The organism is Gilliamella sp. Occ4-3 (assembly GCF_001690675.1).
Taxonomy (GTDB): Bacteria; Pseudomonadota; Gammaproteobacteria; order Enterobacterales; family Orbaceae; genus Gilliamella; species Gilliamella bombi.
The window spans coordinates 1-50,667 of sequence record NZ_LZHR01000060.1; the positions used below are offsets into that span (position 1 = coordinate 1).

44 protein-coding genes, 6 tRNA genes, 1 other RNA gene, 1 pseudogene and 1 riboswitch are annotated in these 50,667 nt (G+C 34.7%); of the genes and pseudogenes, 18 read left to right on the top strand and 34 right to left on the bottom strand.

Annotation, left to right across the window (positions count from 1 at the left end):
* Together A9G44_RS06680 and A9G44_RS06685 are read left to right on the top strand one after the other, a co-directional pair.
* Positions 1 to 631, top strand: a 631-nt coding sequence (locus tag A9G44_RS06680) for an IS3 family transposase (RefSeq protein WP_143426333.1), incomplete at its 5' end; no start/stop codon positions are given.
* A 142-nt stretch (positions 632 to 773) separates the two neighbouring features.
* On the top strand, positions 774 to 1,028 hold the full coding sequence (locus tag A9G44_RS06685) for a hypothetical protein (RefSeq protein WP_065609955.1): 255 nt from the start codon (positions 774 to 776) through the stop codon (positions 1,026 to 1,028).
* Between the two features lie 356 nt (positions 1,029 to 1,384).
* Here the strand turns inward: A9G44_RS06685 and A9G44_RS06690 are convergent.
* The 7 genes from A9G44_RS06690 to A9G44_RS06715 all read right to left on the bottom strand — a co-directional run bounded on the left by A9G44_RS06690 (position 1,385) and on the right by A9G44_RS06715 (position 3,772).
* Positions 1,385 to 1,459: transfer RNA gene (locus tag A9G44_RS06690), tRNA-Gln, on the bottom strand.
* Positions 1,460 to 1,485: 26 nt separating this feature from the next.
* Positions 1,486 to 1,567 (bottom strand) — tRNA-Leu (locus A9G44_RS13505).
* Positions 1,568 to 1,644: 77 nt separating this feature from the next.
* Positions 1,645 to 1,719: transfer RNA gene (locus A9G44_RS06695), tRNA-Gln, on the bottom strand.
* A 25-nt stretch (positions 1,720 to 1,744) separates the two neighbouring features.
* Positions 1,745 to 1,829 (bottom strand) — tRNA-Leu (locus tag A9G44_RS06700).
* Between the two features lie 37 nt (positions 1,830 to 1,866).
* Positions 1,867 to 1,943 (bottom strand) — tRNA-Met (locus A9G44_RS06705).
* A gap of 116 nt (positions 1,944 to 2,059) precedes the next feature.
* A complete protein-coding gene (locus tag A9G44_RS06710; protein WP_065609957.1) occupies positions 2,060 to 3,157 on the bottom strand; it encodes a CCA tRNA nucleotidyltransferase in 1,098 nt (365 codons plus the stop codon).
* Complete coding sequence (locus A9G44_RS06715; protein ID WP_065609959.1) at positions 3,158 to 3,772, bottom strand: TIGR04211 family SH3 domain-containing protein; 615 nt, start codon at positions 3,770 to 3,772, stop codon at positions 3,158 to 3,160.
* Between the two features lie 231 nt (positions 3,773 to 4,003).
* Between A9G44_RS06715 and A9G44_RS06720 the strand changes: the two genes are divergently transcribed.
* Positions 4,004 to 6,121, top strand: coding sequence for an alpha-galactosidase (locus tag A9G44_RS06720; protein WP_065609961.1), 2,118 nt, complete (start codon positions 4,004 to 4,006; stop codon positions 6,119 to 6,121).
* A gap of 338 nt (positions 6,122 to 6,459) precedes the next feature.
* The gene (locus A9G44_RS06725) at positions 6,460 to 7,467 is read left to right on the top strand and encodes a substrate-binding domain-containing protein (RefSeq protein WP_065609962.1); all 1,008 of its coding nucleotides are present in this window, start codon (positions 6,460 to 6,462) and stop codon (positions 7,465 to 7,467) included.
* 101 nt (positions 7,468 to 7,568) lie between these two features.
* On the opposite strand, the gene A9G44_RS06730 is transcribed toward A9G44_RS06725, so the two are convergent.
* Complete coding sequence (locus A9G44_RS06730) at positions 7,569 to 9,287, bottom strand: carbohydrate porin (RefSeq protein WP_218837550.1); 1,719 nt, start codon at positions 9,285 to 9,287, stop codon at positions 7,569 to 7,571.
* A 261-nt stretch (positions 9,288 to 9,548) separates the two neighbouring features.
* Between A9G44_RS06730 and A9G44_RS06740 the strand changes: the two are divergent.
* Positions 9,549 to 9,948: pseudogene (locus tag A9G44_RS06740) on the top strand (hypothetical protein).
* An 86-nt stretch (positions 9,949 to 10,034) separates the two neighbouring features.
* On the opposite strand, the gene recB reads toward A9G44_RS06740, so the two are convergent.
* The 15 genes from recB to proQ form a co-directional block, all read right to left on the bottom strand.
* Positions 10,035 to 13,511: an exodeoxyribonuclease V subunit beta gene (gene recB, locus A9G44_RS06745; protein WP_065609968.1), complete on the bottom strand. Its 3,477-nt coding sequence runs from the start codon at positions 13,509 to 13,511 to the stop codon at positions 10,035 to 10,037.
* On the bottom strand, positions 13,490 to 13,948 hold the full coding sequence (gene sixA / locus A9G44_RS06750; protein ID WP_065609970.1) for a phosphohistidine phosphatase SixA: 459 nt from the start codon (positions 13,946 to 13,948) through the stop codon (positions 13,490 to 13,492). The genes recB and sixA overlap by 22 nt, the downstream gene beginning before the upstream one ends.
* Before the next feature lie 10 nt (positions 13,949 to 13,958).
* Positions 13,959 to 14,255 (bottom strand): YfcZ/YiiS family protein, encoded by a 297-nt coding sequence (locus tag A9G44_RS06755; RefSeq protein ID WP_034909671.1) that lies wholly within the window; start codon positions 14,253 to 14,255, stop codon positions 13,959 to 13,961.
* A gap of 182 nt (positions 14,256 to 14,437) precedes the next feature.
* The gene (locus A9G44_RS06760) at positions 14,438 to 16,204 is read right to left on the bottom strand and encodes a DEAD/DEAH family ATP-dependent RNA helicase (RefSeq protein WP_081298286.1); all 1,767 of its coding nucleotides are present in this window, start codon (positions 16,202 to 16,204) and stop codon (positions 14,438 to 14,440) included.
* Positions 16,205 to 16,544: 340 nt separating this feature from the next.
* Positions 16,545 to 17,405, bottom strand: coding sequence for a lipoprotein NlpI (gene nlpI / locus A9G44_RS06765; RefSeq protein ID WP_034909673.1), 861 nt, complete (start codon positions 17,403 to 17,405; stop codon positions 16,545 to 16,547).
* Between the two features lie 25 nt (positions 17,406 to 17,430).
* A complete protein-coding gene (gene pnp, locus A9G44_RS06770) occupies positions 17,431 to 19,545 on the bottom strand; it encodes a polyribonucleotide nucleotidyltransferase (protein ID WP_065609971.1) in 2,115 nt (704 codons plus the stop codon).
* A 307-nt stretch (positions 19,546 to 19,852) separates the two neighbouring features.
* The gene (rpsO, locus tag A9G44_RS06775; RefSeq protein WP_034909676.1) at positions 19,853 to 20,122 is read right to left on the bottom strand and encodes a 30S ribosomal protein S15; all 270 of its coding nucleotides are present in this window, start codon (positions 20,120 to 20,122) and stop codon (positions 19,853 to 19,855) included.
* Between the two features lie 149 nt (positions 20,123 to 20,271).
* On the bottom strand, positions 20,272 to 21,195 hold the full coding sequence (locus A9G44_RS06780; RefSeq protein WP_065609972.1) for a LysR family transcriptional regulator: 924 nt from the start codon (positions 21,193 to 21,195) through the stop codon (positions 20,272 to 20,274).
* Between the two features lie 243 nt (positions 21,196 to 21,438).
* Positions 21,439 to 22,191 (bottom strand): TSUP family transporter, encoded by a 753-nt coding sequence (locus A9G44_RS06785; RefSeq protein WP_065609975.1) that lies wholly within the window; start codon positions 22,189 to 22,191, stop codon positions 21,439 to 21,441.
* On the bottom strand, positions 22,188 to 23,261 hold the full coding sequence (gene aroC / locus A9G44_RS06790) for a chorismate synthase (protein ID WP_065609977.1): 1,074 nt from the start codon (positions 23,259 to 23,261) through the stop codon (positions 22,188 to 22,190). The genes A9G44_RS06785 and aroC overlap by 4 nt, the downstream gene beginning before the upstream one ends.
* 30 nt (positions 23,262 to 23,291) lie before the next feature.
* Positions 23,292 to 24,185 carry a 50S ribosomal protein L3 N(5)-glutamine methyltransferase gene (gene prmB / locus A9G44_RS06795; protein WP_065609979.1) on the bottom strand — a complete coding sequence of 298 codons (894 nt, stop codon included), beginning with the start codon at positions 24,183 to 24,185 and terminating at the stop codon, positions 23,292 to 23,294.
* Between the two features lie 141 nt (positions 24,186 to 24,326).
* Positions 24,327 to 24,414 (bottom strand) — tRNA-Ser (locus tag A9G44_RS06800).
* Positions 24,415 to 24,482: 68 nt separating this feature from the next.
* Complete coding sequence (gene cydH, locus A9G44_RS13280; protein ID WP_141671006.1) at positions 24,483 to 24,572, bottom strand: cytochrome bd-I oxidase subunit CydH; 90 nt, start codon at positions 24,570 to 24,572, stop codon at positions 24,483 to 24,485.
* 14 nt (positions 24,573 to 24,586) lie between these two features.
* Positions 24,587 to 26,671, bottom strand: a complete 2,085-nt coding sequence (prc, locus tag A9G44_RS06805) for a carboxy terminal-processing peptidase (protein ID WP_065609981.1) — start codon at positions 26,669 to 26,671, stop codon at positions 24,587 to 24,589.
* Between the two features lie 9 nt (positions 26,672 to 26,680).
* A complete protein-coding gene (gene proQ, locus A9G44_RS06810; protein WP_065609982.1) occupies positions 26,681 to 27,229 on the bottom strand; it encodes an RNA chaperone ProQ in 549 nt (182 codons plus the stop codon).
* Positions 27,230 to 27,707: 478 nt separating this feature from the next.
* Here proQ and bamE point away from each other — a divergent pair, with 478 nt between their 5' ends.
* On the top strand, positions 27,708 to 28,070 hold the full coding sequence (bamE, locus tag A9G44_RS06815; protein WP_065574431.1) for an outer membrane protein assembly factor BamE domain-containing protein: 363 nt from the start codon (positions 27,708 to 27,710) through the stop codon (positions 28,068 to 28,070).
* 162 nt (positions 28,071 to 28,232) lie between these two features.
* Positions 28,233 to 28,615, top strand: an RNA gene (gene rnpB, locus A9G44_RS06820) — RNase P RNA component class A.
* Position 28,616: 1 nt separating this feature from the next.
* Here the strand turns inward: rnpB and A9G44_RS06825 are convergent.
* The 6 genes from A9G44_RS06825 to A9G44_RS06850 all read right to left on the bottom strand — a co-directional run bounded on the left by A9G44_RS06825 (position 28,617) and on the right by A9G44_RS06850 (position 34,929).
* Positions 28,617 to 29,312, bottom strand: a complete 696-nt coding sequence (locus tag A9G44_RS06825; protein WP_034909688.1) for a DedA family protein — start codon at positions 29,310 to 29,312, stop codon at positions 28,617 to 28,619.
* A 30-nt stretch (positions 29,313 to 29,342) separates the two neighbouring features.
* Positions 29,343 to 30,800: a metalloprotease TldD gene (tldD, locus tag A9G44_RS06830; protein WP_034909691.1), complete on the bottom strand. Its 1,458-nt coding sequence runs from the start codon at positions 30,798 to 30,800 to the stop codon at positions 29,343 to 29,345.
* Between the two features lie 138 nt (positions 30,801 to 30,938).
* Positions 30,939 to 32,414 (bottom strand): ribonuclease G, encoded by a 1,476-nt coding sequence (rng, locus tag A9G44_RS06835; RefSeq protein ID WP_034909694.1) that lies wholly within the window; start codon positions 32,412 to 32,414, stop codon positions 30,939 to 30,941.
* A 10-nt stretch (positions 32,415 to 32,424) separates the two neighbouring features.
* On the bottom strand, positions 32,425 to 32,910 hold the full coding sequence (gene mreD / locus A9G44_RS06840; RefSeq protein ID WP_034909696.1) for a rod shape-determining protein MreD: 486 nt from the start codon (positions 32,908 to 32,910) through the stop codon (positions 32,425 to 32,427).
* Positions 32,897 to 33,739 (bottom strand): rod shape-determining protein MreC, encoded by an 843-nt coding sequence (mreC, locus tag A9G44_RS06845; protein WP_051634110.1) that lies wholly within the window; start codon positions 33,737 to 33,739, stop codon positions 32,897 to 32,899. The genes mreD and mreC overlap by 14 nt, the downstream gene beginning before the upstream one ends.
* A 143-nt stretch (positions 33,740 to 33,882) precedes the next feature.
* Complete coding sequence (locus A9G44_RS06850; RefSeq protein ID WP_034909698.1) at positions 33,883 to 34,929, bottom strand: rod shape-determining protein; 1,047 nt, start codon at positions 34,927 to 34,929, stop codon at positions 33,883 to 33,885.
* 368 nt (positions 34,930 to 35,297) lie between these two features.
* Here A9G44_RS06850 and accB point away from each other — a divergent pair, with 368 nt between their 5' ends.
* The 3 genes from accB to A9G44_RS06865 all read left to right on the top strand — a co-directional run bounded on the left by accB (position 35,298) and on the right by A9G44_RS06865 (position 37,846).
* Entirely contained in the window at positions 35,298 to 35,753 is a 456-nt protein-coding gene (gene accB, locus A9G44_RS06855) for an acetyl-CoA carboxylase biotin carboxyl carrier protein (protein ID WP_034909700.1), read from the top strand.
* Between the two features lie 39 nt (positions 35,754 to 35,792).
* Positions 35,793 to 37,139: an acetyl-CoA carboxylase biotin carboxylase subunit gene (accC, locus tag A9G44_RS06860; RefSeq protein WP_034909703.1), complete on the top strand. Its 1,347-nt coding sequence runs from the start codon at positions 35,793 to 35,795 to the stop codon at positions 37,137 to 37,139.
* A 68-nt stretch (positions 37,140 to 37,207) separates the two neighbouring features.
* On the top strand, positions 37,208 to 37,846 hold the full coding sequence (locus A9G44_RS06865; protein ID WP_034909704.1) for a bifunctional 4-hydroxy-2-oxoglutarate aldolase/2-dehydro-3-deoxy-phosphogluconate aldolase: 639 nt from the start codon (positions 37,208 to 37,210) through the stop codon (positions 37,844 to 37,846).
* A gap of 57 nt (positions 37,847 to 37,903) precedes the next feature.
* On the opposite strand, the gene A9G44_RS06870 is transcribed toward A9G44_RS06865, so the two are convergent.
* The gene (locus A9G44_RS06870; protein WP_065609984.1) at positions 37,904 to 38,674 is read right to left on the bottom strand and encodes an ABC transporter permease; all 771 of its coding nucleotides are present in this window, start codon (positions 38,672 to 38,674) and stop codon (positions 37,904 to 37,906) included.
* Positions 38,667 to 39,611, bottom strand: coding sequence for an ABC transporter ATP-binding protein (locus A9G44_RS06875; RefSeq protein ID WP_034909707.1), 945 nt, complete (start codon positions 39,609 to 39,611; stop codon positions 38,667 to 38,669). Before A9G44_RS06875 ends, A9G44_RS06870 begins: the two co-directional genes overlap by 8 nt.
* Before the next feature lie 226 nt (positions 39,612 to 39,837).
* Here A9G44_RS06875 and mog point away from each other — a divergent pair, with 226 nt between their 5' ends.
* The 5 genes from mog to cysS all read left to right on the top strand — a co-directional run bounded on the left by mog (position 39,838) and on the right by cysS (position 44,954).
* Complete coding sequence (mog, locus tag A9G44_RS06880) at positions 39,838 to 40,416, top strand: molybdopterin adenylyltransferase (protein WP_034909709.1); 579 nt, start codon at positions 39,838 to 39,840, stop codon at positions 40,414 to 40,416.
* Between the two features lie 162 nt (positions 40,417 to 40,578).
* Positions 40,579 to 41,037, top strand: coding sequence for a transcriptional regulator ArgR (argR, locus tag A9G44_RS06885; RefSeq protein WP_065560627.1), 459 nt, complete (start codon positions 40,579 to 40,581; stop codon positions 41,035 to 41,037).
* A 108-nt stretch (positions 41,038 to 41,145) separates the two neighbouring features.
* Positions 41,146 to 41,319: riboswitch (Lysine riboswitch) on the top strand.
* Between the two features lie 74 nt (positions 41,320 to 41,393).
* Positions 41,394 to 42,758 (top strand): lysine-sensitive aspartokinase 3, encoded by a 1,365-nt coding sequence (gene lysC, locus A9G44_RS06895; RefSeq protein ID WP_065609987.1) that lies wholly within the window; start codon positions 41,394 to 41,396, stop codon positions 42,756 to 42,758.
* Positions 42,759 to 43,061: 303 nt separating this feature from the next.
* Positions 43,062 to 43,307, top strand: coding sequence for a GlsB/YeaQ/YmgE family stress response membrane protein (locus A9G44_RS06900; RefSeq protein ID WP_065560625.1), 246 nt, complete (start codon positions 43,062 to 43,064; stop codon positions 43,305 to 43,307).
* 249 nt (positions 43,308 to 43,556) lie between these two features.
* A complete protein-coding gene (gene cysS, locus A9G44_RS06905) occupies positions 43,557 to 44,954 on the top strand; it encodes a cysteine--tRNA ligase (protein WP_065609989.1) in 1,398 nt (465 codons plus the stop codon).
* 101 nt (positions 44,955 to 45,055) lie between these two features.
* Here the strand turns inward: cysS and trmJ are convergent, their stop codons facing one another.
* Positions 45,056 to 45,745 (bottom strand): tRNA (cytosine(32)/uridine(32)-2'-O)-methyltransferase TrmJ, encoded by a 690-nt coding sequence (trmJ, locus tag A9G44_RS06910; protein ID WP_051634114.1) that lies wholly within the window; start codon positions 45,743 to 45,745, stop codon positions 45,056 to 45,058.
* A 314-nt stretch (positions 45,746 to 46,059) separates the two neighbouring features.
* Here trmJ and raiA point away from each other — a divergent pair, with 314 nt between their 5' ends.
* The 3 genes from raiA (at position 46,060) to mutY (ending at position 48,691) form a co-directional block, all read left to right on the top strand.
* Positions 46,060 to 46,392, top strand: coding sequence for a ribosome-associated translation inhibitor RaiA (raiA, locus tag A9G44_RS06915; protein WP_065609991.1), 333 nt, complete (start codon positions 46,060 to 46,062; stop codon positions 46,390 to 46,392).
* A gap of 101 nt (positions 46,393 to 46,493) precedes the next feature.
* Positions 46,494 to 47,645 carry a bifunctional chorismate mutase/prephenate dehydratase gene (pheA, locus tag A9G44_RS06920; RefSeq protein ID WP_065609993.1) on the top strand — a complete coding sequence of 384 codons (1,152 nt, stop codon included), beginning with the start codon at positions 46,494 to 46,496 and terminating at the stop codon, positions 47,643 to 47,645.
* Between the two features lie 5 nt (positions 47,646 to 47,650).
* Positions 47,651 to 48,691: an A/G-specific adenine glycosylase gene (gene mutY, locus A9G44_RS06925; protein WP_065589580.1), complete on the top strand. Its 1,041-nt coding sequence runs from the start codon at positions 47,651 to 47,653 to the stop codon at positions 48,689 to 48,691.
* A gap of 241 nt (positions 48,692 to 48,932) precedes the next feature.
* On the opposite strand, the gene A9G44_RS06930 is transcribed toward mutY, so the two are convergent.
* On the bottom strand, positions 48,933 to 50,117 hold the full coding sequence (locus A9G44_RS06930) for an FAD-dependent monooxygenase (protein WP_065609995.1): 1,185 nt from the start codon (positions 50,115 to 50,117) through the stop codon (positions 48,933 to 48,935).
* Between the two features lie 15 nt (positions 50,118 to 50,132).
* On the bottom strand, positions 50,133 to 50,312 hold the full coding sequence (locus A9G44_RS06935; protein WP_034909727.1) for a Sec-independent protein translocase subunit TatA: 180 nt from the start codon (positions 50,310 to 50,312) through the stop codon (positions 50,133 to 50,135).
* Between the last annotated feature and the right edge of the window lie 355 nt (positions 50,313 to 50,667).

Here is a 50,667-nt window from a genome sequence, read left to right on the forward strand (position 1 = left end):
ATGCTTTAATCGTATCAGAAAGCTCGGCTATCAATGGAACCATAAGCGTGTTTATCGGGTGTATTGTGAATTAAAGCTTAATCTCAGAGTAAAACGAAAAAAACGCATTCCTCCACGATGCCCGGAAAAGCTATTGGTGCCTAATAAACAAGGTGAATGTTGGTCAATGGATTTTATGAGTGATAGTAGCCGTAATCAACGTCGCTTTAGGACATTCAATGTTATCGATGACTTTAATCGTGAGGCGCTAGGGATTGATATTGCAGTAAGTTTACCAGCAGGAAGGATTACCCGTTACTTAGATAAACTGGCTGAATATCATGGATATCCATTAAAAATACGGGTCGATAATGGGCCAGAATTTACAGGAAAAACCTTTATAAACTGGGCTAAATCACATAATATAACCATTGATTATATCCAGCCTGGTAGCCCTTATCAAAATGGCTATATTGAACGATTTAATCGTACCTATCGTACTGAAGTACTCGATTTATATCTTTTTAACAACTTAGCACAAGCAAGGAAAATAACCGAAGAATGGCTAACGATTTATAACACCGAAAGACCGCATGAGGCATTAAATAACATGACACCGATTGAGTATAAAACACTAAAACAAGCAGCTTAATTTTCTACGTGAGTTGTGTACTAAGTTTGGGGCATTTACAATTGGATCATACGACGCAGAAAGTCGACCATTCCTTAAACAGTCTGGTGCATAACTAGCATTTTTTGCTGTACTATTTTAGGGAATAGTTACAATTGAACCAGTGATATTAGACAGCTGCTCATTATTTGATAGGAAAATAGAAAAAGGTAGTGACTGGAGAATAATCGGGCATCAAAAAAACTATGTGCCTACCGATATGGATGGTGTATATTTCACCTATATAGAAGAACCATGGTGTAAAAAGGTAGATATTTGGGAAAATGAAATCCCTATATCGGGAAAAGAAGCCGAATTTCTACCTCGTGTATTTCCATTTGGTGACTATAATATTAAAGAATTATTAAAAGATATCTGAAGCCATGCTGGGAAGGGGATGATACTTTTTCCAGCTTTTATTTATTTCAGGAGTAGTACTTATACTATACCCTGAAACCAGCACAATAATGCTGAGGTAATTAAAAATTCCCCTGAGCTTTACATAATACGGTATCTGTTTAATTCATTTCTGACTCTCCTTTTGTGTGATAAAACAACTCGAATATCAGATTAAGTGAAGTCTATTACAGTTTAAATTTACTTTAGTACTCATTACATGTAGGAAAACACAGAACTGAACTATTTATAAGATGAACTATTATTCTACCACCGTCAAGCTAATAATAAGAGATATCTTCAAATAGTTTTAGATCATAATTAATTATTTTATTTTATTGGCTGGGGTACCAGGATTCGAACCTGGGCGTGGCGGGATCAAAACCCGCTGCCTTACCGCTTGGCTATACCCCACTATAGAAAGTGAAAATCACTTTTGATACGAGCAGTGAGATTTGAACTCGCACATATTTCCAAGATAGACCTTGAATCTAGCACATCTACCAATTCCATTATGCTCACATGAAAATAGTTAATAATTAACACATCAAACATTGATATAAATCAAGAATGAAATACCAAAATTATGCATATTGGAATGGCTGGGGTACCAGGATTCGAACCTGGGCGTGGCGGGATCAAAACCCGCTGCCTTACCGCTTGGCTATACCCCAATAAAGGATAGATATTAAGATTAAATGGTGCGGGTGGAGAGACTTGAACTCACACGCCTTGCGGCGCCAGAACCTAAATCTGGTGCGTCTACCAATTTCGCCACACCCGCACTGAACACTTTCGGTAAAAGTACTACCTAATCTTAATGGTGGCTACGACGGGATTCGAACCTGTGACCCCATCATTATGAGTGATGTGCTCTAACCAGCTGAGCTACGTAGCCATTCATTCGCAACGTCGTAACCAACACTGCGAGGCGCATTATGCTAGGGTTACGCCAAATCGTCAACTATTTTTTTAAGATATTTTGAAAAAAAATGACGATTGATTAAGATGCAATCAAATCCAGTTTAATAACGCTTCGATTCGCCTTTTTTGTAACTCAAAATGAATTTGTTTTCCTGTATAACCGTCAGAAATAATTAGCTGCACACTGACGCCATTGGCGATTTTATAAGCTTCTTTTATATAATTTGCTTGTGCGAACGATATTGTTTTACTAAAAGCTTGGCTTGCAATAATTAATTGGTCAAGGTGCGAAGGGTTGCGCCATACATCAATGCTATTTAGCAAAGAAATAATTTGTTCAGCTGTCAGGATTTGCACTTGTTCAAGATTATTTCGATTCTGCTGAACCATGACGGCAACTTTAGTATAGTTGTTAGGTACTTTAATTTTTGCACATAATGCTTCGACCGCTAATTTATTAGGTAACTGTGCACACAGTACAGCAAAACGGATTGTTAAATCATCAGTTAATATAGCAGATTTTTTTAGTGCATCACTAATATTGTTTGTTAAGTCTAATGATGAAAATAATAATGGAAACGCTCCACATTGTTCTAGTACTTGAAAATAGATCTGTGGATTTGATGTCGACAATGCTTTTTCAGTTTCTTTCCACACACGTTCTGGTGTTAAGTAACTAACCTCACCGGCTAATACCATTTGTTTCATTAGATCTAGAGTTTGAGGAGCTACAGTAAAACCAAATTGATGAAAACGAGCTGCAAAACGAGCTACGCGCAAAATACGTAGAGGATCTTCTCGGAAGGCTGGCGATACATGGCGTAAGATTTTATGTTTGATGTCATCAACGCCATGATATGGATCAATTATATTGCCATCTTCGTCCATTGCAATGGCGTTAATGGTTAAATCACGGCGAATCAGATCTTGTTCTAATGTAATCTCTTTACCAAAATCACAGATAAATCCAGTATAACCTCTACCGGATTTACGCTCAGTGCGAGCCAACGTATATTCTTCTTTCGTATGAGGGTGTAAAAAAACTGGAAAGTCTTTACCGACTTGTTGATAACCTAATGCTAAAAGCTCGTCTGGCGTAGCGCCAACAACAACCCAGTCATGATCAGCAACAGGTTGGTGCAACAATTTATCGCGCACACTCCCTCCTACAAGATAGATTTTACTCATTTATCTCATCCAACGATCTTTTTTGCGTCGGCTTGGTATAATTCTTGGTAATATAAGCCCTAAAATAAGACCGCCTCCAGCAACAAGACCACCATAGGTAAACCAAGTTACAATAAGGTCACGGCGTTTATCATCAACTTGATTTAGCATTGATTCAATTCGTGAATTTTGCTCCTTAACTTGTTGTTCTAGTGCTTCATTTTTATTTTGAAGTGTTTCTATAGATTTTTCAGCCGTCTGCAACTTTTGGATATAGTCACTTAACAATTTTTGTTGATTTACCTCAGCATTATCAACTTTATCTTGATATTCTGCTAGTTTTGCTTCTAGCGCTGGAAAGCGTTCTTTATAACTAGGTTGTTCATTTAGTTTGCTTGTTTCAATCCAAGCGGTGCTACCATTATTAAGTTGAATGCGAGTAAATTTGCCATCTGCGCTTTTTTCAAGCTCAACAACTTTTTCTCCAGCTTTAACTGCATTAGAAAACGCATATTGCGAACCAGGACCTCTACGCAAATAAATATCGACATTATCAGTCACATATTTGTCTATAGCGTAACCATTAAAAGAAATCGCAAAAAACGAAAGTAGTACAATAATATTCTGTTTTTTCATATATTTCCAATAAGCATCTATAAATAGTTTCATGATAACATAAAATAATAGCAAGTCGCATATTCATTTTATAATAAATAGTTTTAAAAACTAAAATAAATATGACCTTTAATAATGAAATCGTTTACATTTTTAATGAGATCTTAATCACAAAATATGAAATTAAAAATATTATTTTATATAAATAGCTATTATTTTATATAAGTGAAATATTACAAATTTGGAGCCATTATGAATTATCGTCTTAGCAACAACAATATAGATATCCTTTTTCGCACTGAACCGTATGCCGAATTGTGTTATTTTGGTAAACGGTTACAAAATTTTCAACCTGAAATGATTGACATGCTTTATCCTGCTGTCCCTAATTCCCGTATTGATGTCAACGTTCCATTTACTCTATGCCCAGAAGAAGGTTTAGGTAATTTTAGCACACCTGGACTTGAAGGACACCGAAATGGTAAAGATTGGTCTCCCGTTTTTACAACTAAAGAGGTTAATAAAACTGACAATAACATTACCATTATTAGTGAAGATAATATTGCTAAACTTCGTTTAACCAGCCTTTTTATTTTAGATAAAAATGGTGTATTGCAGTGTCAAAATACTTTAACCAATTTAGGTGATGAACCATATCAAGTTAATCGTTTTTCTATTACGTTACCTATTCCTGAACGGGCACAAGAATTAATGGCTTTTAGTGGTCGTTGGATTAAAGAGTTTTTCCCTCATCGAACTAAAATATCACATTGTGGTTATTTACAAGAAAATCGACGAGGACGAACATCACACGAATATTTTCCTGGGATGATGGTTGGTACCGAAGGTTTTAAAGAACAAACTGGCGAAGTTTGGGGAATCCACTTGGGATGGAGTGGTAATCATCGCATTCAAGTTGCAGTTAAAAGTAACGGTAAACGTTTTATTCAAGCAGAAGCTCTGTATTATGCAGGAGAAATATCACTAGCTAAAGGTGAATCTTTAAGTACGCCTTGGTTATATGCTACCTATAGCGATGAAGGCTTAAATAAAATGAGTCAACATTTCCACCAGTTTCTACGCAGTAATATTATTAAATTCGCCAAAAATAAAGCTCGTCCTGTTCATCTTAATACGTGGGAAGGTATCTTTTTTGACCATAATCCTGATTACATTATGAAAATGGCGACTAAGGCGGCTCAAATTGGTGTTGAACGCTTTATCATTGATGACGGTTGGTTTGGTAAACGTGATGATGATTACCAAGGATTAGGTGATTGGTATTTAGATGAGCGAAAATATCCCAATGGTTTAGAACCGGTTATTAAACATGTTAAAGATCTTGGTATGGAGTTTGGTATTTGGGTTGAGCCAGAAATGATTAATAAAAACTCAGATCTTTATCGTGCCCATCCAGATTGGTTACTTGAACTACCAGGTTATCAACAACCAGAAGGTCGCCATCAGTATTTACTTGATTTACAAAACCCAGCTGTTTTTGAATATCTACTTGAAAGACTAACTTGGTTACTCAGTAGTTATGACGTTGATTATATAAAATGGGATATGAATCGTGAAATTGTTCAACCTGGTCATGAAGGTAATCCTGCTATTGTTGGTCAAACTAAAGCGCTTTACCGATTGCTTGATATTTTGCAAGAAAAATTCCCTACCGTTGAAATAGAATCTTGTTCATCAGGTGGAGGTCGAATTGATTATGAGATTTTAAAGCGTACACAACGTTTTTGGACTTCAGATTCTAACGATGCATTAGATAGACAAATAATTCAACGTGGAATGAGTTATTTCTTCCCTCCTGAAGTAATGGGTGCTCATATTGGTGGCGCATTATGTCATACTACATTCCGTGAGCTACATATGAATTTACGCGGTCTAACTGCTTTGTTTGGTCATATGGGAGTTGAGCTTGATCCAGTAAAAGTATCTGAGCAAGAACAGAAAGGTTTTGCATATTATATTAATTTACATAAACAACTCCGTCCTTTGTTACATAGCGGTAACTCTGTAAGATTAGATGTTGATGATAACCCAGCTATGCAAAGTTATGGTGTTGTTAGCCAAGACCAAAAAGAAGCTGTGTTTATTATCGCTCAACTAACATTACCAACTTACGCGTTAAGCGGTAATTTACGATTGACAGGCTTGTTGGCCGATAAACAATACCAAATTGAAGTGCTAGATATGCCTGATAATATCGATCCTAAAATAAATGGTCATGTTATGAAAGAATTACCTCAATGGATGAAGGACACAACAACGTTATCTGGTGATTGGTTAATGAATGTCGGTTTACCTTTACCAGTACTTGATCCAGCAACAGCTATATTAATAAAAGTAACTACTAAATAATGTTATTAATACTTTTAAATTAATTAGTTAGCCACTATCAGGGGATTTGCTAATCGATGTCCCCTTAATATTTAATTTTTAATGAACAATTCTAGTTTTTAATTCGCCAATGATTTCATTGGCAAAGTTTTTATTTTACCTTATTATGACAAGTTAATTCAGTCATATATCAAGAGTATTGCAAATAAATTAACTTCAAGACAGTAAAAAAGATAACCCTTTCACTTTCAGTACTTTTTGTCTTATATTATTGTTAATCTACAGAACTCTATATTGATAAGCATTAAATATTATAATTATCGATATTTTATGGATAGTAATTAATTAAAAGGTTTTTTATGGCGACAATAAAAGATGTTGCGCGTTTAGCTAAAGTTTCAGTTGCAACTGTATCTCGCGTAATTAATAACGCAAATAACGTTCGAGATAATACAAGAGATACCGTAAAAGAAGCTATGCAAAAATTAAACTACTATCCTGATGCTAATGCACGCGCTTTGTCACAACAAAATTCGAATACTATTGGTATTGTTGTAGCTGATGTATCGGATCCATTTTTTGGTGCCATGGTTAGTACCGTTGAAAAAGTTGCCTCACGAACAGGTCATTTTTTGTTGATCGGTAATGGCTATCATAATGAGCAACAAGAATATAATGCAATTACTCAATTAATTGAACATCGCTGTTCGTCGTTAGTTGTACATGCCAAAATGCTCTCTGATAGCGATCTAGAAAAATTGATGCAACAAGTACCCGGTATGGTTCTAATTAATCGTATCGTAAAAGGATTTGAAAAACGCTGTATTGCTCTTGATGACCGTTACGGCTCTTATCTTGCAGTCAAACATTTAATTCAACATGGGCATACTAGAATTGGTTATTTATGTTCAAATCATAATATTTCTGACTCATCTGATCGTTTACAAGGATATAAAGACGCATTGTTAGAACATGGTATTGATGTTAATGAAAACCTTATTGCGATTGGTTTACCTAATGAAATAGGTGGCGAACAAGCAATGATGTCATTACTTGAACGCAACTGCCATATCACCGCAATTGCTTGTTATAACGATTCAATGGCTGCCGGTGCAATGTCTGTGCTTTATGATAATGATATTAAAATTCCAAACGATATTTCGATTATTGGTTTTGATGATCTTGTTTTATCACGTTATTTACATCCTAAATTAACTACCATTCGTTATCCTTTACAGACAATGGCTGAACAAGCTGCTGAATTAGCACTAAAGCTTGCGAAAGGAGAAAGTATTCCAACAAATTTGATTAACGTCTATATACCAACCTTAACTAAGCGTTATTCAGTAGCTTTTATTAATAGTTAAAAATAAAGTAGTTATACATCAACAAAGTATCCATTTTTCATCTGAACCATATATTTTACATCTATAATATAGTTCAGATGATAAGTCTTATTTTATATCACTTAGAACCAAACTTCTGTTTGTACACCAAAACTAATTTGATGATCTTTACCATTAAAATCAAATTTACTAATATCATTTTGTAGTGCTTCTATATAAGAAACATAAAAACGAATATCAGGTCGTGAAGATAAAATACTTTTTCCGACTTTAAATGAATGGTAAAGTGTTGTTTTATATCCTTCTTCGACATAAGTTTTACTTTTAACTTTGTCTTTCTGACGAAAGTAACCTAGTTCAACACCGCTTTGATTATAAGTATCCCAGATATAAGCTGGTCTTATTGCTGATTTAAAACTTGTAAAATCGGTATGTGGAAGATTAAGATCATAAGAATAAACATCATTTCCTGAAGTTAAAGCCAAAGCATGGGCAACAATGATATTATCGCTTAAATAAGTTTCACCTTCCGATACAAAACGATAAGCTTTACCACCAGTATGTGTACCTATATAGTCATTATCCGAATTACTGGCAAACTCTGGGTTATTAGTATTAATGTTAGCCAACTGTGATGCAACAGAATTGGTTGCTGTCTGTAATGTAAACTGATTAAATCCGCCAAAAAATTCATTTTGACGCAAAACAAGGCTACCAAGCCAAGCATTTTTAACAGATATACTATTTTGAATTTTAGATTTATTTGGTGCTGAATAACGAGCATTTAAACCAAGCGTTGCATTTTGCCATAATGGGATATCACGATAGCGAATTTCTAGTTCGTTTAAATCAACTTCTTCCTTTTTGTATTGGTCAATTTTATTTACTTTACTATCATCAGTACTAATTATTTCTTTTTTATTTTTCACATTTACATCTGCTCTAACTAATGATAAATCAAGAGCACCGACACCGACTTTAAGATTTTCAATACCAATACCTCCACCTGCTGGCGTTTTTTGTGTTTTCCAATCAAGCATTTGTATTTCATTATAAGGCAAAGAATGTTTACCCACCCATAATTTCGCATCAGGGAAACGTGGCACAAATCCTTTTGTTTCTAAATATATATCTGAAAATTGCATAATATTGTCATCTTGCGTATTAAATAAACCCGCAGCTTTATTTGTTGCCACGTTTCCATCAATCATAACAATTGCATCAACTCGCCTTCCATCTTGATCATAGACTTTTTGCTTAAAGATAAGATCATACCAACCACCATATTCATTACCAAATCGACCTAATGCACCTTCAGCATAATTTTTAGGTTTACCATTGCTTGAAGTTGACCAACCACCACGGAAGTAACCATTATAAGAAAATCCTATTTCTTCTTTAATATAATCTTTAAATTCAGCTAAAGTAAATGAAGTCTTTTCTGGATGATTGCTGTCTTGCATAGTATCGGTTTTTGGTGTACTAACTAGTAAAATTTGATTATTATTTGCTTGTACAGGATTAACTGGAGGCTGTTGCTTTGTAATTGCTACATTTTGACTATTTTTAAGCGCTTTTTTCTGATTATTTATAATAATTTGTTGTTTTTGAAGATTATTATTTAATTTAGCAAGTTGCTTATTAGAATCAATCACTTGCTTTTTCAAATCATTAGACTCTTGACTAAGAACTAATAACTTTTGCTCTAATAACGCAATTCTTGCTTCTAGCTCATCTTGAGTCGCTGCCATCGCATTGGGTAAATAACACAAACCTAGCATAGTCATTAAAACAACTCGTTTTGGTTTGATTTTATATACTATTTTTTTTGAAAATTTCATTTCTTTTCCCCCCCTTAAACTTATTATTAAAAAATAATTAAAAATCTTTTAAATTTCAGACAAAAAAAAACCTAAAAAATAGTCATAACTATTTTTTAGGTTTTGCCCGCTATAAATCGGTAACAATCCAATACCTTTTACTAGGTAGTTTAAATATAACCAATAAAAGCGACTATTCAAAAACTAAACACTAATATTGTGATAGATATCACATTAAAAATTATCATTTTATATACAGTATTAATCGGTTTATGTTATCAAATGAAACAGATTCCTAAAAAAGTAAAATGGCTTGGCTTAGGACCTCATGAAAATTATCCTGATCGAAAAACATCAGCTATTTTTGGTGATTGGTCGTTACCTTTTGCAGAACTTTATTTATCCATGTGAAAATGGATTGCGTTGCGAGGTTAAAAGATTGCAACTTAATGAGATGATCATAACTGGACATCAGTTTAAATTTAACGTTAATCAATATGGGACAGAGCAATTAATAGAAAAAACTCATCGTCATTTATTAGAACCTAGGTCATGCGCTTATATAAGTATTGATGCTTATCATATGGGAATTGGTAGAGATGATTCTTGGACACCAAATGTACATCATGAATTCTTACTGACAGATAAACACTATAGCTATCAGCTTATGTTTAAATGTTAAATAAGCCATCTAAAAATATGGCACCGTTTTGGGTGCCTTATTTTTATTCAATTGTATTTTTCGATATGGTTATTTCTTAATAATTGTTATATTCCATTTAACATTTCACCATCAAACAGCTTATCAAGTTCTTCGATAAATTCTTGCTGAGGTAGGTGATAAAAAATGCCTTGCTCGGGCATTCCTCGTAAAAAGAGATAGTATACCCCTCCAAAATGCGTTTGGTATTGGTAATTAGACAAACGTCCTTTTAAAAAACGATGCAATGCTAAACAGTAAAGTTGATATTGTAGGTCATAGCGATGATCGCACATCACTTTTTCAAGTGCTTCTTGGCTATAAGCATCAACACATTCACCTAACCAATTAGATTTATAATCAACCACATAATATTTCCCTTCAAATTTGAAGACTAAATCGATAAAGCCTCTTAGCATACCTTGTACCGACTCAAAATCTAATTCGGGACATAATCTTGATAAATGATCATATTGTTTACACAAACTATCTAATTGCTGACTAGTGACTGTTTTGCGTATAGGGAGATAGAATTGCAATTCGTTAATATGTTGCCCCATTAACACTTGCGATAATATTAAATTTGGATCATGCAGTTTTGTAGTCAATATCTGTTGCATCCAATTTGTTACTACGCTATTCCACTCTGTTTCTAAATTGAGCTTTTTTACCATCTGATTACATAATTCAACAAGATTATCTGATGTGATATCTTCCATAATGCTGTGCATTAATGTACCGACATATGCTCCTTTAGGAAAATGGTGGATATCATATTGTGTGTCGTTTGATTGTACTTTATCGGATTCGTATGGGGATTCGTCCCAGTCATTAATAAGATCAGGCTTATAAGCCAATACATTATGATTATGCTTTTGTAATTCAGTATAACTTGTGACCCGCCAACTGTCTGAGATATTACGCGAAAATACGTTAGCCGATAATGATTGATTTGGCAAAATTGGCGGAATATACTGTTCGCTCTCTATTGGTAATTGGATATCAATTAAATTAGCTATATTGGCAATTGATCTTAATTCACTTTTTAATAAATGATTAATAGCCGATTGGCTTTTTTTCAATGAAGCAAGTCCAATACTACAATGATAAACCGAGCGAGTCATTGCAACATATAATAGCCGCAAATCTTCAGCAAGTCGCTCTTTTTCTATCTGCTCTTTAATCTCATCAGACTGTAACCATGCATAAGTTGGCTGATAGTCATTATTTTTATCATGATAAAATTGGCTATCGGATGCACGATATATTGAAATAAATGGTAACCAAACAATCGGAAACTCTAATCCCTTTGATTTATGAATAGTAATAATCTTGACAAGGTTTTCATCACTTTCAAGGCGTTGCTGATGATTTTCTAAATTTGGATCTGGGTTAACAATTTGTTTTGTCAACCACCGAATTAAGGCGTGTGGACCATCTAACTCATTTGATGTTTCTTGAAGTAATTCACCTAAATGCATTAAGTTAGTTAATGTTCGTTCACCATCTTGGCGAGCTAAGATGTTTTCAGCTAGATGCCGTTTTTTCATCATTCGGCGTAACATAACCAATACACCATAATATTGCCAAATTGCTTGATATTGTTTGAATTCTTCGATCAAACTTTCCCATTTATCTTGATCGTCAGTGATTTGTTCAAGGTCTGTCATGGTTTGACCTAATAGCGATGTCATTAATGCTAGCTTGAGCATTGTTTCGTTTTCTGGCATTAAAACAGCTTGCAATAGGCTCAATACATCTTTTGCTTCATTTGAAGAAAACACACTACTATTGTTTGACAAGTAGACACTTTTAACACCGCAATGAGTCAATTTTTGTTGGATAACTTCGGCTTCACGCCCATTACGCACTAAGATTGCAATGTCAGCTGTAGTCACTGGACGTTGTTCGTTTTCGCTATCAATTAACATTGACGAATTAGACAGTAAAGTCACTATTTGAGTAGCACAACAACTAGCCATGTGTTCTTGATAATCTGAATTAGTTGCAATATCATCAGGCAGTAAGTAAGCAGATAATGCCGATACTTCTTGGTTGTTAACTTGCAAAGACTTTTGCTGATTCCGTTTTGCCGCTTCCATGGGTAAAAAAGGAATATCATTAAATATAAATGGATTATCGCAATTAGAAAATAATTGGTTAACAGCTTTGACCATCGAAGCAGATGAACGATGGTTTACATCCATGGTAAAAGAATTTTCCCCTGTCGATTGTTTAGCTTTTAAGTAAGTGAATATATCTGCACCTCGAAAGCTGTAAATTGCTTGTTTTGGATCACCAATAAATAATAGACCTCGATCTAACTTTTTCCTGTCATAAATACGATCAAAAATTTGATACTGAGCAGGATCGGTATCCTGGAACTCATCAATTAAAGCAACACAATATTTTGAGGCTATACTTTGCGCCAATCGATCTCCTGCTTTTGCTTTTAGTGCACGATTTAGTTGCCAAATAAGATCGTCAAAGCTCATCTCGCCATTTTTGATTTTTTCGTTATAGAGCCCTTTTTGAATTACACTGACGATATCCATTAAGATTTGGCTTCGTAGATCAAAAGGTTGTTTATATAGATCGTCAATTTGTTCAAAAAACGGATGATATGGAACACTTTTTCCTTCTTTCGTCTTTTCGATTAAAACTGATTGCTTAAATTTTTCAAGTTCGTTAGGTAATTCAAACGTTCGAGTTTCGCTGTTAGCCCATGCCGATACTTTAATTACCCAATTGGGTAGATTTCGACTACTATATGATTGTTTGCTGACACCTGATTGTATAATGATTTCAACTAATTTTTCAGACAAAGTTAACCAAGATTTTTTAATATTTTCAATTTTTTCATAACTTTGTTGGTAAAAAAACTTTATTGTTGTACTTATATCTAGGTTTACCTTGCCAGCATTGTTGAAATCTAACCCTAAATAAGGGGTGATGTCTTTTAGCAATGCCGTTGGATCTTGCCATGTAGCAAGCACTAAATAAGCAAGTGGTTTATCAAGTGGTGTAAAATAGTGACGCCAAAAATCTTGGGTTACTCTTAATTTTAATTCATATTCATCAGAAATTAGCTTTTGCTCAAATAAAACACCCGATTCAAATGCATGGCTAGTTAGTATTCGTTGGCAAAAACTATGTATAGTATAAATAGCCGCATCATCCATTGACTGTTGAGCAATAGTAAGTTGCTGTACTGCAAATTTTCTATCATCAATTAATTCAATGAGTTGTTGATAAATAGGATCTTTATGATGTCCTTGTAATAGGCCTATTCGCAGTTCTTGAATATTTTGCCTTATCCTCGATCGAAGTTCTTGAGTTGCCGCTTTGGTAAAAGTCACAACCAGAATTTCGTTAACATTTAAAGGCCTTGGGTAACTATTTTGACCAATGCCCAATAATAATCTTAAGTAAATAAAGGCAAGAGAATAAGTTTTACCAGTTCCAGCCGATGCTTCAATTAAAGTTCGACCAGTTAGAGGTAAATCAAAAAGATTAAGTTTTTTTACTCCGCTTGATGATACCATTCAAGATTTCCTGCAGAGTTTGGTAATAAACTAATACAAGCTATTGCGGCAGTAGAAAACATAGGAGGAGCAACTTGCGGACATAGTTCATTAACTAAATATCCCACCAATGGCAAATGAGATACAATAATCACATTTTCAACCCCATCATTTAACAATATTGCTAATACGTCAGCAATATGAGATGGGCTACCACCAGGCACTAAAAATTGATTAATTTCAACTTTTGCAACACTAACGTGTGATGATAATTCTGTTAATGTTTGTTGAGCTCGCAAATAAGGGCTAACCAAACCAATTTCAAATTGAAAATTTTGCTGTTTAAGCCATTTGCCAGCTTGATTTGACTGATTAATGCCATAATTTGTTAATGTTCTACTGGAATCCGATGAAGCAGAAAACCCTGCTTCACCATGTCTCATAATACAAACTTTCATCAATATTCAATTAACGTAATTTTAATTGGAAAATCATGCATTCTGCACCACAACAAAAGGTAAATTTTGCTGATAATTTAAAGCCATCGCTTATTTTATCAATATTGCTATTAATTTCACACGGCTCTGTTGCGACATCATTTGCAGCTTGAGTTAAAGATGCTAACTTAGCTTGAGCTTCTGATTCTGTCGCAAAGATGTGTTCATATTCAGCGCTACAGTCTTCATTATCAATTATTGTACCAACATCCACACAACAACATGCTGGAGTTTCGTTTGCTTTGCATTTGTTTAAAGAATCTGCCATGCTTACCTCTAATTAACTGTTAATATTTGTAATAGTATACTCTTAATCATAACTTAGGGCAAAGCGCTAACTCTATTTTGTTATCTAGCTGAATATGATGCTGTATGTGACTACTAAACTATGTTGTTAGTTGAGATAAAAGGGATTAAAGATACCTCTGCCATTTGGCAGAGGTCAATACATTAGAATTTAGGCGCTGTTGGGCGACTACGCTTTTTTGCAAACGGTTTATCAGATGTATCTGATTTACTGTTTTTACGAGCTCGTTTAGTATCAGACGCTGCTCCACTGATTAAGCTCATTTTCATTGGTTGATTAAGTACTCTTACTTTTTCAAAATGTTTTAGTATGTCTTTTGGCATACCTTTTGGTAATTCAACTGTCGAATAAGTATCATAAAGCTTGATATTACCAATGTAACGACTGCTAATATCAGCTTCATTAGCAATTGCCCCCACAATATGACGAACTTCAATACCGTTCTCTTTACCAACTTCAATACGATACATATCCATATCACCAACATCCCGTCGTTCTCGACGTTTTGGGGATTCACGATTATCACCTCGTAAACGGCGTTCACCGCCACGATTATCCCGATCTCGCATTTCACGCGATGGTTTAAACACTGGATCTGGTGGCAAAATTAAAGGGCGTTCCCCTTGTGCTAATTTTAATAAAGCGGTTGCAATCGTTTCAAGATCGGCTCCACTATCAGCTTGTATTTGTGCTAATAACTTTTGGTACTCATCTAAATCACTACTCTCAAGCTGTTTCTGGACTTGCTCAGTAAATTTAGCTAAACGACGCTGTTCAAGTAGCTCTTTTGATGGCAACCCAACTTCTGGAATTGTTTTTTTGATAGTTTGCTCTATATTCTTAAGTAAACGACGTTCGCGGCTATCAACAAATAAAATAGCACGACCAGCACGACCAGCGCGACCCGTTCGTCCAATACGATGAACATAAGATTCAGAATCTAACGTGATATCATAATTGATAACTAAGCTAATACGCTCAACATCCAAACCACGAGCAGCAACATCGGTTGCGATTAATATATCTAAACGACCATTACGTAAACGATCTAATGTTTGTTCACGCAATTGTTGTGTCATATCACCATTTAATGCAGCACAACTATAACCGTGCTTTTCAAGCACTTCCGCCACATCTAAAGTAGCTGATTTTGTTCGAACAAAAATAATAGCCGCATCAAAATCTTCTGCTTCTAGAAAGCGAACGATAGCTTCGTTTTTACGCATACCCCGAACAAGCCAATAACTTTGGTCAATATCAGGTGCCGTTTGATTGGTACCTTTGATCTGAACTTCTTTAGGATTTTGCATAAATCGTTTAGTAATACGACGAATTGGTGCTGGCATTGTTGCCGAAAATAAAGCTGTTTGATGATCATCTGGAATCGTTGTCATAATGCTTTCAACATCATCAATAAAGCCCATTCTTAACATTTCATCTGCTTCATCAAGTACTAATCCCTTAAGATTAGAGAGATCTAAGGTTTTACGATTTAAGTGATCAAGCAAACGTCCTGGTGTACCAACTACAATTTGAGGGCCTTGTTTTAAAGCACGTAATTGAACGTCATAGCGTTGTCCACCATATAAAGCGAGTACTTTAACCCCTTTCATATATTTTGAATATTCAGAGCAAGCATCAGCAACTTGTATAGCCAATTCACGTGTAGGAGCTAATACTAAAAGTTGTGGTGCTTTTAAGTTTGCGTCAATATTCATTAAGAAAGGGATTGAAAACGCAGCAGTTTTGCCACTACCTGTCTGTGCCATACCCAATACATCATTCCCCTCTAATAATAGAGGAATACATTCAGATTGGATTGGTGATGGTTTGCTAAAACCAAGATCATTTAATGCGTTAAGAATATCCTCGGATAAACCAAGATCAATAAAAGAAACTTCTTTTGTCATGTAAACTCGCTTATAAATTTTGAATATATAAACTCACTTATTTAGTAAAAATCCTGATAATTATTAACTAATATCATATAAGTTTTATCTTATTTTTTTAAACCAAATAAAGAAAGCAGATATAAATTTATGCCAGCTCACTAAATTGAAAATTTACAACTCACCCCAATAACTAACTGCCTATGTTAACTCAACAAATCGAATCTAAAAAATACACTAAGATTAATTAATATATCTAAGATAAAGCTAACCACATTATCTAATGTTGAGAACATATTATTTGGCAAATCAGAACTACGCTATAACAATATTTTCACTTTTAAAACTGGCATGACCCTTGTTACTCTTCTTTTTCTTCAAGTAACTTCATTTCATAAAGTGCCTGTTGATGTTCAACATAGTTATAAATATTATTGGCTAAAGCATATTTAAATAACATTTTGGCACGTTCGTTGTCACCTTTACTTTGATAATATTTACCTAAGTAAAAGTAGGCTTCACAAAGGCGTTCGGCTAATTGTCGATTATTCTCTACACCTTGTTGAAGGTTCTGCATTAATTTAGATTCGTTAATTTTACCTAAATAAAATGCAATAATATTGCCACTATAACTCGTTTTATCATTAATCAGATCATAACGTTTTTGTAGCTCAATTTTGGCGGCTTTATTATCATTTTCTTTTTCAATCAAATAAAGCCATAGAATTCTAATAGGTTCATTCACATCATACTGATAAAATCGTAATGCATCACGCTCTGCGGCTTGATAATGGCCTGTACGATACAACGTAATAGCACGATTCAAATACGCATAAGTATAAGCGGGATCAAGCTCTAATGTAGTATTAAATGACATCAAAGCTGTATCAAAATCACCATCTCTTAATGCATAAGTTCCTAGAAAGTTGTAAATGTCAGGAACTTCAGGATTTAAGCTCAACAAATAGGAAAAATCGCTTTGAGCAAAGGCTTTAAAACCCAATGAATCATAGGCAATACCTCGCTCAAATATGAGTTGCATTCGCGTTCCAGTATCAAGGCCTTTTTGTGATAGCTGTTGGCTGAGCTGAGCAATTTTTAACTCATCATCATATGAAACTTGCTCAGGAACAGCTAACAAAGGTTGAGAATTAGAACAACCTGACAAAAGAATAACAGCTAGCAAAATGCAGCATACAGTTCTCAGGTTGAATAATCCCATTTTTATCCCCTAATGAATAATAATTTTATTCTGCTGTTGAAGTAACGTCTGCTGTAGGTTCGACAGCATCTTTCATACTCAAACGGATTCTACCTTGGCGATCAATTTCTAGTACTTTAACATTTACTTCTTGACCTACTTTTAGATAATCAGCCACTTTTTCTACTCGATGATCGGCAATTTGAGATACATGAACAAGTCCTTCTTTACCACCAATAACCGATACGAAAGCACCAAAATCTACGATTCTTGTCACTTTACCTGTATAAATTTTACCAATTTCGACATCAGCAACTAAGTTAGTAATACGTGCCATGGCATCTTTGGCTTTATTACCATCTGAAGCTGCAATCTTAACGGTACCATCATCAGTAATTTCAATAGTTGTTCCTGTTTCTTCAGTTAAAGCCCGAATTGTTGCGCCACCTTTACCGATAATATCGCGAATTTTGTCAGGATTTACATTCATTGTATAAATACGTGGTGCAAATTCTGAAATTTCTTGGCGAGGCTTATTAATTGCTTGTTCCATTACACCTAAAATATGTAAACGAGCACCTTTAGCTTGATTAAGTGCTACTTGCATAATTTCTTTGGTTATACCTTCAATTTTGATATCCATTTGCAATGCACTTACACCTTCGCGTGTACCTGCTACTTTAAAGTCCATATCACCAAGGTGGTCTTCGTCACCAAGAATATCTGATAATACGACAAACTGATCACCTTCTTTTACTAATCCCATTGCAATACCAGCAACAGATGATTTGATTGGTACTCCTGCATCCATAAGAGCAAGTGAAGCACCACAAACAGAAGCCATTGAAGATGAACCATTTGACTCAGTAATTTCAGACACTACTCGAACAGTATATGGAAATTCTTCACGGCTTGGCATTACCGCCGCAACACCTCGTTTAGCTAGGCGACCATGACCAATTTCTCGGCGTTTTGGTGAGCCAACCATACCTGTTTCGCCAACAGAGTATGGAGGAAAATTGTAATGAAGTAAGAACCGTTCAGTATATTCACCAGTTAACTCATCAATGATTTGTGCGTCACGCTCTGTACCTAATGTTGCAGTAACTAGTGCCTGAGTTTCACCACGTGTAAACAGTGCACTACCATGAGTTCTTGGTAAGACATTAGTACGGATATCAAGTGCACGAATCATATCTTTTTCACGACCATCAATACGCGGTTCACCAGCAATAACACGCTTACGAACAATTTGACTTTCCAACTCAACAATAATATTAATCACTTCGTTTTCATCGAGTTCGTCATTTTGCTCTTTTAGTACAGCTAAAACTTCTTCTTTAATTAAATCAATTTGAGCATAACGTGCTTGTTTTTCAGTAATACGATAAGCTTCGCCCAAACGATCTTTAGCTAGTTCAACAATGGCGTTATATAGCACTTCATTTTTAGCCGGTGCTACCCAATCCCATTTTTCACAATTGGCTTTTTCTACAAATTCGTTAATATTATCAATAACAACTTGTTGTTGTTCATGGCCAAATACCACCGCTGCTAACATTTGATCTTCAGTGAGTAAATCAGCTTCAGATTCAACCATTAATACTGCACTTTTTGTGCCCGCAACAACTAAGTCTAGACGACTGGCTGTAAGCTCTTTTACTGATGGATTTAATACAAATTCATTATTAATAAAGCCAACACGTGCAGCACCAATAGGGCCGTGGAATGGAACACCTGATAAGCAAAGTGCAGCAGAAGCACCAATCATTGCAACTAGGTCAGGACTCACTTCGGGATTAACTGAAACAACGGTTGCAATAATTTGGATTTCATTAACAAATCCTTCAGGAAATAATGGACGAAGCGGGCGGTCGATTAAACGTGCAATTAGAGTTTCACCTTCACTTGGACGACCTTCACGTTTAAAGAATCCTCCAGGAATACGCCCTGCAGCATAAGTACGTTCTTGGTAATTAACTGTTAATGGGAAGAAGTCTTGACCTTCTTTTACTTTTTTATTTGCAACAACCGTGACAAATACAGCGGTATCATCCATATTAACCATAACAGCTGCGGTTGCTTGACGAGCCATAATACCAGTTTCTAAAGTCACAGTATGACGACCATATTGAAATTTTTGACATGTCGGATTAAACAAAATAATGTCCTCTTGTTATCTGTTATGTTGAAGTTTGATATTTCGACAGGACGCAACATTACGCTACGCTTATTGATACTCTCTTCAACAATGTGGGGATATATACAACAAAAAGATTATTTCACTGTCACGACTAATGACAAATCTATAAATTATAGAGCTCTCATTAGTCGCGCGAAACATGAGATATAATCTTTACTTTGTTGGCTTACTTAAAATAATAACTTTTAATGCTCAATATTATATCAGAGCATCGATTTTTCACAACGAAAAAGAGGCCTAAGCCTCTTTTCAAGTAGATTGTCAATTAGCGACGTAAACCTAGTTTTTTAATCAATTGGTTATAACGTTCAATATCTTTACGACGTAAATAATCTAATAATTTACGACGGCTAGACACCATACGTAATAGACCGCGACGGCTATGGTGATCTTTTTTATGCTCAGAAAAATGACCTTGTAAATCATTAATACGTGCAGTTAAAAGAGCAACTTGAACCTCTGTTGAACCAGTGTCGTTAGTGCCACGACCATATTCGGCAACGATTTTCGCTTTAGCTTCTACAGTTAGAGACATAATAAACCTCTTAAAATAAATATAAAAAATGGAATGACCGATCTCTAATTCAGACATTCCTCGGTATCCATATAGTGAATATATGAGTTATGTAATTATACTTAAATTTATAAAAATAGCAATTTGATTTATTTAGTTAACAGCAGTATTTACTTAAGCTCAAAACCATACTCTTCTTGAATTAGTTTTTTTAGCGCCTCAATATAATTTTGAGCAGATAAGCTTAGTTGAGCCTTTTGTGATGTAATCCAACCTATTAGAATTTTTTCTTCTACATCTAACGGTATTGATAAAATATCAGATCCGTTTAAGTCTGCACTTAAAACCCCTGTGCTAATGGTATAACCATTAAGTCCATGCAATAAGTTAAATAAGGTTGCTCTATCACTGACGTGTATACTCTTTTTATGATAAACCGTACTTAAAATTTCTTCAGAAAAATAAAATGAGTTATATTCTCCCTGCTCAAAAGAGAGATAAGGGTAATCCTCTAAATCATCTAAAGTTAATAACTTCATGGATGATAATGGATGATGAGTACTAATAAATACATGAGGATTAGCTTCAAAAAGTGGATTAAAGGTTAATCTATGTTCTTTCAGTAACCGTAAAATCACTTTTTGATTAAAATCATTCAAATACAAGATACCAACTTCACTACGTAAATTAGCAACATCGGTGATGATATCATGTGTTTTAGTTTCCCGAAGCGTAAACTCATACTCATCTGTTTGATTATTTTTAATTAAATTAACAAAAGCATTAACCGCAAAAGCGTAATGCTGAGTAGATATACTACATAACTGCTTAGAGGGTTCTTTTTTTGAGTAGTGCTGTTCCAATAGCTCAGCTTGATCTAGAACTTGTTTGGCATAACCTAAAAACTCAACGCCATCAGGTGAAAGTGAAACTCCTTTAGAACTGCGCACAAAAATCTCAATACCAAATTCAGCTTCTAGATCTTTCACCGCTGTTGATAAGCTTGGCTGAGTAATATATAAATTCTTAGCGGCTTCATTTATTGAGCCAGAACGTGCAATTTCTAAAATATAACGCAATTGTTGAAGTTTCATAATATCGGTTGACGTGTTAACACAAACTATCTTATATAACACAAATATATACTAAATAATATTTAAGTGAAGTAAATACTTATTGCTATTTTATACTCAAACATATAGTTACCTGAAAGTTTTTGACAAAAAATTTAATATAAATGAATTATGAAAAGTACAAATGAGAAGCAGTAGGATTGATAATAAAATTACTTTAGATATTTTAGGTAAAAAAATGTGAATTATCTGGCTTATAAGTATCTAAAAAAAGTTTTCGTAAATTAATTTTATACTCATAAGGGTCGAAACAGTAATTAACATTGGTCGAATTAATTTACGACCTTTGGCGATGACCATTTTAGCTCCAAGCCTTGCTCCTATAAATTGACCAACTAGCATAACCAATCCAATTGACCATATTACTTCTCCCCCTATAATAAAAAACAGCAAGCCGGCCAAATTTGAGGTAAAGTTTAGTACTTTGGTATGTGCAGTCGCTTTAGTTAAATTAAAACCTGCTAACGTGATATAAGCTAACGCATAAAATGAACCAGCACCAGGACCAAAAAAACCATCATAAAAACCTATACCAAAGGCAGGAATTAATGCGAATTGAATAAATGAAAGGCAACTGTTACGGTCGTTTTCTCCAATAGTTGGAGAAAGTAAAAAATAAAAACCAACACTAATAGTTAAAATAGGTAATAATAATTTTAAAAAATCAGCTTGGATACGCATCACCGATAATGTACCAATTGCTGAACCAACAAAAGCAAAAACGATTGCCCATTTTTGTTGTTTCAAATCCACCATATGCTGCCGAATAAAATATAGGCTAGCAGAAAACGAACCACCGCAACTTTGCAATTTATTGGTTGCCAATGCACTAGCTGGTGGTAGTCCAACAGCAAGCAATGCAGGGACAGTTAATAAACCACCTCCGCCAGCAATGGAGTCAATAAAACCGGCCAAAGCAGCAATCAGAAAAAGTAAAATAAGCAGATCATAACTCATAATTTATTGACATCACCACATTGAGCCCGATAACGAAGGTAGTGATCCATCAGCACAATAGCAACCATTGCTTCAGCAATTGGTACAGCTCGAATGCCAACACATGGATCATGTCGACCATGTGTAGATACTTCAACGCTTTCACCCAAAATATTAACTGATTGACCAGGAATTTCTATACTAGGTGTGGGTTTAAGTGCTATGCTGGCTGATATGGTTTGTCCTGAACTAATACCACCTAAAATCCCACCAGCATGATTGGATAAAAAGCCCTTAGGTGTTATTTCATCACGATTTTCGCTACCACGTTTATTAACAACAGCAAAACCATCACCAATTTCTACACCTTTCACAGCATTAATACTCATTAGTGCATGCGCAAGATCAGCATCTAGTTTATCAAATACAGGTTCGCCAAGTCCTACTGGAATATTCTCAGCAACAATGCAAACTTTCGCACCTATTGAGTCACCCTCTTTTTTTAGTGACCGAAGCAACTGTTCAAGCGCATCTAATTTACTTTCATCTGCACAAAAAAATGGATTGCGTTCAACTTGTTGCCAGTCTTTCAATTCACAATTTACATCGCCCATTTGAGCCAAATAACCACGAATAGTAATGCCAAGCTTTTCATGTAGATATTTTTTTGCAATAGCGCCGGCAGCAACTCTCATAGCCGTTTCACGAGCAGAGGAGCGACCGCCACCACGATAATCTCGTATACCATATTTATTTTGATAAGTGTAATCTGCATGGCTTGGTCTGAAGATATCTTTAATTTTACTATAATCTTGAGAACGTTGATCGGTATTTTCAATAAGTAAACCAATACTCGTCCCTGTTGTAACTCCTTCAAATACGCCTGACAAAATTTTAACTTGATCAGCTTCTCGGCGTTGAGTTGTATAACGAGATGAGCCAGGTCTACGACGTTCAAGATCAATTTGCATGTCTGATTCTGTTAACGCAAGTCCAGGAGGAACACCATCGACAACACACCCTAATGCTACACCGTGTGATTCACCAAATGTGGTTACTTTGAATAATTTTCCGATTGAGTTTCCAGCCATAATAAATTTATTCCAATGATTAAAAACAGCTTATTTAAAACAATAATGATATTGGATCAGTTCTTCACGTGTGATAGAAAACACACCCAACCCACCACGTTCAAATTCTATCCAATTAAAAGGGACATCGAGATATTGTTGTTGTAAGCTAACCCAACTATTACCAACTTCACAAACTAATACTCCTTCTGGTGTTAAATAATTTATCGCATCTCGTAAAATTTTTTTTACCAGATCTAAACCATCAAAGCCTGCTTCTAATGCTAATTTAGGTTCATATAAAAACTCGTCTGGCAAATCACTCATATCTTCACTATCAACATAAGGCGGATTAGTGACAATCAGATCGTATTGTTTTTCTGGCACATCATCAAATAGATCTGACAAAATAGGAGTAACTTGAAAATCCATTTCGTGCATTTCAATATTTGTTTTGGCGATATCTAATGCTTCTAAGGAAATATCAGTTATATCAACTTGAGCATCAGCAAACTCATAAGCACAAGCAATCCCTATACAGCCACTACCAGTACATAGATCTAAAATATTTTTAGGTTCAGTTAATATTATTTGCTCAAAATGGTTATCAATTAGTTCACCAATAGGAGAACGAGGAATTAATACACGTTCATCAACATAAAAAGCATGTCCACAAAACCAAGCTTGGTTAGTTAAATAAGGGGTTGGTACACGATCTTTTATTCGCTTTTGAATAATATCAATAATTTGATTTTTTTCATCATTAGTTAGATTTGCGGAATAAAATTCTTCAGGAATAAACAACGATAATCCTAACGTTGCTAAAACTAATTGTTTAGACTCATCAATAGGATTATCTGTACCATGACCTAAAAAGACATCTGATAGACTAAGTTGTGATGCTGTCCAGCGTATAAAGTCTTGAACTGTGCGTAAGTTTTCCATAATAACTCCAAATGATTTAGGAGAGGAAGGTGTTGTTTGTCATTTTAAATAACAACTATAAATTACGAACTATTAAAATAATCTAGATAGCTAGTTTTATAGCGTTATGAACTAATGGTCCCATCTTTTAATGACTCAATATGGCGGTGAGGAAGGGATTCGAACCCTTGATACGTTGCCGTATACACACTTTCCAGGCGTGCTCCTTCAACCACTCGGACACCTCACCTCATTAGAACCCACTTTTCAAAAGTAGGTTGCATACTATAATGATCACCAACTAATTAATCAAGCTTTTTAATTCACACAAACAATAAAACCAAATGTTGCCAAAACAGCTAACACAGCAATAGTTGTGATTAAAGCATATTTTAAATTTGAATCCATTATGTTATCTCCAATTATTTATTAGCTTTCTCGATTGGTAAATCAAACGTAATAACCTCTTTAATAGGGTTATTGCCTTTGATTTTGGGATACTTAGGTGCAAAATCAAGAAGTATCTCGATAGATTCATCTAAGTAAGCATCAGGTTTTTTATAATTTTTTGGTAAATCATCTAATTTAGTAATTGATGGTAAACCTACCTTATTTAAACGTGCATTAGTTCTTTTTAAATCACGTTCCTCATTATTTTTTTGTTCTGATTCTCGTTTTTTCTTATTAAGTGAAACAATGTATTGACGATCTTTTTTATCATTAAATCGTTTAATATCTTCATCAATATACATAAATTCAGGATTATGTGAAATTCTAGACAAATGTTGTGATTCTAAGTCAGGCAACAATGGCTTAATATTGGCAAGAGTCAAATAATCGGCGGACGGTATTTTATCCCACGGTAATGCGTTATCTAAAAAACGCTCTCCCGTTTCATCAACATACTTAACTTTATTCATTTCAATATCTGGCTCAACGCCTTTTAATTGTGTGCTACCACCATTGATACGATAAAACTTCTGAATAGTATATTGAGCTCCGCCAAGTTCAGGCCAACTTGGATGTAGTCTTGCATCAACTGGATAAGAGATGTTACGAGAAGTTTGGACGGTTCCCTTACCATAAGTGGTTTCACCAACTATTAATGCTCGCCCATAATCTTGCATAGCCGCAGAAAATATTTCGGATGCTGATGCACTATAACGATTAATCATAACAACAAGTGGCCCGGTGTATTCGATACCTTTATTCTTATCATTGTACGTGATAATTTTTTGTAAATTATCACGTACTTGAACAACTGGTCCAGTATCAATGAATAAGCCAGTTAAATTGATAACTTCGGTTAACGAACCACCGCCATTATCACGTAAATCAATAACTAAACCTTGCAAATTTTCTTTATTTGCTTTTGATAAGAGTCCTTCAACTTTTTCCGTTAATCCCATATAGAAACTTGGTATTTCAATAACGCCAACTTTACCACGTGGATTATCGATAATATTTAATTTCGCTTCTCTATCTTCAAAATGAATCTTATCACGAGTGAGCTCAATTACTTTTGCCTTACTATTATTACCAGCAGGTAAAATTTCCAATCTTACAACAGTACCTTTAGGTCCACGAATTTTATCGACAATATCATCCAAGCGCCACCCAATAACATCTTCAATTCCAGAATTACTTTGGCCTACTCCAATAATCCTATCCCCGATGGTAAGTAACTTACTCTTTTCAGCAGGTCCGCCTGTTACAAAAGACATAATCACAGTATAGTCATCTTGCTGGCTTAATGTTGCACCAATGCCTTCAAATGATAAACTCATTTCGGAATCAAAATCTCGTTTTTTACGTGGTGCCAAATAACTAGTGTGAGGATCAATTTCTCTGGCAAATGCATTCATAAATACTTGAAAGGCATCTTCATTATTTGATTGCATTATCGTTTTCAAAACGCGATTGTAACGTTTACTTAAAACTTTACGGATCTCTTTTTCATTTTTTCCTGATAAGGATAAACTCAATTCATCATATTTAACACGCTTATCCCAATAAACATTAAGTTCGTTTTCTGATGTCGGCCAAGCAATTTCTTCACGATTAAAATCAATTTCATCATTGGCAGAAAAATCCATAGGCCGTTGTAAAACTTCAAGAGCATATTGATAACGGTCATAACGTTTTTTCAAAAAAAGATTGTAAATATCATAAGCCGTCTTTAAATTACCATCGATTAATTCTTGACCTAAAGACTCTTGTCTATTTCGAAAACCATCAACATCACTTTGAATAAAAATGGATTTACTGCCATCCAATAATTTGAAATAGCGATCAAAAATCTGAGCTGAAAAAGCACCATCCAAGGAAAAATTACGATAATGTGATTGAGTAAAAAAATTCGTTACACGCTTAGCAACAACTTGGTGGATATCATCTTGCTTTAGAACTGGTATTTGTTCATTAGCTTGCGGTTTTGCCTGAACATTTTGGCTAAAAATACCAAAAATAAGGCTAAGTGTAATAATACCATTGAGTAATTTATTCATTCAAACTCTCTACCTATTGATAATATGTTCAGGTTTGACCGTTAACTCCATACCTGCACCAACCTTTACCTTAATATGCTCTTTTTCAATATTAATGACTTGTACTTTTATAGGTTTATTACCTACTATGACTTTAACAAAATCACCAATTTTTAAAGCCTTAGCTTTTTTAGGAAGCATCCGAGTAGCTTTACGTTTTTCTTTTTCACGTTCTTTAAAACGCTCTTTAGCTTTTTCTTTGCTCTCTTTCAACTGTTGTTGCGCATGATCTATCTGTTCTTGGCTAATAACCTCAGTAGGATTGCCATCTAAATCAACACGATTGGCTCCTTCTTTTATACTATATAAGTAACGCCAACTCATTGTGTATGAGCGCAGTGCGGCACGGAGTTTAGTTTTACTAAGTTCGTCATTACCATATAAACGAGAAATAATATCTTGAAAAATTCCAATCTTTAATGGCTTTGCCTCACCTTCAAGGGTAAAACAATTTGGGAACTGTTGAGCTAAATAAGCAATAATCTCTTTACTATTTGTTAATTGAAACTGTTTTTCCATTGGTTATTCCATAGCAACTAAATTTTACTAGCGTTAAAGTATATCGCAGCTTATATAATAACACTAACTATCTTTTTCGGTTTATTAATAAATTGTTATAAAATCTTTAATATCTGTATGTATTTGGCATAAAAGCCAAACAGCTTATTCATTAGTTGATAGTTAATTAAATGCTACCACTCAAAATCGATTAAAATAAATACTAAAACGAATTAAACTATCAAATTCTCTCTTGTATTGGGTAGGAAAGAATAACATAGATACTTATGGTTATAAACTAAGATAAATTAAAAAAAGGAAATAAAATTTAGTGAATGGTATAGAGAAGATGTAACTATCTCCTAAAAAAGTACAGCACTAAAGAATTAAATTTTTTAATTATACCTTCAGTTGCCCTATCTTGAACGTTATAAAACATATGCTATTATCAATTCACATTTCATATAAACTACAAATTAACACAATAGGCAACTATATCATGAAAAATATTAAGAAATTTCTGCTCATCCTTTGTTCTATACTTGCTTTATCAGCATGTACACAAAAAAATCTTGTTGAGCAAGGCACACCGCTTAATAACGCAAAAGTAAGCAAAATTGTTGAAGGGTCATCAACTGAAGCTCAGATTTTGTCCTTATTTGGTGAGCCAACAACAAAAACCACTATCAATAGCAACGAAACACAGTGGACATATCAATACACTAAAAAGAGCTCAACAAGTCATATGTTAATTGGCGAAACGCAATACAATATTATTGAAGGAAAGCTTGATATTATTATGTCTAAAGGGGTAGTAACATGGTTCAATTATAATGAAAACCAACGACAGAAAAAATGGTAATAAATTATCTTGTTTTATAGCACATCACCAAGATGTGCTAAGAATTTGTTATTTAAATCCTTTGGAATTACATTACTTTACTCATGTTTAAATTTCAGTCATCTATTTCCTAAAGAAAAGACATCTCTGGACAATATTGCGCTTTAGGTTATACTCATCAACGAAATTAACCAGACAATCGCTGCTTTGTTGTTTTTATAAAGAAACAAACAAAGGGGAGGAAAGTCCGGGCTCCATAGGGCAGAGTGCCAGGTAACGCCTGGGGGATTTTGGCGAGAGCGAAAATTCACGACTAGTGCAACAGAGAGTAAACCGCCGATGGCTTATTTTATAAGATCAGGTAAGGGTGAAAGGGTGTGGTAAGAGCACACCGCGCAACTGGTAACAGTTGTGGCACGGTAAACTCCACTCGGAGCAAGGTCAAATAGGGATTCATTGGCGTGGCCCGCGTTGAATCCGGGTAGACTGCTTGAGCTAATGCGTGAGTATTAGCCTAGAGGAATGATTGTCCACGACAGAACCCGGCTTATCGGTTAATTTCACCTTCTACTTCTTGTTATCGTTTAATCCAATTTTAGATTGCTTTTTATTGCTTAAAGAGCGCTTAACAGCAAGAAAAATTGAAAAAATTAACCCTAACACCAACAACAAAACAGGTATTAGCATTAATAAAGACATGATCTGCTTTTCATACTCTTTGAAAACTGGTGATAATCCAAATAGGTAACCTAATGTCACAATCAAGAAAATCCATAATGTAGCACTGATTATATTATAAATATGGAATTTTCGACTATGTAGTCCTGATAATCCAGCCATCATCGGTAATAATGTACGTACAAAAGCAATAAATCGCCCAATAAATAGCGCTTGTAATCCATACTTATGGAATAATACTTCAGATTTATGATGATATTTTTCAGGTATATGTGCCATCCAACCTTGGACAAGCTTAGTATTGCCAAGCCAAAGTCCTTGAGCATAACCTAACCAAGTACCTAAAGCAGCGCCAGCAATTAAAATAAAATTAATTAAACCAAAATGGAATACATTTTGGCTAATTAACACACCAGTTAAGAATAATAGACTGTCTCCAGGTAAAAAAGCCGCTGGTAAAACGCCATTTTCTAAAAGAATAATGACAAACAACATCCCATATAGTGTCCATAGCACATTAGGGTTTGAAAGCGTTGCAATGTCCAAATTAACAAACGCATGATAAAGTGTAATTATTGTTTCCATCTATTTTTAAATCCCATTGATGTATTATTATTAGTGGTTAATGGTACCACCAACGGTTAAATTATCCACTTTTAAAGTGGGTTGCCCAACCCCAACAGGTACGCTCTGCCCTGCTTTACCACAAACACCCACACCAGAATCTAATGCTAAATCATTACCTACCATAGATATTTGCTGCATAGTTTCTATACCTGAACCAATTAATGTTGCACCTTTAACTGGAGTTGTTATTTTTCCCTTTTCAATCAAGTAAGCTTCTGAAGTTGAAAACACAAACTTACCAGAGGTGATATCTACTTGTCCACCAGCAAAATTAGGTGCATAAAGACCATAATCGACGCTACTAATGATATCGTCAAAAGAAGAATTTCCTGCCAACATATAGGTATTGGTCATTCTTGGCATAGGTAAGTATGCATATCCTTCACGACGACCATTACCAGTTGAACATGTATTCATCAATTTTGCGTTGAGCTTATCAAACATATAACCTTTTAAAATACCATTTTCAATAAGCACTGTTTTTTGGCTTGGAGTACCTTCGTCATCAATAGATAGTGAGCCTCGACGGTTTTCAATTGTACCATCATCAACAATAGTGCAAACTTCTGAGGTGACTTGTTCACCAATTTTCCCAGAAAAAACTGAACTATTTTTACGATTGAAATCGCCTTCTAAGCCATGACCTACAGCCTCATGTAACAAAACTCCAGGCCAACCAGCACCTAAAACAACAGGCATTGTTCCTGCTGGCGCAGCTTTAGCAGAAAGAGAAACGAGTGCTTGACGCACGGCTTCTCGGGCATAGCTGTCAGCATAACTTTCTGATGTTTTTGGGTTGATTGTTAAAAAATATTCATACCCAAATCGACCACCGCCTCCACTACTTCCTCGCTCACGTCTACCCTCTTTTTCAACCAAAACTGAAACGGATAAACGCACCAAAGGACGGATGTCAGCTTTTAATGTACCATCAGTTGCGGCTATTAAAATATCTTCATAACTTCCAGTCAAACTAGCTGAAACTTCAATAACTCTAGGATCGATTGAACGTGCTAAGTGGTCAATTTGTTGCAACAATTCAATTTTCTGTTCTTTAGAAAAAGAATTGATCGGGTTGATTGACGAGTATATAGATACTGTTTGAGCAGATTTAAATGGCGTCACTTTGATAGGTGTTTGTATTTTAGTGATTGAATTTGCTGCGAATATACTTTGTTCTAACCGCGCTAATGAAAGCTGATCAGTATAAGCAAACCCTGTTTTTTCGCCAACAACGGCTCTAACACCAACTCCTTGGTCACGATGAAATGAGGCATTTTTTATAATACCATCTTCAAGTAACCAGTTTTCATAATAACCAGATAGAAAATACAAATCACCAAAATCAATTTTCCTTGAGCTCAACATATCAAGCAAATGCGAAAGATCTTGTTGGTTTAGATTATTTGGGTTGAGCAGTCGTTCACTCACTTGAGTTACTATCATAAATTCCTTAAATTCTAATTGTTAACAGAAGTTTTTTGATAATCGATTATAACTAGTTGATCATAATAATTATTTAACTTTCATCATTTTTATACTGAAACGTATAGTTACCTGAAACTTTTTTACAAGATATTGCTTCTACATTAATACAACATCATATTGTTCTTGAATATAAAGTGGTTCAACTTTTACTTCAACACGTTTACCCACAAACACCTCAACTTCAGCTAAAGCATGGGACTCATCATTAGTTAAAGCATTAGCCACCGCAGCCGAAGCATAGACCAAAAAGTATTCTGAATGATGCGCTTTATAAACACGAACTATATCACGTAATATTTCGTTGCAAACTGTTTCTACCGATTTGACCATACCACGACCTTTACATGCTGGACATTCTTCACACAGAATATGCCCTATACTTTCACGTGTTCGCTTACGGGTCATTTCGACTAAACCTAAACTCGAAAATAAATTAACAGTTGTTCTAGCTCTATCTTTAGATAAAGAATCATGGAGCGATTGTAACACCCGTTCACGATGCAAATCTTCTTGCATATCAATAAAATCAATAATAATAATGCCCCCCAAATTACGCAAACGTAATTGACGGGCAATCGCTATTGTTGCCTCAATATTAGTATTAAAAATCGTTTCTTCTAAATTTCGATGACCTACAAATGCACCAGTATTGATATCAATAGTAGTCATTGCTTCGGTTTGATCAATAATTAAATACCCACCAGACTTTAATTTAACTTTACGATCTAATGCCCTTTGAATCTCATTTTCGGTATCATAAAGATCGAAAATAGGAATATTACCACGATAAAGAGATAATTTATTGGTTACTTCAGGCATAAATTCTTTTGTAAATTCAACCAATAAATCATAAGTTAATTTTGAATCTACTAAAATTCGTTCAATTGGATCACCAACAAAATCGCGCAATACACGTTGGGATAATGCCAATTCCCCATAAACTAGATTCTTACTTACTGGGCGAGCCATGCGTTCTTGAATTTTAGTCCAAAGTCGTTTTAAAAAATTGGCATCTTGTTCTAACTCATGCGCACTTGCCCCTTCTGCGGCCGTTCTAACAATAAAACCAGCTTCTGTTGTCACATATTGCTCAACAATATTTTTTAACCTTTCACGTTCTTGTTCACTTTCTATGCGTTGTGATGTGGCTACATGCGCAGAATTTGATCCCGGCATTAATACCAAATAACGTGATGGCAAAGTAATATCAGTTGTAAGCCTAGCTCCTTTAGTTCCCAATGGATCTTTAACCACTTGTACCATTAAGTCTTGTCCTTGGCGAACAAGTTCGGAGATATCTTTTACTTGAAATTGTTCTTGCTCTGTATCTGATACGCACTCAGTATGAGGCATAATATCTGATGCATGCAAAAAGGCAGCTTTATCAAGACCAATATCTACAAAAGCGGCTTGCATGCCAGGCAAAATACGAATTATCTTACCTTTATAAATATTCCCAACAATACCGCGTCTAGACTCACGATCAACATGGATTTCTTGCAATACACCATCTTCGATATAAGCAACTCGAGTTTCAGATGGCGTTACATTCATTAATAATTCAACAGACATAGATTTCCTTTTAATTGATAGCAAAGCTTCGTCTTATTAGTCGTAAAAATAAATAGATACCAATCCATAATAGACTATCTATACAGCTTGATATAAAAATCAATGGCGATATTGTTATAGTATGATAAATACAGACTTGAAATAAAAATACCAGTAAATTATAACATATCGATATCCCAAAGATGATAAACGACTGTTGCCATAACGCTAAATTACGTATCAATTGGAATTTAAAAACAAATAAATAAGCAATAAATGAATAAATAAAGGCATGGATTCCTAAAATAGAACCAGTACATAGATCCATTATAGTTCCAAAAACAAAAGCAGTACCAATCCCAACTCGATGAGGAAGCGCTATCAACCAATAAGCAAAAATTAAGATCAGTATATGTGGTTTAAATATACTATATGATGGAGACCATGGAATGATTTGTAAACATAAGCCTATTAATAGCGTTATCCAAATAATTATTATTCGATTACGACCCCTCATGTTTTACTCCTTGATTTCCCCACAATAACAATAAATAACGTAAACGCTTCAAATCCGCTGTCGGCGTTGCTGAAATAATTGGGGTTGAATCTGTAATATCAAGTTTTACTGAACTAACTACGGCTACCGGATATCCTTCAGGAAAACGACCATCAAGCCCTGAAGTAACTAAAATATCACCGACTTTTATATCAACGTTATTAGGCATAAATTCTAATGTTAAATCATTACTACACCCGTTTCCCACAGCAACCATGCCAATATCGTTTCTTAATACTTGTACTGGTATCGCATGTTGATAATCGCACAATAAAATTGCACGACTAGTTGATTGAGCTGTTTCATAAATTTGCCCTACAATCCCTTTTTCATCAACGACAGGTTGCCCAACATAAACACCATCTTGTTTACCTTTATTTACAACAAATTGATAAACATAAGGATCAGTGTCTATAAGCAATACTTGTGCTGCCATCTTCTGTTCATCATGCCTTAAAGGAGAACCTAACAATTCACGAAGTCTATCATTTTCATGTTTTAAATGCTCAAGTAACAATAAATCGTTTTTGTGTTGTAATAAGTCTGCATGCAAATTTGCATTTTCATTTATTAATGTTTCTCGTGTTTTGGACATCTCGTAAAGAGAATCAAACGACGACTTTGGTGCATTGGAAACATAATATAGAGGAGAAATAAGGGTATCTAAATAATAACGAATTTCTTTAAATGGACGATAATTGATATCTAATACAATTAGAACCAAGGCTAACGCCAGAGAAGTAAATAATTGTACACTAAGAGGGGAGCGTTTAGAAAAAAGTAATTTCATTGCCGGTACTTACCTGTTTAAAGCTCAAGATCTAATTATTTCAAAATATGACTCCGCCGACACGATTGTCGGCGGGGAAAATATGATATGCATGCTTACTTATTGTTTTATCAAAATAAAACTAATCAACAATAACTTATTAATTACTCTTCACTAAATAGATCACCACCATGCATATCAACCATATCTAACGCCTTGCCGCCACCTCTGGCAACGCACGTTAATGGATCTTCAGCCACTACTACATGAATACCTGTTTCAGCCGATAATAACTTATCAATATTACGTAATAGAGCACCACCACCGGTTAAAACCATACCATGTTCTGAAATATCAGAAGCAAGCTCAGGAGGGCACTGCTCTAATGCAACTTTTACCGCACTAACAATACCGCTTAATGGCTCTTGTAATGCTTCTAAAATTTCATTAGAGTTTAAGGTAAAGCTACGCGGCACACCTTCAGCAAGATTTCGTCCACGCACTTCAATTTCGAGAACTTCATCACCAGGATAAGCACTACCAATAAAATGTTTGATTTTTTCGGCTGTTGCCTCGCCAATTAAAGCGCCATAATTGCGACGAACGTAGTTAATAATCGCTTCATCAAATCGGTCACCACCAATACGAGCTGATGCAGAATAAACAACACCATTTAGTGAAATGACAGCTACTTCGGTAGTTCCACCACCAATATCAACAACCATTGAACCAGTAGGCGCAGATACAGGTAAATCAGCACCTATAGCAGCTGCCATTGGCTCTTCAATTAAATACACTTCACGAGCACCTGCACCTAAGGCTGACTCTCGGATAGCTCGACGTTCAACTTGTGTAGCACCTACAGGAACACAAACAAGTACGCGAGGACTTGGTCTTAAAAAACTATGGCTATGAACTTGACGGATAAAGTGCTGTAACATTTTTTCAGTAACAGAAAAATCAGCAATAACGCCATCTTTCATCGGTCTAATGGCTGCTATATTACCTGGTGTTCGCCCTAACATTAGTTTCGCAGCATGCCCAACAGCAGCAACACTTTTTGGAGTACCTGTGCGATGATCTTGGCGAATCGCTACAACAGAAGGTTCGTTTAATACTATACCTTGCCCTTTTACATAAATAAGTGTATTTGCTGTACCTAAATCGATTGATAAATCATTTGAAAACAAGCCACGAACTTTTTTGAACATAATAAAAACTCTTCCTAGAATTAATCTTGTTTAAGTATATTTCAGTATTAAAAACCACCATGGAATCAAAAAATAAATATTTCAAATTTATCAAGGCTAAATGGAGTATTATTTAATCCTTTCAAACCATAGCAAATCTCAATAGTAATTAACGGTCGATATTGTATCGCAATTATAAAATAATACCTAGAAAATAGTATAACAAGTGATTGTAAAGGAGATATATAATGACAAAATCTGTTTTACAGTGTATTCTTCCGCGTTAATGTTGAGTTACAACTTTATTACCGACTAAAAAACAGCTTTAGTCGATAATAAGGATGCATTTAAATAATTGTTACTTATATCAAATAAACACGGTGTAATTCATGGATATACGCAAAATTAAAAAGTTAATTGAATTAGTTGAAGAGTCAGGTATTTCAGAGCTTGAAATTTCTGAAGGTGAGGAATCAGTTCGAATTAGTCGAGCAGCTCCTACTACAAACTATTCTGCGCCAGTACAAAATATTCAAATTCCTCAACCAGCTCCTGTTGTAGTTGCTCCAACCGTTCAAACAGAAGTTGTAACTGATAATGTGGTAACTGATGGTACAACAATTAAATCCCCAATGGTTGGAACTTTTTATCGTACACCTAGCCCAGAATCAAAAGCTTTTGTTGAAATTGGCCAAACAGTAAATGTTGGCGATGTGCTTTGCATCGTTGAAGCGATGAAAATGATGAACCAAATTGAATCAGAAAAAGCTGGTACAATAAAAGCCATATTGGTTGAAAATGGTCAACCAGTTGAATTTGATCAGCCACTATTCATTATTGAATAATCTGAATTTATTATTGACAATACGATTAAGAGATTGAATATGCTTGATAAAATTCTTATTGCGAATCGTGGAGAAATAGCTCTACGTATCTTACGAGCATGTAAAGAACTTGGAATAAAAACTGTCGCCGTTCACTCTACGGCAGATAAAGACTTAAAACATGTATTACTTGCAGATGAAACCGTCTGTATTGGCTCAGCAGCTTCGGTAAAAAGTTACCTTAATGTTCCCGCATTAATTTCAGCTGCGGAAGTAACCGGATCAGCGGCTATTCATCCAGGTTATGGTTTCTTATCTGAAAATGCAGATTTTGCTGAGCAAGTTGAACGATCTGGATTTATTTTTGTTGGTCCTAAACCTGATACTATTCGCCTTATGGGAGATAAAGTATCAGCAATTCACGCCATGAAAAAAGCAGGGGTTCCTTGTGTACCTGGTTCAGATGGCCCTCTAAGTAGTGATATTGAAATTAATAAACAAATTGCCAAGCAAATCGGCTATCCTGTTATTATTAAAGCTTCTGGTGGCGGTGGCGGACGAGGCATGCGTATTGTTCGTGAAGAAAATGATCTTGAACAATCTATCAAAATGACCAAGTTAGAGGCCAAAACTGCTTTCAACAATGATATGGTTTACATGGAAAAATTCCTTGAAAATCCACGTCATATTGAAATCCAAGTACTTTCTGATGGTCAAGGAAATGCAGTTTATTTAGGTGAACGAGACTGCTCAATGCAAAGACGACATCAGAAAGTTGTTGAAGAAGCTCCTGCTGTTGGTATTACACCTAAAATGCGTAAATTCATCGGTGAGCGTTGCGTTAATGCATGTATCGAGATTGGCTACCGAGGAGCTGGCACATTCGAATTTTTATTTGAAAATGGCGAATTTTATTTCATTGAAATGAATACCCGTATTCAAGTAGAACATCCTGTTACTGAAATGATAACCGGAGTTGATCTAATTAGGGAACAAATTTTAATTGCAGCCGGCAAACCACTTTCAATTAAACAAAGTGATATTGAAATTAAAGGTCATGCGATTGAATGTAGAATTAATGCTGAAGATCCTAAATCTTTTATGCCATCACCAGGAAAAATCACTCGCTTCCATGCACCAGGTGGCTTCGGCATTCGTTGGGAATCGCATATTTATGCTGGTTATAGTGTCCCACCTTACTATGACTCAATGATTGGTAAATTAATTGCTTATGGTGAAACACGTGAAGTCGCCATAGCACGTATGAAAAATGCGTTAGCCGAACTGGTTATTGATGGGATCAAAACCAATATTGATCTTCATATTGATATTATGAACGATAAAGGTTTCCAAAAAGGCGGCACAAATATTCATTATTTAGAAAAGAAATTAGGTATTTATGAATAACAAAATAATCCCTATTTATTAGGGATTATTGCTTTATTTAAGTATCAATAAGGTATGGGTAGATACAAATGAAACAATGGAAACGAAGTGCTGAAGAAATTTTAACTATGGGACCAGTGGTTCCAGTTATCGTTATTGAACGAATTGAGGATGCTGTACCACTAGCTAGAGCTCTCATTGCTGGCGGGGTGAAGGTACTGGAAGTAACGTTAAGAACAGCTTGTGCGATTGAAGCAATTAAGAAAATCATCAAAGAAGTTCCTGAAGCAATTGTAGGAGCAGGAACAGTAACTAGTGTTGAACAACTAAAACAGGTTACTGAAGCTGGTGTAGAGTTTGTTATTACACCAGGAATTACCGATGCTATTTTAGAAGCGGCAGTTGCAGGCCCTATCCCTGTTATTCCTGGTATTGCAACTATTTCTGAATTATTAAAAGCCCAAGAATATGGTTTAACGGCATTAAAATTCTTCCCAGCTGAAATCAATGGCGGAGTTGCAGCATTAAAGGCATTTTCTGGACCTTGCGGATACATGAAGTTTTGCCCTACAGGCGGTGTGAATCCTAAAAACTACCGTGATTATTTGGCACTTAATAATGTACTATGTGTTGGTGGAACTTGGTTTATTCCAACGGATGCCATAGCAAAAGGTGATTTTTCTAAAATCACTGAAATGGCTAAGGAAGCTGTTGCTGGTGCACAGTAGCTAATATTATTCCGCCGATACAATAATCGGCGGTTAATTACTGTTTCCTAACTTTAATTAACTTCTCAATCCTAGCCCTCTATCAATCAGTCGCCATGCAATTACATAAAGTACAGTCACAAATAAAATTAGCATTGAAAAAGTGATCCATAACGGCACGTCTGACACGCCCAAAAATCCATAACGAAAACCGTTAATCATATAAACGATGGGATTAATTTTCGATACCCATTGCCAAAAAGTTGGTAACACAGTAATTGAGTAAAAAACACCACCAAGATAAGTTAATGGTGTTAACACAAATGTTGGAATAATACTTATATCATCAAACGTTTTGGCAAATACTGCATTGAGTAGACCTGCTAATGAAAATAAAATCGAGGTCAATAGCAATGTAAAAATAACAAACAACCAAGAATGTACATCAAAGCGAACAAAAAATAGCGATACGATAGTAACCAAAACACCCGTTAAAATACCGCGCATCACACCTCCACCGACATATCCTAGAATAAGAATATTTGTTGGTACTGGTGCCACCAATATTTCTTCAATATTACGTTGAAATTTAGCACTAAAAAAGGATGAACAAACATTCGTATAGGAATTAGTAATTACTGACATCATTATTAAGCCTGGCACAATAAATTCCATATAGCTAAAACCACCCATGTCACCAACACGAGAGCCAATTAAATTACCAAAGATAATAAAATAAAGCGACATGGTAATAACAGGTGGAATTAAGGTCTGGATCCAAATTCTTAAAAATCGGGTTACTTCTTTACGCCAAATACTTTTTAAGGCAATCCAATATAAATTATTCATTAATGCCACCTTTTTGTTTAGTATCACTATGCAACAGCTCAACAAATAACTCTTCTAATCGATTCGCTTTATTTCGTACGCTGATTACTTTAATATTTTGTTTATTTAATTGTTCAAATAATTGATTTAATCCATTTTGTTTATCTACTTTCACTTCCAACATACCAGGCTCAACATCGGAATAATTATAGCCATTTAACTCAATCTGCTTAGGCGTCGCCACATAATCAATAACAATTGTTTCAGATTGGCTTTTCGACAATAGCTCACGCATTGATGAGTTTGCTATCAATTTGCCGCTCTGAATAATACCAATATTTCTACAGAGCATTTCTGCCTCTTCTAAATAATGTGTGGTTAAAATAATTGTGATACCTTGACGATTGATTTCACGTAAAAAATCCCACATAGAACGGCGTAATTCAATATCAACGCCTGCTGTCGGCTCATCAAGAATTAATAATTTAGGTTCATGCACGAGAGCTCTGGCTATCATTAATCGCCTTTTCATTCCACCTGATAGCATATTAGCTCGACTATGGCGTTTATCCCACAAATCTAAAACTCGCAAATATTTTTCGGCTCGCTCTAATGCAATTTTTCGGGGCAATCCATAATAACCACCTTGATTAGTGACTATTTGTAACACTTCTTCAAATTGATTAAAATTGAATTCTTGCGGTACAATTCCTAATTGTCTTTTGGCATTTACAATATCGGTATCTAAGTCGTAGCCAAAGATTTTTACTTGCCCACAAGTTTTAGTCACTAATGAACTAATAATACCTATAGTTGTTGATTTACCAGCACCATTTGGTCCTAGCAAAGCATAAAAATCACCAGCTTGTACAGTTAAATCGATACCTTTTAATGCTTCTATACCATTTTTATAAATTTTTTTGAGTGAGATTAACTCAAGTGCAGGAATTGATGGCATGAATATATCCTAAGTGAATCAATTGTTATTTTAATAATATGATATCATGTTTAATGAATCGACAATATAATCAATCATTGTAAAAACCTTTTTAGTTTAATTTTATTTATATCAATATAAATAAAATTATAATTTCTAAAATAGAACACATATTATTAATTAAATACTAATAACGTATCTTTAATTATCAATCTGCGTCTAAGTTATTGCTTAAGGAATAAGTATCATGTTTAAGATTGGATTAGTTTCAGTATCAGATAGAGCATCAAGTGGTATTTACCAAGATGAGGGCATACCATCATTAATATCATGGTTACAAACAGCACTGAAAACACCATTTACAACCGAAAACCATATTATTCCAGATGAGCAAGTTGTTATTGAAAAAACATTATGCGAACTTGTTGATAATCAACATTGCCATTTAATTTTAACTACTGGTGGTACAGGCCCTGCGACTAGAGACGTAACCCCAGATGCAACATTAGCAATCGCTGATCGTGTAATGCCTGGTTACGGCGAACAGATGCGTCAGATCAGTTTACATTTTGTACCAACTGCTATTTTATCTAGGCAAGTTGGTGTTATTCGCAAAAAATGTCTAATCATCAACCTACCTGGAAGGCCAAAATCAATTAAAGAAACACTTGAGGGTGTTAAAGATGATCAAGGTAATGTTATTGTGAGTGGCATATTTGCTAGTATCCCTTATTGTATACAACTACTAGAAGGACCTTATATTGAAACCTATGACCAAATAGTGAAATCTTATAGACCGAAGGATGCTATTAAATCAACACTTTAATTTTATGCTATTTTACGCATAATTATATATATAATAATTGCTACTGATACATTAAAATTGGTAGTAGTTATTTTGGTTTAAATATCAATTAGACTTTATTATGAGTCTTATAACAACATTTATTAGTAGTAAAGAGTAACAAATTAGAAGCCAAGGAACATTATGAAACAAGCTAATCTCACAAAAACATTTAAAGAGATGCTTCGTCAAGAGAAGTTTAGTTCACAAGTAGAAATCGTACAAGCGTTACAAGAACAAGGATTTGATAACATTAATCAATCAAAAGTTTCACGTATGCTAACCAAATTTGGTGCGGTAAGAACCAGAAATGCAAAATCCGAAATGGTCTATTGTTTACCTGCAGAAATAAGCGTACCAACAACTAGTAGCCCATTAAAAAATTTAGTGATTGATATTGATTTCAATAGTTCAATGGTGGTGATACGTACTAGCCCAGGCGCAGCTCAACTCATTGCTCGATTACTAGACTCAATTGGTAAATCGGAAGGTATTTTAGGTTCAATTGCTGGTGATGATACAATCTTTAGTACACCAACTAAAGAATGTACAGTAAAAAAATTATATCAGACCATTATTGAATTGTTTGAACGAGAGCTATAAATCTTTCAATTTCACTTTATTACAACCAAATAATTTTTAACTTTTAACCTATTGACACAATTAATAAAATCGTTAATCCTATATAGTGCTGATTTCGTAACAGAAGTTGCAAAACGAAGAGGCGCATTACTCAGGTAAGTCATTTTAGGGACTGGAACCACTAATAAATGATCGAGGGGACGTAATGCCGAGGTTTGATTACCCATCCAGAAGTAATTAAATCGACTGCAAGGGCTGAATCCCTTGGGTTGTCACCTTAACAGGTGGAGCGCTTCATGGTTTGTACTTTTTAATTGTAAATAGAACATGCCCGCTCTAACTCTGTTAAAAATAAAAATTTTTAATATGAGGAATCCATGGAAACATCATTTGTAATAGCTAAATTTGGTGGTACTAGTGTTGCCGATTATCCAGCAATGGTTAATAGTGCCAATATTGTAATAGCTAACCCTAACGTAAAGGTTGTTGTATTATCAGCCTCCGCTGGTGTAACAAATTTGTTAGTTGCATTAGCAGAAGGACGTGACGCAGAAGTAAGATCTCAACATATTGCGAAAATTCAATCGATTCAATACAACATTCTAGAACAATTACCTGAAAATCCCAAACTACGCGCAGAAATAGACCAAATCATTGCCAATATAGCCTCATTGTCAGAAGCGGCAAGCTTAGCAACATCACCTGCGTTAACCGATGAGCTTGTTAGTCACGGTGAAATTATGTCTTCAAAACTGTTTGTCGAAATACTAAAAGAAAAACAGAAAAAAGCCATGTGGTTTGACGTACGAAAAGTTATGCGCACCAACGATAACTTTGGTAAAGCAACACCTAAAATTGAAGATATTAAACAGCTTTGTTGTGCCCATTTAAAGTCATTAGACAATAGTTGTGTCATTGTGACACAAGGATTTATTGGTAGTGAAAGTTCTGGAAAAACCACTACTTTGGGACGAGGTGGAAGTGACTATACAGCAGCTTTATTAGGTGAAGCATTGGGTGCAACTCAAATTGATATTTGGACTGATGTTGCTGGAATTTATACTAACGATCCTCGCATTACTCCAGCAGCTAAACGCATTGATGAAATATCTTTTGCGGAGGCGGCCGAAATGGCAACGTTTGGAGCAAAAGTACTACACCCAGCAACGCTAGTCCCAGCTGTACGTAGCAATATACCAGTCTTTGTTGGTTCAAGTAAAGCACCACAAGATGGAGGAACTATTGTTTATAGTACTAATAGCATCACATCTAAATTACCTGTCTTCAGAGCATTAGCGTTACGTCGTAAACAAACCTTACTAACTTTAACCAGTTTAAATATGCTACATGCACAAGGCTTTCTTGCAAATGTGTTTACGATATTAGCCAAATATAACATTTCGGTTGATTTAGTAACTACATCAGAAGTAAGTATTGCACTAACCATCGACACTACTGGTACAAACACCAACGGAAACAGTTTATTAACGAAAGAATTATTTGATGAATTATCAAATGTTTGTCATGTCGATATAGAAGAAGATTTAGCACTCATTGCTATTATTGGTAATAACCTAACCTCAACCAGAGGTATTGCAAAAGAAGTGTTTGGTGTATTAGATGAATTTATTATTAGGCTTTGCTGTTATGGGGCAAGTACACACAATCTTTGCTTATTAGCAAAAAGCAATGATGCCGAATCAATTATCAAAATTCTACATAAAACAATTTTCGAACAATAATATATTAAGGGAGATTAAACCTCCCTTTTAATTACGTTTAGTTATCTTCCTATATTCATCAAGTATATGTCCATAGTTAGAAACATGGTCAAATACTTTAATTTTAATTAAAAAATCATAAGATAACAAATTACCAACAGCATTTACCTACCAAATCCTTATTCATTGATTATTAAAAATTTACTGTTATTTATTATTTTTAATCAATTGATTAAAACTATTACATTGAGCATCAACATCTGTTAGATTTTTTAATTTATTTGAGTAAACTAAAATTAATTTCAATAAAAGAAGGAAATTATCATGGGTATTATAAGTTGGGTTATTCTAGGATTAATTGCCGGCTGGATTGCAAAGTTTTTTATGCCACTAGGACGTGTAGGGGTTTTTAAAACTATTTTATTAGGCATAGCAGGAGCCTTAGTGGGTGGGTATATTAGCACCTTCTTTGGTTGGGGTAGTGTAACTGGATTTAATTTCCCTAGTTTGTTAATTTCAGTACTTGGGTCGATTATACTCATTTATATCTATCGCCATTTAAAACAATAAGTTATTTTAATTTAAATTGGCGGGTAAACCGCCAATTTAAATTAGATTAAGGTTTATATTTATAGTACATCATATTTCTCATCGTCAGTCTTAAAAACATCTATACGAACTCAACAAATTTAATTCAGTTATATTGGTATATACATTTTCTCAATTTTGCTTGCAAAGTTCTCAATAAGTAATTTCGTCATATCCAGAATTTTGTTATATTATCTAGCAAAATCCATCAATTTTACCCTGTAAATTATAATGTTAAAAATATTCAATACATTAACACGCGAAAAAGAAATATTTCAACCAATTACCCCTAATAAAGTTGGACTCTATGTTTGTGGAGTGACAATTTACGATCTTTGTCATATTGGTCACGGACGTACTTTCGTTGCTTTCGATGTTGTCGCACGTTATTTACGTTTTTTAGGTTACGATTTAACTTATGTTCGTAATATTACTGATGTTGATGACAAAATCATTAGACGTGCGTTCGAAAATGGTGAAACCTGTGATCAACTTACAGATAGAATGCTACAAGAAATGTATACCGATTTTGATGCACTAAATATTCGTCGGCCTGATATAGAGCCTCGTGCAACTCATCATATGCCACAAATTATTAAATTAGTTGAAGAGCTTCTCGAAAAAAAACATGCATATATTGCCAATAATGGTGATGTCATGTTTTCGGTAGACAGCGATCCGAATTACGGTATTTTATCTCGCCAAAATTTAGAACAATTACAAGCTGGTGCTCGAGTTGAAGTTGTTGATGTTAAACAAAATCCAATGGATTTTGTATTATGGAAAATGTCAAAACCTAACGAACCAAGTTGGGATTCACCATGGGGTAAAGGTCGCCCTGGTTGGCACATTGAATGTTCAGCAATGAACAGCTATCAATTAGGCAATCACTTTGATATTCACGGTGGCGGTTCAGATTTAATGTTTCCACATCATGAAAACGAAATTGCCCAATCAACTTGTGCGCATAACGGTCAATATGTAAATTACTGGATGCACTCAGGTATGGTGATGGTCGACCAAGAAAAAATGTCAAAATCACTCAATAATTTTTTCACTATTCGCGATGTATTAAAGCATTATGATGCTGAAACAGTACGTTATTTTTTACTATCTGGTCATTATCGTAGTCAGTTAAATTATAGTGAAGATAATTTAAAACAAGCAAGAATGGCACTTGAGCGACTATATACAGCCTTGCGAGATACTGATGCGAATCATCCACATACGACACCTGATAGTAATTATTATCGCCAGTTTTGTAACGCAATGGATGATGACTTTAATACACCAGAAGCTTATTCAACGCTTTTTGATCTGGCTCGTGAAATAAACAAAGCCAAAGCCGATAATAATATGCAACTCGCTAATGAATTAGCAGCTGAGTTACGTTATTTATCAGCAGTTCTTGGATTATTAGAGCAAGATCCTGTTAAATTTTTACAAGGTGATAAGCAAGATGATGTTGATGTGGCATTAGTTGAAGCATTAATAAAACAACGTAACGAAGCAAGAGCAAGCAAAAATTGGTCTCAGGCCGATGAAGCTCGTGACAAACTAAATGCAATGAATATTGTTCTTGAAGATAGTGCAAATGGCACAACATGGCGCAAAAAAGCTAAAAGCTAACATACTTAGAATTGATATTTTGATTAATAGATAAGATACTACATTAAACAGTATCAACCTTAAAATAGCACCCACAAATCTGTGGGTGTTTCTATTTGTCATCAATGTAAAATTTTATTAATCGAAGTTAAAATGCCACGCAAAATATTTAGTTCCTGTTGTTCAATACGTGCACGTGTAAATAATCGACGCAAACGCCCCATAATTTGTCCTGGATGATTGGCATTAATAAAGCCTGTCTGTAATAAAGTTTGTTCTAAATGCTGGTAAAAGCGCTCTATATCAGCATCTATAGGAAACTCAGTTTCAGCCATATTCTCATTTTCCTTTTCAGATTGCTGATCTTCAAGATTGAGCATTGACATGCGAATTTCATAACACAAAACCTGTACCGACATAGCAAGATTTAAAGAACTATAACTAGGGTTAGCTGGAATTCCAACATGATAATGGCACTTTTGCAATTCTTCATTAGTTAAACCAACACGCTCACGCCCAAATACCAAAGCGACTTGAGTATGGAGATTTGAGGCTTCTTGAATAATCTTATCGCCACACTTTTTGGGAGTTAAATATGGCCACTGTAAACTACGAGAACGCGCACTAGTACCAATCACTAAAGTACAATCAGCAATGGCTTGTTCAAGTGAAGAAAAGATTTGTGCATTTTTTATAATATCACTGGCACCTGCAGCTAACGAAATCGATTGAGAATCAGGCTTTATGATCGGATTAACTAAACAAAGGTTAGTTAATCCCATGGTTTTCATTGCTCTCGCAGCAGAGCCCATATTGCCTGTATGAGATGTTTCAACCAAAACAATCTTCACATTATCTAAATAATTCACATTGTCCCCATTATTAAATAATTACTATAACACAGGATAAACTAAATAATTATTAATACAGTATATATTAAAACCATGGTAAAATCAGTTTCATCTGGTCCACATGTTATGCAATATTTAGTCAATGAAATCTATTTTAAAATTAAACTAATAAAAATCAGGCAAAAACAAAAATCTTATTAACGAGACTAAAATAATTTGCCAATATAGTAACAACATTAAAATTAACTTTGTTGATAAAAAAGAGGAGGTCAATTATGACTTTAAGTATTACCAGTAGACAAATGGATGTTACCCCTGCTATTCGTAGCTATCTAGAAGATAAATTTTCGAAGTTAGATAAATGGAGAGCACTGTTAATCAACCCTCATTTTATTTTATCTAAAGAACCAGATGGATTTATTGTTGACGCAACAATTGCCACCAAAGGAACCTCATTAGTTGCTTCTGCCAAACATATTGATATGTATGCTGCAATAAATGATCTTATTGATAAGCTTGAAAAACAACTTAATAAACTACAACACAAAAATGAATCTCGGCGTGCAGTTAACAGCATAAAAGACACAGTATTAGAAGAAGAAATTTAATCTGTCAATTTTATTGATTGAATAAAAAGGCACTTTGATGGTGCCTTTATTTTTTTGCTTGTTATAATACAAACTATCTTTTTTTAAATAACTTATAAAAAATGGCTACAAATCCTTTATTATCTTTGCGAGATAAAATTAATAAATTAGATAAAACATTGTTAGAGCTTATTGCCCTGAGGCGCCAACTTTCAACACAAGTAATTCATACGAAAATTGAAGCAAACATTCCTGTGCGCGACATTGATCGTGAACGTTCACTTATCAGAGCCTTAATCAATGAAGGCAAAGACTATCATCTTGATGATATTTTCATTAAACGCTTATATCAATTAATTATTGAAGATTCTGTACTATTACAACAAAAAATCTTGCAAGAAAAGCTTAATCTCAGCACAATCACCACAGCCAAAGTTGCCTTTTTAGGCCCCAAAGGATCTTATTCGCATTCTGCTGCCCGCCGTTATGCTAGCGCTCACTTAGATGAAATGATTGAATTAAGCTGTTCAACCTTTAAAGAGATTTTTGAACAAGTCGAAAATGGTGCTGTAGATTATGGAATCTTACCAATAGAAAATTCAAGTTCCGGCTCAATTAATGAAGTTTATGATTTATTGCAAAAAACTAACCTGCATATTATTGGTGAGCTCTCTTTACCTATTGATCATTGTATTCTTGCTATACAAAATTCCCAGCTAGAGCAAATCGATACTATTTATAGCCATCCACAACCATTCCAGCAATGTAGTAACTTCTTAGAGAACTATCCTCATTGGAAAATCATATACTGCGATAGTACTTCATCAGCAATGGAAACTGTAGCTAAATTGAATCAACCTAATGTTGCAGCTATGGGTAATAAAGATGGTGGTGAATTATATGGGCTACAAGTCCTTGAACATAATTTTGCCAATCAAAAAGAAAACATTACTCGTTTTATTGTGTTAGCTCGTCAGCCAATAGAAGTATCTGATCAAATCCCTGCTAAAACCACAATTCTCATGAAAACAGGTCAGCAAGCAGGTGCTTTAGTTGATGCGCTATCGGTATTACGTAACCATAACATTGTTATGACTAAACTTGAATCACGCCCAATTCATGGTACGCCTTGGGAAGAGATGTTTTATATCGATTTGCAAGGTAACATTCATTCTTATGAAATGCAAACAGCTCTCAAAGAATTGGCATCAATGACTTTATATACTAAGGTACTAGGTTGCTATCCTAGTGATTCTATTGTTGCTGCAATGTAATGGCTATGACAATACAATACTTTCCGCAAGCTGTTCTGACGTGGTATGAACAATATGGCAGAAAATCGCTACCATGGCAGGTCGAAAAAAGCTCTTATCATGTTTGGTTGTCTGAAGTGATGCTACAGCAAACCCAAGTTGCAACGGTTATTCCTTACTTTAATCGTTTTATTGAGCACTTCCCACAAATAACAGATTTAGCAAAAGCGCCAATTGATGATGTATTGCATCTTTGGACAGGACTTGGTTATTATGCAAGAGCACGTAATTTACATAAAGCAGCACAATTAATTGTGGATAAATTTAATGGCATGTTCCCTACAAAGTTCGATGATGTCGTCGCACTTCCAGGCATAGGACGCTCAACAGCTGGTGCAATTTTATCTCTTGCACAAAATCAACATTATCCAATTTTAGATGGCAACGTAAAACGTGTTTTAACCCGATATTTTGCTGTTGAAGGTTGGCCTGGTATTAAAACTGTCGAAAATAAACTTTGGCAATTAAGTGAACAAGTCACACCAAAACATAAGGTAGCAAAATTTAATCAAGCTATGATGGATATTGGGGCTATGGTTTGCACACGCACTAAACCTAAATGCTCCTTATGCCCATTGCAAACCCATTGTCTAGCATATAAAACCGAAAGCTGGCAACTCTATCCTACAAAAAAAACTAAAAATGCCATTCCCCAAAAGACAGCCTATTTTTTAATGCTAGAATATGATCATACAATTTGGCTTGAAAAAAGGCCTCCGTCTGGTATTTGGGGAGGATTATATTGTTTTCCTCAATTTTCAAGTAAACAAGCAATAACTGACTGGTTAAAAAAACAAGGTATCGAAACAACAGCACCAAAGCAACTTGTTGCATTTCGCCACACATTTAGTCATTTTCACTTAGATATTTTTCCTATTTATTGTGTCATTACCAAGTATACAAAATGTTTTAATGAACATAGTGGCTATTGGTATAAACTAAAATCTAACAACGCAAAAATAGGTCTTGCTACCCCTGTTTATAACTTATTAAAACAAACAGTTTAATCACGATTTATTATCAATATTGGTGCACTTTTTAGTGCATCATTATTATTCTTGTTTAACTATAATTTGCTAAGCGCATTAGATCATGCGGCTTTAGTTCAGTTTACTTATTTTATGGTTGGATTGTTATTTCTGGAATAGATTCTTAATCTATTAAGTATCATAATTGATTTTTATACTGAAACACATACTTACCTGAAAGTTTTTGACAGACACAATAATAACTAGATATAAGTTTAAATTAAATATGCATAGCATATTTAATCAGTTGCTTTTTTAATAGCTGACTATTATCAATAACATTCATACCAATTGTTCTTAACGTCTTTTTCAACAAATTATCACCATTAAACATATCTTGAATAGTTTGCATGGCCGTGAGCATAACTAACGCATCTTTGCGACGATTAAACTCAAATGATTTTAAATTTTTTACAAGCCCAATATCTTTATTAGTTTCGATTAATTGTTTAATGGTTGAAACTAATAAAGCAGAATCTTGAAAACCTAAATTTACCCCTTGTCCTGCTAAAGGGTGAATAGTATGAGCAGCATCGCCAATAAGTACTAACCGATGCTTAATAAATTGTTTAGCAAATCGCGCTTTTAATGGGAATACCATTCTAGGGTTAATTAACTGGCATTTACCAACTTTATCACCAGTCAACCGAAATAATTCGTTCGAAAATTCTGATTCAGAAAGTGAAGTTAAAGTAGACGCATTATCTGGTTTTGTCGACCAAACTAAACAACTTTTATTTACATTCCAAAGAGGAAGAAAAGCAATAATTCCATTGGGATAAAACACTTGTCTAGCACAGGATTGATGAGGATATTCAGTTTGAACAGTTGTAATCACAGCATGATGAAGATAATCACGCTCAAGAACAGAAATATTTTCACTCCTACGCACCCAAGAATGAGCACCATCAGCCCCTATCATTAATTTAGCTTGTAAAACAGCTTTATTTGCAAGTGTCAAAAAGACAAAATCATCATTAAATGTACAATCAACTGCTTCATGGCTATAAATTTTAATATTCGAACAGTTTAATGCAAACTGGTAAAGATAATGAGAAATGACATTATTTTCAATTATGTATCCAAGATTAGAATAACCGTAATCTTTGGCTTGGGCAGACAAATGAGCTTGACCATTTTTTTCCCATACACCTATCTCAGTAAATTCCTGTACACGCTTGCTATTGCATAAATCATCCCATATACCAATTTTTGAAAAGTAGCGCTGGCTAGCGCCATTAATAGCAGAAGCTCTAATACTTATTTCAGCATGAGGCAAGAATTCATGCTGACAAAGTTTAGTATCTATAATCGCAATGCTTAAATCACATTGGCTAAGTGCACAAGCAGTGGCTAAACCAACTAATCCACCACCAACAATTACTACGTCAAATTGTAAATTCATACTAAATAAATGCAACTATTTATTATCATCTAACTTATTATCACTTTTTGATTCAACTTCGTCATCATTCATCGCTTTTTTAAAGCCTTTCAACGCTAAACCAAGATCCGAACCTAAATTACGTAACTTCTTAGTGCCAAATAATAAAATCACCACGGCAAGAAACACTAAAAGATGTGGAATGCTAAAAGACATAATCAAATCCTCTCAATAAATACAACGCTCTGTTAGGATAAGCTTTAAAACAGATTCTATAGGAAACTGATTATACTCTTTTTGTGAAGGGATTTCATGAATAGTTCAAAAATAAAAAAAGACCTGTATAAAACTATACAGGCCAACATGAAATATAAGGAATATAAGGAAAGAAAACAATGAAAAATCCTTACCCTGCTTATTATCCATTTTTTTTCGCTTTCGTCAACGTTTTTATTTATTTTTTCAATTTAAATTATTTCTACATAAAAAATATAAATCAAATAAAATCATAATAATATAAAAAAGCCACCATTAAGATACCTTTGATAAATATCAAATAAACAATAAAAAA

What these genes read in the sequence shown, in the direction of transcription:
- A9G44_RS06715 (WP_065609959.1), bottom strand. Translation starts at nt 3,772, where the DNA reads ATGAAAAAACAGAATATTATTGTACTACTTTCGTTTTTTGCGATTTCT.
- A9G44_RS06760 (WP_081298286.1), bottom strand. Translation starts at nt 16,204, where the DNA reads ATGACAAAAGAAGTTTCTTTTATTGATCTTGGTTTATCCGAGGATATT.
- rpsO (WP_034909676.1), bottom strand. Translation starts at nt 20,122, where the DNA reads ATGTCTCTAACTGTAGAAGCTAAAGCGAAAATCGTTGCCGAATATGGT.
- A9G44_RS06710 (WP_065609957.1), bottom strand. Translation starts at nt 3,157, where the DNA reads ATGAGTAAAATCTATCTTGTAGGAGGGAGTGTGCGCGATAAATTGTTG.
- A9G44_RS06825 (WP_034909688.1), bottom strand. Translation starts at nt 29,312, where the DNA reads ATGGAAACAATAATTACACTTTATCATGCGTTTGTTAATTTGGACATT.
- mutY (WP_065589580.1), top strand. Translation starts at nt 47,651, where the DNA reads ATGACAATACAATACTTTCCGCAAGCTGTTCTGACGTGGTATGAACAA.
- prc (WP_065609981.1), bottom strand. Translation starts at nt 26,671, where the DNA reads ATGAATAAATTACTCAATGGTATTATTACACTTAGCCTTATTTTTGGT.
- recB (WP_065609968.1), bottom strand. Translation starts at nt 13,511, where the DNA reads ATGGTATCATCAAGCGGAGTAAAAAAACTTAATCTTTTTGATTTACCT.
- A9G44_RS06755 (WP_034909671.1), bottom strand. Translation starts at nt 14,255, where the DNA reads ATGGCAGATTCTTTAAACAAATGCAAAGCAAACGAAACTCCAGCATGT.
- A9G44_RS06725 (WP_065609962.1), top strand. Translation starts at nt 6,460, where the DNA reads ATGGCGACAATAAAAGATGTTGCGCGTTTAGCTAAAGTTTCAGTTGCA.
- A9G44_RS06850 (WP_034909698.1), bottom strand. Translation starts at nt 34,929, where the DNA reads ATGTTCAAAAAAGTTCGTGGCTTGTTTTCAAATGATTTATCAATCGAT.
- A9G44_RS06730 (WP_218837550.1), bottom strand. Translation starts at nt 9,287, where the DNA reads ATGAAATTTTCAAAAAAAATAGTATATAAAATCAAACCAAAACGAGTT.
- A9G44_RS06900 (WP_065560625.1), top strand. Translation starts at nt 43,062, where the DNA reads ATGGGTATTATAAGTTGGGTTATTCTAGGATTAATTGCCGGCTGGATT.
- lysC (WP_065609987.1), top strand. Translation starts at nt 41,394, where the DNA reads ATGGAAACATCATTTGTAATAGCTAAATTTGGTGGTACTAGTGTTGCC.
- A9G44_RS06875 (WP_034909707.1), bottom strand. Translation starts at nt 39,611, where the DNA reads ATGCCATCAATTCCTGCACTTGAGTTAATCTCACTCAAAAAAATTTAT.
- cydH (WP_141671006.1), bottom strand. Translation starts at nt 24,572, where the DNA reads ATGGATTCAAATTTAAAATATGCTTTAATCACAACTATTGCTGTGTTA.
- raiA (WP_065609991.1), top strand. Translation starts at nt 46,060, where the DNA reads ATGACTTTAAGTATTACCAGTAGACAAATGGATGTTACCCCTGCTATT.
- bamE (WP_065574431.1), top strand. Translation starts at nt 27,708, where the DNA reads ATGAAAAATATTAAGAAATTTCTGCTCATCCTTTGTTCTATACTTGCT.
- sixA (WP_065609970.1), bottom strand. Translation starts at nt 13,948, where the DNA reads ATGAAAGTTTGTATTATGAGACATGGTGAAGCAGGGTTTTCTGCTTCA.
- aroC (WP_065609977.1), bottom strand. Translation starts at nt 23,261, where the DNA reads ATGGCTGGAAACTCAATCGGAAAATTATTCAAAGTAACCACATTTGGT.
- A9G44_RS06780 (WP_065609972.1), bottom strand. Translation starts at nt 21,195, where the DNA reads ATGAAACTTCAACAATTGCGTTATATTTTAGAAATTGCACGTTCTGGC.
- argR (WP_065560627.1), top strand. Translation starts at nt 40,579, where the DNA reads ATGAAACAAGCTAATCTCACAAAAACATTTAAAGAGATGCTTCGTCAA.
- prmB (WP_065609979.1), bottom strand. Translation starts at nt 24,185, where the DNA reads ATGGAAAACTTACGCACAGTTCAAGACTTTATACGCTGGACAGCATCA.
- mreC (WP_051634110.1), bottom strand. Translation starts at nt 33,739, where the DNA reads ATGAAATTACTTTTTTCTAAACGCTCCCCTCTTAGTGTACAATTATTT.
- nlpI (WP_034909673.1), bottom strand. Translation starts at nt 17,405, where the DNA reads ATGGGATTATTCAACCTGAGAACTGTATGCTGCATTTTGCTAGCTGTT.
- tldD (WP_034909691.1), bottom strand. Translation starts at nt 30,800, where the DNA reads ATGATAGTAACTCAAGTGAGTGAACGACTGCTCAACCCAAATAATCTA.
- mog (WP_034909709.1), top strand. Translation starts at nt 39,838, where the DNA reads ATGTTTAAGATTGGATTAGTTTCAGTATCAGATAGAGCATCAAGTGGT.
- accC (WP_034909703.1), top strand. Translation starts at nt 35,793, where the DNA reads ATGCTTGATAAAATTCTTATTGCGAATCGTGGAGAAATAGCTCTACGT.
- rng (WP_034909694.1), bottom strand. Translation starts at nt 32,414, where the DNA reads ATGTCTGTTGAATTATTAATGAATGTAACGCCATCTGAAACTCGAGTT.
- A9G44_RS06865 (WP_034909704.1), top strand. Translation starts at nt 37,208, where the DNA reads ATGAAACAATGGAAACGAAGTGCTGAAGAAATTTTAACTATGGGACCA.
- accB (WP_034909700.1), top strand. Translation starts at nt 35,298, where the DNA reads ATGGATATACGCAAAATTAAAAAGTTAATTGAATTAGTTGAAGAGTCA.
- A9G44_RS06930 (WP_065609995.1), bottom strand. Translation starts at nt 50,117, where the DNA reads ATGAATTTACAATTTGACGTAGTAATTGTTGGTGGTGGATTAGTTGGT.
- A9G44_RS06935 (WP_034909727.1), bottom strand. Translation starts at nt 50,312, where the DNA reads ATGTCTTTTAGCATTCCACATCTTTTAGTGTTTCTTGCCGTGGTGATT.
- A9G44_RS06785 (WP_065609975.1), bottom strand. Translation starts at nt 22,191, where the DNA reads ATGAGTTATGATCTGCTTATTTTACTTTTTCTGATTGCTGCTTTGGCC.
- cysS (WP_065609989.1), top strand. Translation starts at nt 43,557, where the DNA reads ATGTTAAAAATATTCAATACATTAACACGCGAAAAAGAAATATTTCAA.
- mreD (WP_034909696.1), bottom strand. Translation starts at nt 32,910, where the DNA reads ATGAGGGGTCGTAATCGAATAATAATTATTTGGATAACGCTATTAATA.
- A9G44_RS06870 (WP_065609984.1), bottom strand. Translation starts at nt 38,674, where the DNA reads ATGAATAATTTATATTGGATTGCCTTAAAAAGTATTTGGCGTAAAGAA.
- A9G44_RS06720 (WP_065609961.1), top strand. Translation starts at nt 4,004, where the DNA reads ATGAATTATCGTCTTAGCAACAACAATATAGATATCCTTTTTCGCACT.
- trmJ (WP_051634114.1), bottom strand. Translation starts at nt 45,745, where the DNA reads ATGGGCTCTGCTGCGAGAGCAATGAAAACCATGGGATTAACTAACCTT.
- proQ (WP_065609982.1), bottom strand. Translation starts at nt 27,229, where the DNA reads ATGGAAAAACAGTTTCAATTAACAAATAGTAAAGAGATTATTGCTTAT.
- pheA (WP_065609993.1), top strand. Translation starts at nt 46,494, where the DNA reads ATGGCTACAAATCCTTTATTATCTTTGCGAGATAAAATTAATAAATTA.